62 protein-coding genes and 1 pseudogene are annotated in these 54811 nt (G+C 58.9%); 47 read left to right on the top strand and 16 right to left on the bottom strand.

What is annotated here, in order from left to right; translation table 11 throughout:
* Positions 1-379: 379 nt before the first annotated feature.
* Positions 380-640: a helix-turn-helix domain-containing protein gene (locus RA19_RS00305; RefSeq protein ID WP_039158469.1), complete on the bottom strand. Its 261-nt coding sequence runs from the start codon at positions 638-640 to the stop codon at positions 380-382.
* Between the two features lie 86 nt (positions 641-726).
* On the opposite strand from RA19_RS00305, the gene RA19_RS26390 reads away from it, so the two are divergent.
* Together RA19_RS26390 and RA19_RS00300 are read left to right on the top strand one after the other, a co-directional pair.
* Positions 727-963: a hypothetical protein gene (locus tag RA19_RS26390; protein WP_152615645.1), complete on the top strand. Its 237-nt coding sequence runs from the start codon at positions 727-729 to the stop codon at positions 961-963.
* A gap of 94 nt (positions 964-1057) precedes the next feature.
* Positions 1058-1510 (top strand): hypothetical protein, encoded by a 453-nt coding sequence (locus RA19_RS00300; protein ID WP_039158468.1) that lies wholly within the window; start codon positions 1058-1060, stop codon positions 1508-1510.
* A 2-nt stretch (positions 1511-1512) separates the two neighbouring features.
* Here RA19_RS00300 and RA19_RS00295 read toward each other — a convergent pair whose 3' ends face one another.
* Positions 1513-1758 carry a hypothetical protein gene (locus RA19_RS00295; RefSeq protein ID WP_052261581.1) on the bottom strand — a complete coding sequence of 82 codons (246 nt, stop codon included), beginning with the start codon at positions 1756-1758 and terminating at the stop codon, positions 1513-1515.
* A 224-nt stretch (positions 1759-1982) separates the two neighbouring features.
* Here RA19_RS00295 and RA19_RS00290 point away from each other — a divergent pair, with 224 nt between their 5' ends.
* From RA19_RS00290 to RA19_RS27330, 8 genes are all read left to right on the top strand, one after another.
* A complete protein-coding gene (locus tag RA19_RS00290) occupies positions 1983-2255 on the top strand; it encodes a hypothetical protein (protein WP_152615644.1) in 273 nt (90 codons plus the stop codon).
* Positions 2255-2467, top strand: a complete 213-nt coding sequence (locus RA19_RS00285) for a hypothetical protein (RefSeq protein ID WP_039158463.1) — start codon at positions 2255-2257, stop codon at positions 2465-2467. The genes RA19_RS00290 and RA19_RS00285 overlap by 1 nt, the downstream gene beginning before the upstream one ends.
* Complete coding sequence (locus tag RA19_RS00280; RefSeq protein WP_039158460.1) at positions 2464-2841, top strand: hypothetical protein; 378 nt, start codon at positions 2464-2466, stop codon at positions 2839-2841. Before RA19_RS00285 ends, RA19_RS00280 begins: the two co-directional genes overlap by 4 nt.
* Complete coding sequence (locus RA19_RS00275) at positions 2841-3737, top strand: helix-turn-helix domain-containing protein (protein WP_039158457.1); 897 nt, start codon at positions 2841-2843, stop codon at positions 3735-3737. The genes RA19_RS00280 and RA19_RS00275 overlap by 1 nt, the downstream gene beginning before the upstream one ends.
* Positions 3734-3946: a hypothetical protein gene (locus RA19_RS00270; protein WP_152615643.1), complete on the top strand. Its 213-nt coding sequence runs from the start codon at positions 3734-3736 to the stop codon at positions 3944-3946. Before RA19_RS00275 ends, RA19_RS00270 begins: the two co-directional genes overlap by 4 nt.
* Positions 3943-4551: a transcription termination/antitermination protein NusG gene (gene nusG, locus RA19_RS00265; RefSeq protein WP_039158452.1), complete on the top strand. Its 609-nt coding sequence runs from the start codon at positions 3943-3945 to the stop codon at positions 4549-4551. The genes RA19_RS00270 and nusG overlap by 4 nt, the downstream gene beginning before the upstream one ends.
* A gap of 204 nt (positions 4552-4755) precedes the next feature.
* The gene (locus tag RA19_RS00260) at positions 4756-5118 is read left to right on the top strand and encodes a helix-turn-helix domain-containing protein (protein WP_039158450.1); all 363 of its coding nucleotides are present in this window, start codon (positions 4756-4758) and stop codon (positions 5116-5118) included.
* A gap of 854 nt (positions 5119-5972) precedes the next feature.
* Positions 5973-6836, top strand: coding sequence for a hypothetical protein (locus tag RA19_RS27330; protein WP_241478999.1), 864 nt, complete (start codon positions 5973-5975; stop codon positions 6834-6836).
* Positions 6837-6874: 38 nt separating this feature from the next.
* Here the strand turns inward: RA19_RS27330 and RA19_RS00250 are convergent, their stop codons facing one another.
* Positions 6875-9433, bottom strand: a complete 2559-nt coding sequence (locus tag RA19_RS00250) for a DUF3131 domain-containing protein (protein WP_039158447.1) — start codon at positions 9431-9433, stop codon at positions 6875-6877.
* Positions 9430-12849: a glycosyltransferase gene (locus RA19_RS00245; RefSeq protein WP_039158444.1), complete on the bottom strand. Its 3420-nt coding sequence runs from the start codon at positions 12847-12849 to the stop codon at positions 9430-9432. Before RA19_RS00245 ends, RA19_RS00250 begins: the two co-directional genes overlap by 4 nt.
* Positions 12850-13473: 624 nt before the next feature.
* On the opposite strand from RA19_RS00245, the gene RA19_RS00240 reads away from it, so the two are divergent.
* The 30 genes and pseudogenes from RA19_RS00240 to RA19_RS00110 all read left to right on the top strand — a co-directional run bounded on the left by RA19_RS00240 (position 13474) and on the right by RA19_RS00110 (position 37961).
* Positions 13474-14385, top strand: a complete 912-nt coding sequence (locus RA19_RS00240) for a calcium-binding protein (protein WP_039158440.1) — start codon at positions 13474-13476, stop codon at positions 14383-14385.
* 121 nt (positions 14386-14506) lie between these two features.
* On the top strand, positions 14507-15010 hold the full coding sequence (locus RA19_RS26015; protein ID WP_082020415.1) for a DUF995 domain-containing protein: 504 nt from the start codon (positions 14507-14509) through the stop codon (positions 15008-15010).
* A gap of 178 nt (positions 15011-15188) precedes the next feature.
* Complete coding sequence (locus RA19_RS26385; RefSeq protein ID WP_152615642.1) at positions 15189-15626, top strand: hypothetical protein; 438 nt, start codon at positions 15189-15191, stop codon at positions 15624-15626.
* 718 nt (positions 15627-16344) lie between these two features.
* Positions 16345-16482 (top strand): hypothetical protein, encoded by a 138-nt coding sequence (locus RA19_RS26835; RefSeq protein WP_193748204.1) that lies wholly within the window; start codon positions 16345-16347, stop codon positions 16480-16482.
* 116 nt (positions 16483-16598) lie between these two features.
* On the top strand, positions 16599-17168 hold the full coding sequence (locus RA19_RS00235) for a terminase small subunit (protein WP_039158437.1): 570 nt from the start codon (positions 16599-16601) through the stop codon (positions 17166-17168).
* Complete coding sequence (locus RA19_RS00230; RefSeq protein ID WP_039158434.1) at positions 17146-18396, top strand: terminase large subunit domain-containing protein; 1251 nt, start codon at positions 17146-17148, stop codon at positions 18394-18396. The genes RA19_RS00235 and RA19_RS00230 overlap by 23 nt, the downstream gene beginning before the upstream one ends.
* Entirely contained in the window at positions 18393-19793 is a 1401-nt protein-coding gene (locus RA19_RS00225) for a DUF4055 domain-containing protein (protein WP_039158431.1), read from the top strand. The genes RA19_RS00230 and RA19_RS00225 overlap by 4 nt, the downstream gene beginning before the upstream one ends.
* Positions 19783-20877 (top strand): phage minor head protein, encoded by a 1095-nt coding sequence (locus RA19_RS00220; protein ID WP_039158428.1) that lies wholly within the window; start codon positions 19783-19785, stop codon positions 20875-20877. Before RA19_RS00225 ends, RA19_RS00220 begins: the two co-directional genes overlap by 11 nt.
* A 41-nt stretch (positions 20878-20918) precedes the next feature.
* Complete coding sequence (locus RA19_RS00215; RefSeq protein ID WP_039158425.1) at positions 20919-21620, top strand: hypothetical protein; 702 nt, start codon at positions 20919-20921, stop codon at positions 21618-21620.
* Between the two features lie 12 nt (positions 21621-21632).
* Positions 21633-22601 (top strand): major capsid protein, encoded by a 969-nt coding sequence (locus RA19_RS00210; RefSeq protein ID WP_039158423.1) that lies wholly within the window; start codon positions 21633-21635, stop codon positions 22599-22601.
* 47 nt (positions 22602-22648) lie between these two features.
* Positions 22649-22894, top strand: coding sequence for a spike base protein, RCAP_Rcc01079 family (locus RA19_RS00205; RefSeq protein ID WP_039158420.1), 246 nt, complete (start codon positions 22649-22651; stop codon positions 22892-22894).
* Complete coding sequence (locus RA19_RS00200) at positions 22894-23160, top strand: hypothetical protein (protein WP_039158418.1); 267 nt, start codon at positions 22894-22896, stop codon at positions 23158-23160. The genes RA19_RS00205 and RA19_RS00200 overlap by 1 nt, the downstream gene beginning before the upstream one ends.
* The gene (locus RA19_RS00195; RefSeq protein ID WP_152615641.1) at positions 23153-23596 is read left to right on the top strand and encodes a hypothetical protein; all 444 of its coding nucleotides are present in this window, start codon (positions 23153-23155) and stop codon (positions 23594-23596) included. The genes RA19_RS00200 and RA19_RS00195 overlap by 8 nt, the downstream gene beginning before the upstream one ends.
* Positions 23593-24057 carry a DnaT-like ssDNA-binding protein gene (locus tag RA19_RS25585; RefSeq protein ID WP_052261580.1) on the top strand — a complete coding sequence of 155 codons (465 nt, stop codon included), beginning with the start codon at positions 23593-23595 and terminating at the stop codon, positions 24055-24057. Before RA19_RS00195 ends, RA19_RS25585 begins: the two co-directional genes overlap by 4 nt.
* Positions 24054-24437, top strand: a complete 384-nt coding sequence (locus RA19_RS00185; protein WP_039158414.1) for a hypothetical protein — start codon at positions 24054-24056, stop codon at positions 24435-24437. Before RA19_RS25585 ends, RA19_RS00185 begins: the two co-directional genes overlap by 4 nt.
* Positions 24438-24487: 50 nt before the next feature.
* A complete protein-coding gene (locus RA19_RS00180; RefSeq protein ID WP_152615640.1) occupies positions 24488-24838 on the top strand; it encodes a hypothetical protein in 351 nt (116 codons plus the stop codon).
* Complete coding sequence (locus RA19_RS00175; RefSeq protein WP_039158409.1) at positions 24835-25242, top strand: DUF4128 domain-containing protein; 408 nt, start codon at positions 24835-24837, stop codon at positions 25240-25242. Before RA19_RS00180 ends, RA19_RS00175 begins: the two co-directional genes overlap by 4 nt.
* 285 nt (positions 25243-25527) lie before the next feature.
* Entirely contained in the window at positions 25528-26028 is a 501-nt protein-coding gene (locus tag RA19_RS00170; protein WP_039158406.1) for a hypothetical protein, read from the top strand.
* A 96-nt stretch (positions 26029-26124) separates the two neighbouring features.
* Complete coding sequence (locus RA19_RS00165) at positions 26125-26598, top strand: hypothetical protein (protein ID WP_039158403.1); 474 nt, start codon at positions 26125-26127, stop codon at positions 26596-26598.
* Between the two features lie 44 nt (positions 26599-26642).
* Positions 26643-26969 (top strand): hypothetical protein, encoded by a 327-nt coding sequence (locus tag RA19_RS00160; RefSeq protein WP_039158400.1) that lies wholly within the window; start codon positions 26643-26645, stop codon positions 26967-26969.
* A 346-nt stretch (positions 26970-27315) separates the two neighbouring features.
* A pseudogene (locus tag RA19_RS27735) lies at positions 27316-28110 on the top strand (tape measure protein); the annotation flags it as partial.
* A gap of 3995 nt (positions 28111-32105) precedes the next feature.
* Positions 32106-33017, top strand: a complete 912-nt coding sequence (locus RA19_RS00150) for a hypothetical protein (RefSeq protein ID WP_039158393.1) — start codon at positions 32106-32108, stop codon at positions 33015-33017.
* Positions 33007-33492 carry a hypothetical protein gene (locus RA19_RS27315; RefSeq protein ID WP_052261579.1) on the top strand — a complete coding sequence of 162 codons (486 nt, stop codon included), beginning with the start codon at positions 33007-33009 and terminating at the stop codon, positions 33490-33492. The genes RA19_RS00150 and RA19_RS27315 overlap by 11 nt, the downstream gene beginning before the upstream one ends.
* Before the next feature lie 12 nt (positions 33493-33504).
* A complete protein-coding gene (locus RA19_RS26830) occupies positions 33505-34113 on the top strand; it encodes a hypothetical protein (protein WP_193748203.1) in 609 nt (202 codons plus the stop codon).
* A gap of 14 nt (positions 34114-34127) precedes the next feature.
* Positions 34128-34493: a hypothetical protein gene (locus tag RA19_RS00135; RefSeq protein ID WP_039158390.1), complete on the top strand. Its 366-nt coding sequence runs from the start codon at positions 34128-34130 to the stop codon at positions 34491-34493.
* 116 nt (positions 34494-34609) lie between these two features.
* Positions 34610-35341: an NlpC/P60 family protein gene (locus RA19_RS00130; RefSeq protein WP_039158387.1), complete on the top strand. Its 732-nt coding sequence runs from the start codon at positions 34610-34612 to the stop codon at positions 35339-35341.
* A gap of 15 nt (positions 35342-35356) precedes the next feature.
* Positions 35357-35704, top strand: a complete 348-nt coding sequence (locus tag RA19_RS00125; protein ID WP_052261578.1) for a hypothetical protein — start codon at positions 35357-35359, stop codon at positions 35702-35704.
* Positions 35705-35768: 64 nt separating this feature from the next.
* Positions 35769-36032, top strand: coding sequence for a spike base protein, RCAP_Rcc01079 family (locus tag RA19_RS27730; protein ID WP_039158384.1), 264 nt, complete (start codon positions 35769-35771; stop codon positions 36030-36032).
* On the top strand, positions 36032-36943 hold the full coding sequence (locus RA19_RS00115; protein ID WP_039158381.1) for a hypothetical protein: 912 nt from the start codon (positions 36032-36034) through the stop codon (positions 36941-36943). The genes RA19_RS27730 and RA19_RS00115 overlap by 1 nt, the downstream gene beginning before the upstream one ends.
* Positions 36944-37616: 673 nt before the next feature.
* Entirely contained in the window at positions 37617-37961 is a 345-nt protein-coding gene (locus RA19_RS00110) for a hypothetical protein (RefSeq protein WP_152615639.1), read from the top strand.
* A gap of 285 nt (positions 37962-38246) precedes the next feature.
* On the opposite strand, the gene RA19_RS00105 is transcribed toward RA19_RS00110, so the two are convergent.
* From RA19_RS00105 to RA19_RS00085, 3 genes are all read right to left on the bottom strand, one after another.
* On the bottom strand, positions 38247-38738 hold the full coding sequence (locus RA19_RS00105; RefSeq protein WP_039158375.1) for a hypothetical protein: 492 nt from the start codon (positions 38736-38738) through the stop codon (positions 38247-38249).
* A 311-nt stretch (positions 38739-39049) separates the two neighbouring features.
* Positions 39050-41398 (bottom strand): calcium-binding protein, encoded by a 2349-nt coding sequence (locus RA19_RS25580; RefSeq protein ID WP_052261577.1) that lies wholly within the window; start codon positions 41396-41398, stop codon positions 39050-39052.
* A gap of 1556 nt (positions 41399-42954) precedes the next feature.
* Complete coding sequence (locus tag RA19_RS00085) at positions 42955-43200, bottom strand: hypothetical protein (protein WP_152615638.1); 246 nt, start codon at positions 43198-43200, stop codon at positions 42955-42957.
* A gap of 224 nt (positions 43201-43424) precedes the next feature.
* On the opposite strand from RA19_RS00085, the gene RA19_RS00080 reads away from it, so the two are divergent.
* Positions 43425-44156 (top strand): helix-turn-helix domain-containing protein, encoded by a 732-nt coding sequence (locus tag RA19_RS00080; RefSeq protein WP_039158369.1) that lies wholly within the window; start codon positions 43425-43427, stop codon positions 44154-44156.
* Here RA19_RS00080 and RA19_RS00075 read toward each other — a convergent pair.
* The 6 genes from RA19_RS00075 to RA19_RS00050 all read right to left on the bottom strand — a co-directional run bounded on the left by RA19_RS00075 (position 44133) and on the right by RA19_RS00050 (position 48431).
* On the bottom strand, positions 44133-44744 hold the full coding sequence (locus tag RA19_RS00075) for a hypothetical protein (protein WP_152615637.1): 612 nt from the start codon (positions 44742-44744) through the stop codon (positions 44133-44135). The genes RA19_RS00080 and RA19_RS00075 overlap by 24 nt on opposite strands.
* Positions 44745-45057: 313 nt before the next feature.
* Positions 45058-45522 carry a preQ(1) synthase gene (gene queF / locus RA19_RS00070; RefSeq protein WP_039158364.1) on the bottom strand — a complete coding sequence of 155 codons (465 nt, stop codon included), beginning with the start codon at positions 45520-45522 and terminating at the stop codon, positions 45058-45060.
* Positions 45523-45537: 15 nt separating this feature from the next.
* Positions 45538-46245, bottom strand: coding sequence for a 7-carboxy-7-deazaguanine synthase QueE (queE, locus tag RA19_RS00065; protein ID WP_039158363.1), 708 nt, complete (start codon positions 46243-46245; stop codon positions 45538-45540).
* Positions 46242-46607, bottom strand: a complete 366-nt coding sequence (gene queD / locus RA19_RS00060; protein WP_039158362.1) for a 6-carboxytetrahydropterin synthase QueD — start codon at positions 46605-46607, stop codon at positions 46242-46244. Before queD ends, queE begins: the two co-directional genes overlap by 4 nt.
* Positions 46607-47308, bottom strand: a complete 702-nt coding sequence (gene queC, locus RA19_RS00055; protein ID WP_039158360.1) for a 7-cyano-7-deazaguanine synthase QueC — start codon at positions 47306-47308, stop codon at positions 46607-46609. Before queC ends, queD begins: the two co-directional genes overlap by 1 nt.
* A gap of 232 nt (positions 47309-47540) precedes the next feature.
* A complete protein-coding gene (locus RA19_RS00050; RefSeq protein ID WP_039158358.1) occupies positions 47541-48431 on the bottom strand; it encodes a LysR family transcriptional regulator in 891 nt (296 codons plus the stop codon).
* Positions 48432-48543: 112 nt separating this feature from the next.
* Between RA19_RS00050 and RA19_RS00045 the strand changes: the two genes are divergently transcribed.
* The 5 genes from RA19_RS00045 to RA19_RS00025 all read left to right on the top strand — a co-directional run bounded on the left by RA19_RS00045 (position 48544) and on the right by RA19_RS00025 (position 51975).
* Positions 48544-49302 carry a class II aldolase and adducin N-terminal domain-containing protein gene (locus tag RA19_RS00045; RefSeq protein WP_039158356.1) on the top strand — a complete coding sequence of 253 codons (759 nt, stop codon included), beginning with the start codon at positions 48544-48546 and terminating at the stop codon, positions 49300-49302.
* Between the two features lie 106 nt (positions 49303-49408).
* Complete coding sequence (locus tag RA19_RS00040; protein WP_082020414.1) at positions 49409-50437, top strand: fatty acid desaturase; 1029 nt, start codon at positions 49409-49411, stop codon at positions 50435-50437.
* Between the two features lie 7 nt (positions 50438-50444).
* The gene (locus RA19_RS00035) at positions 50445-51284 is read left to right on the top strand and encodes a 3-methyl-2-oxobutanoate hydroxymethyltransferase (protein WP_039158349.1); all 840 of its coding nucleotides are present in this window, start codon (positions 50445-50447) and stop codon (positions 51282-51284) included.
* 42 nt (positions 51285-51326) lie between these two features.
* The gene (locus RA19_RS00030) at positions 51327-51638 is read left to right on the top strand and encodes a non-heme iron oxygenase ferredoxin subunit (protein ID WP_039158345.1); all 312 of its coding nucleotides are present in this window, start codon (positions 51327-51329) and stop codon (positions 51636-51638) included.
* Positions 51639-51786: 148 nt separating this feature from the next.
* Positions 51787-51975, top strand: coding sequence for a hypothetical protein (locus RA19_RS00025; RefSeq protein ID WP_039158342.1), 189 nt, complete (start codon positions 51787-51789; stop codon positions 51973-51975).
* On the opposite strand, the gene RA19_RS00020 is transcribed toward RA19_RS00025, so the two are convergent.
* On the bottom strand, positions 51972-52730 hold the full coding sequence (locus RA19_RS00020; protein ID WP_082020413.1) for an alpha/beta fold hydrolase: 759 nt from the start codon (positions 52728-52730) through the stop codon (positions 51972-51974). The genes RA19_RS00025 and RA19_RS00020 overlap by 4 nt on opposite strands.
* Positions 52731-52832: 102 nt before the next feature.
* Between RA19_RS00020 and RA19_RS00015 the strand changes: the two genes are divergently transcribed.
* Positions 52833-53198 carry a hypothetical protein gene (locus tag RA19_RS00015; RefSeq protein WP_039158335.1) on the top strand — a complete coding sequence of 122 codons (366 nt, stop codon included), beginning with the start codon at positions 52833-52835 and terminating at the stop codon, positions 53196-53198.
* A 104-nt stretch (positions 53199-53302) separates the two neighbouring features.
* Here RA19_RS00015 and RA19_RS00010 read toward each other — a convergent pair whose 3' ends face one another.
* Both RA19_RS00010 and RA19_RS00005 read right to left on the bottom strand, forming a co-directional pair.
* Complete coding sequence (locus RA19_RS00010) at positions 53303-54139, bottom strand: DUF817 domain-containing protein (RefSeq protein ID WP_039158332.1); 837 nt, start codon at positions 54137-54139, stop codon at positions 53303-53305.
* A 53-nt stretch (positions 54140-54192) separates the two neighbouring features.
* On the bottom strand, positions 54193-54726 hold the full coding sequence (locus tag RA19_RS00005; protein ID WP_039158663.1) for an RNA 2'-phosphotransferase: 534 nt from the start codon (positions 54724-54726) through the stop codon (positions 54193-54195).
* Between the last annotated feature and the right edge of the window lie 85 nt (positions 54727-54811).

Here is a 54811-nt window from a genome sequence, read left to right as displayed (position 1 = left end):
TCGCGTGTGGACTCGGCGAAAGCGGTGGTGATTCCACTAAATCTAGCGCCCGCATTGCGCTAATTGCGCACTTCATGCTCTGCGCCAGTGCTATATCTAGTGGCTTGCAATGTTCTCCGTTTGTTCCTATCTGGGGGCTGTAAAGTGAAGGATGAGCCTCGGTCCCAGACCTCGCAGTGCCCCTTGCTTCCCCATACCGCGTTGGCGGGAAATTTGGCGGCATATCCGCTGCGCCAAGAAAAGTCTGAATGAATGGGGGAAGTATGAGGCGACCGATTGAATACTCTGTTGTGGACGCAAGGCTAGATGCTCTGATCGAGCTGGCGGATCGCACAGGCTATTCGCTTGATGAGCTTGTACCGGCAATAGGTCGGTTGGATCAGAAGACCTTTAAGGCCTGCTGTGAGATGCCGTCCATCCTGCCGCGGTATATCGCGTCCAGGGTCAGTCCGTAGCGGTCACAAAGAACCTCGGCGGCTTCGACTGGGATGCGGCGCACTCCCTTTTCCCAGTTGTTGTATTGCGTTTGGCGAAAGCCGTGCTTCTCCGCCCAGGCTGCTTGCTTGAGATCTGAGAAGCCGCACCTGATAGCTTTCAGGCGAGCACCAATTTCTGCGTATTCAGGTTCATCTGCGGTCATACTTGCTTTTCACAAAATGTGGATTTTTTCTCAATCTCCGAATTGTGGTATGGACAGAATCCACAATAGGTGGATAAAATGCATCCATGAGCTACACTTCAGAGCAACTGATCAACAAAATTGGTAGGGAGAACATCTCCCTTCGGATTGGCGTCGGACTGACGGCGATCAGCAATGCTGTTGTTCGGGGTAAAATGCCTTCCAGCTGGTATGAGGGAGTGAAAAAGGAATGTGATCTTCAGGGCATTGAATGCCCAACGACGCTATTCTCCTTCAAACGGCCGCCTAAGCCAAAACCCCGGAAGCAGGTACGCCGCCAATGACCTGTTCCCTGGCGGCCAGTCCCCTTCCTTCCTCCGCACGTTCCCAACCTAGCGCACCACTTCCCACACCCCCAAAACAACGAGGTTGCTGAGCATGGCTGATCAAAGAGCCTACCTCCACACATTGGTGCGCGGCACCGTCGCCAAGCACTTCCCCGGCAAGCAGAACTGCGCGGCCCGGGAGATAGCCGAGTTCTGGGCGGGCAGGGAGCTAGAGGACCACGAGGTCGACTACGGCGGCTTCTCCCGCAAGATGAAGGGGTCCCGCGAGTTCACACTGAACGACGTGGTTGCCTTGATGTCGATCACCGGCAGCCGGCGCATCATCACGGTTCTGCAGCAGATGCAGGATCAGATGCAGACGCCCCTGGAGCCACGGGAAGCCCTGGCGGCCGCAGCTGCCAAGGAGGCGGGGGAAGCTGTCGCCGCGGCTATCGGCACGCACAATCACGCGACAGTGGCGAAGGAGGCCGGGGACGCTGAGCAGGCTTTCCGGCGGATCCGCGAGCAGGCGGAAGCTGAGCTTGGTGCGAAGGGGCAGGGGTGATGTCAGTTTCTAGTGAGAGGCTTGTCGCTGGGTTCTTTGTTGGCCATTTCCAATGCGCTTTGCAGGGCAGCGATCAGTTGCATTGCTGCGGCATTGCTGCACCTGAGGCGGCCCGTGACCGCCCGCCTTACCTCAACACTGCCGTCAGGCCTGGGGTCGAGCATGTTTGCCTCGAGTTCAATTTGGATGGATCCGGCGGCTTTGCCGAACGTGGTGCATCCGTCGAAGTACACAATATTGTCGCTCATTCTCCAGTTCCCCAAAAGCAAAACTGGCGGATCGTAAGCCAGAACCCCTTAACACCGCGACAACAGCCCCATCGCGCACTCGAAGCGCAGGGTGTTCGCAGGGGGCGGGCTGAGCCTCCCTGAGCCAGCCCCCGAGCCCCCAACAGAGGCAGTGGTCAGTCGAGCAGACCCAATCCCGACATTTTCAACGAGTGAACCCGACCTTGAGCACAGGAGGAATGCCTATGCCTATGAAAGATCCAACTCACCAGAACCTTGACGGTGGCGACCTGACAGCGCGCATCGCGGCGACAAAGACCGGCCAATGCACATGGGCGCGGCCGGATCTGAACAAGCGTTGCACAGCCTGCGCCCACTATCGCGACGGTGAGGTGACCAAGGGTAAGAACCAGGGTTTCGGCTTCTGCGCTCTGGTTCAGGTCCACACCAAGAAGAGGGGCAAGCTGTTCGATGGGGTCACTGCCTGGGCCTGCGGTCAGTTCGCGAGCAAGCACTGATGGCCGACGAACACCTGAAAGCAATCCCCAGCTCGGAAAGCGGCCTGCTTACCTTCCAGATGGACAGGGCAGGGTATGAGCTCTTTGAGCGTCTGCTGAAGCGTGCCGTGCCCGGCAAAGCTGACAACGCCGGGGTTTTCAAGCAGGCCAAAGACCGTGTTGACGGCGCCTTCTTTGCTGGCGCCTCTCAGATGGGGTGGCTGCGCAAATGACTGCCCTGATCCGCCCAGCCTCGTTTCAATCCGCCGGCGCCTGTACAGCGGGGCGCACTGTACAGGGGGCCGCTGCCGGCGACCCTCTGATGGAGCTCTTCGAGCATCTGAAACGGCAGGAGGCAGCCAAAGACCGGGAGGCCGAGCGCCTTGCAGCCATGATCGGTGACAACGGCGGCCCGCCACTGGTTGAGCCTTTCGGCATCAGCGCGCCCTGGTTCCAATTCGCAAATGCAGAAGAGGTTGAACGCTTGGCCAAGCTGCATGTGCGGATCGAACGCCGCCAGCTGATCCTCTCCGACGATATCGGCGAGCGCACCAAGATCATGAACCGCTGTATCCGCCGGATGCGCCGGGCAGCTGGGAAGAGCTGATGAGCAACCATGTGACCTCTCTCTTGCGCAGAAAGCGCCTAGGCGTCGGGTTTTCGGCCAAGTCCATCATCCTGTTGATGGGCGACCTGGCGAGCGATGACGGCTCCGGTATCTGGGCATCGAAGCCGACCATGGCGAAGGAACTGGAAACCTCGGACAGGACGGTCCAGCGCAATATCCATGCGCTTATTGAAGCCGGTCTCGTGAGCGAGGTCGGCAAGCGAAAGCACAAGAACGGGGAGACAATCGAGTACCGTATTGAGGTCGAAGCGGTGGAAATGTGCCCGGATTGCAAGGATGCACCCCCGACACAGCGTCACCGGTACACACAAGATGTAGAGCGCGAGGCACAAGATATAGCCCCCGACAGAGTGTCACCCCTGACAGAGCGTCACCCCACCCCCGACAGAGTGTCGGGGGTACCCCCGACAGAGTGTCACCCAAACCAAAAGAAACCAAATAGAACCTATTGCGCGGCTGACGCCTCGCACCACGGCGAGTTTGATTTTGGATCCTTCTTTGATCGGGTTTGGCGGGCCTGTCCGAACAAGGACCACTGGGCGGCTACCGAGGAGGCGGTCAAAGCACTGATCGATGCCGGCGAGCAGCCAGGCGATGTGCTTGCAGCGACCGAGGCCTACCGGAAGCGGGTTGCCGGCTACGATCCGCAGCGGATCAAACTCAGCCAGAATTTCTTCGCCGGTGATTTCTGGAGGGCGCATGTGCCGGCGGCTGAGAAGCGGGCGGATCCGCAGAAGGTTCTGGAGGCGCGGGCGGCCGACATCCGGGCCCGAAAGCCCTGGGCTCGCACAATCCTCCCCAGCCAGGCCGGGGAGTGCATCCAGGAAAACCTAATCACATTGGCAGAATGCCGAGCGGCGGGGATCAACGTTTGAGCAAGATCGACAGCAAGTACGAAGCCGAGCGCTTCGCCATCGAGACCCAGGACGAGCGCGACGCAGAGTACATCCTGGAGGTCATCATGCAGCGCCGGCGTTTTGCGCCCAAGACGCGCGATGAGCTGGCCATTGCAATTTCACGGGTCAGGGCAGGGCACCCGCTCCGCCATAAGCGAACAACCGGGCAGAAAAGGAACCGCGCATGACCTGGTACCTGGGCATCACAACCACCAAGAAAGTCACCCTCCCGCGCCACCTGCATTTCGAGGTGGAGACGGGACGGGGGGCAGAAACCGTGAGCCAGGAGCGCGGGGAGTTCGCCGTAGAGCGCCAGCTGCGGGCTCTCGGGATTGAGGCGTTCGCCCCGCGTAAGATCGAGTTCAAGCGCCAGGGGAAGAAACGCTACGCCGAGCCGGTGACCAGCGCCTACCTGCCGGGCTACATCTTTGCGGATATCCCGCCGGAGCTGTTTGCGCAGGCTGTGCAGTGCCGTGGACTGAATGCGTCGCTGATGACGGTGAGCGGGCAGGAGGTCCGCAGGCACGTGCAGCCATTCCTGAGCAAGGTCAGCGAGGAGAACGCAGAGGCGCAGCGGATCATCGATAGCCGGGACCGGGCGGCAATGTGCCAGTTTGAGCCGGGTGCTGCGCTGGAGGTGCTTGCAGGGCCGTTCATGGGGCGGATTGTGAGGTTCTCTGACATGGTTCAGGCGGCTCATGATGTGCATCCCGTGATCGAGGCGCGGGCGGAGATGTTCGGCCAGTCGGTGCGGGTCCAGATTGATCCATTGGATGTGAAGGGGGCTGCGTGAGGAAAAAGCGGGACTGTGTCGACATTCACTGCAAGTGCGAAATCCTGTTCCCTAGCAGTCACAACCTATCCCGGGCAATGTCCGCTTTCCGAGCTGCGCGACGTCAGCAACTGCTGAGCTACGTAGGGTGATGAATTCCATTAATTGAAAAGAAGTACCTGATAAGTTACCTGCTGGAACGAATTGGTTTCGTAGGAGCATGTCATGCCTCACACCGTTGACGTCCATGTTGGAAAGAGAATTCGCCACCGGCGTTGGCTAGTTGGGAAGACTCAGCAAGAATTGGCGTCCGCAGTAGGCGTGAAGTTTCAGCAAATCCAGAAGTACGAAACTGGGGCAAATCGCGTCAGTGCTTCTCGTCTGTGGGAGATCGCAGTAGCGCTCGACGTTGATGTTACCCACTTTTTCCAAGGCTTGGAAAAGACCAGGGAAGACGCAGCTGAAGGCCACCTTTCAGCAGAAACTCTGCAGTCCAAGGAAGCCGTTGATCTTGTCAGAGCTTTCTACAGTATTCCGGAAAAACAACGCGTTCAGCTCTCCGGTTTAGCCAAGGTGCTTACCGCCTAAGCTACGTCCATCAAAGGAGCGAGCGGCCCGCCGGGCATTCGCACCTGTGGAAGCTGGTACAGCGGACCGCTCTATCCCACCCCGGTTAGATTGGGACGTTAACAGTATAGAGCGACGGCTGCGGCTGTCCAATTAAGGAGAATTGCCGCGCCGCTTCGGGGATGGAGAAGTGCGGCGGCGGGCTGGGGATCAGGTGATCACCGGGCTGCAGGGTTCAATGGAAAAGCGGTCGTTCGGAGCCAACAATGGACCTTGATCGCTTGTTTGACCTTCGCTTGTGGAGCGCGACGAAATCGGCGCTGAGCGGCCTTCAGCAATAAGGCGGCATCGGCCACGAGACCGCCCTGTAGCAAATGGATTTGCTTATGGAATCCCTGTTCTCCAACAGCCTCGGACGTTGGCTGCCAAGGCCCGTGAAGATGAGATCCAGTCGTTCCTGAACCCAGGCTGAATCCGTTTGCTGGCAAACTCCCCCGTTTGGGATCTTTGGAGCGGGAGCCGCCACCTTGTCAATTTGCGCAGTGACCCATTGCAGTTTCTACCTACAATGTTGGGGATCATAGTTCGCTGACCCGTTCGAACTGATGTTGCTCTAGGACGTTTTGGGGAATGTGATGCAAATACCCAGTCCGGCTTCAGAAGCAATTTTCTTCGCTACAACACTCGTACAAATTGTTGACATCGTGAGGAAATGTCTTTCTGATGATTGAAGTTAGATGTTTACCAGAGCATCTAATCTCACCGACCCCCCAAGGGTCAGCGGCTCTGTTCGAATATGCAACTAAGTTGCAGTTTTTCGATCATCCGCACTCCCTATCTTCTACGCTTGGAAAGGTGAAAAGCATTCTAGTTGAATGCTCTATAACCGATTGAATTCGAAGCTTTCCATCAAGCGTGTCGGCATCTCTTTCAGGTTTGTTAGATTTCTCCGCGACAGACGGTATGCCGCCATAGTTTTTGAGAATGCTAAAATTTTCCCTTTTAATTTAGTGGTTTGTTTCCCCTTTGCATTCATTCTGCATTGGACGGCGGCTGCGATATCCAAGTTTTTGCGGCTTCCTGAGTACCCAGTTAATCAGGATGGTAATATGGCTTACAAAGTAACCAGACTTACGCTCATGTTTGGAGCATTGCTTACTGCAGCAGCTTGCAGTGTTACAGAAAGGGCAAGCGGCGGCCGCGTCGGGGTTCTTAGTACTCGGCTCGCAGTTGACGAAGGGTTTGCCGGTGAAATCGGTTCAAACTCCGGATATTTGGAAGAACAAAACATGAACGTATTTCTCACTGGCTATAGCTACTGGGACAATACTCCGCGCGGCTCAGCCCAAATTGCCAGGCCAGTGATCCACCGACAGGCGGGAGGAATAGGGACTTACGAGGATCCGGTTACACTCGCTGTAGGGCACGTAAGGCGAAATGGCCGTAGCTACATGGATTATCCAGCAGGTACCAAATTCTACATTAGAAACCTGCAAAGATACGCGATTGTCGAGGATCTGTGCGGGGATGGGCCGAAACCTCAGGCAGGTCCGTGCCATAGCGGCTATCAGGGGCATGACTGGCTGGACATCTATGTGGGCGGCAAAGGGATTGACGAAAGCTGGGTCGACAGCTGCATGAACCAAATCACCGGAATCCAGACAGTCATTCTGAACCCCCGGCCGGGTTACCCGGTTTCCCCAGGGGAAATTGCAGCAAGTGGATGCCGCACTTTCTAGGGCTATCGCGTAGTCTAGCTGTACAGCGCCTTGTCTGTTCAGAGCTTCCCGCCTGAGCTGACAAGGCGGTGGGCAATCGCCTGTAGAATCACACCATTTGTGTTCAAATCGGTATAGGCCTCGGTTGGCCGCCCGTTCTTCAAATAGATACTTGAGGCAAAACCATTTTTGGTTCTAGCGACACTTCTGGTGAAGCTTGTGAGTTTTTCTGAGTACTCATGAGGTTGATAAGCGGACCAAAGAAAGGCGGCCTTACTACTGATAGCAAGGTTCTCCTCGCGGAATTCAGGAGTTCGGTACTCCGGCTCTTGTCCGACGGTGTCAAACGCCCAAGTGCGCTTGGGAGCATCGAGCTGCAGACCCTGATAGAGAAACCAGGGAGATTTATCGATCGGACCTTCGGATACGCAGATCAGCCGACCTGTCTCCTGGAATTCTTCCAATTGCGCAGAGAACAGCACATCGGCAAGAAAGGCGCTTTCCCTCGACATCCCTAGCTCCATGGCTTCGAGCAAAAGCGGTTCAGCCCCAAATGGTCCGATCCTGGACGCAGCTTCAAGCAGTGCCATGCGGCCGTCGGCTGGAGTTCGGTCGGAAAGCACTTCATAAGGAGAATTGGCTGCCAGCCCCCACCGTCGGAAGGCCAAGGCGGAGTAGTGGGCGCTATGCGATACATAGGATGATTTCAGCTCGCCGTTTACCACTGAGTGGACTTCGCCGTCGATGATCACCTTTTGAAGGTCCCAGGAGGCAACAAGTTCCTCCAGCTGATCGCCGAAATTGCTGTGCCGGCGCAGATTGTCTAAGGCAGCGAGCAAACGGCCTGCATCGGAGCCGTCGAAGTTCTTGTTGCCCCACTTGCGGCGGTCAGTGCGTATCCACCCCTGTGGCAGGTGGCGGTTTTGGGACGTCCGGCCTGCGATATTGGGCAGGATTTTGCGGATTGCGGCTTCAAAACTTTGTTGACTTATCAAGCCGATCTGCCGTGCTGCCACCAAGCCGTTGATGTGGCTGCCGACATCCCACATGGTGACGGCCTTGTGGTATTGTCCTCCCGGTGCAAAATTTACTGTTGCCGGACAAAGTCCGGTTGCGGGATCCGAGAACTTTTCAATGTACTGCCAGGCCACTCGGGCATCTTCAAGCAACTCTTCCTGATCAAGGCCAGCAGGATGGCGGCGTTTCTCAAGCAGTTCTGGAGCAGCTGCGGAGGTTTTCCTCTGACGGGAGGGCAGGGGGCCGGCGGGAACGAGAGCGCGAACAAACTGTTCCAGATACAAGAACTGGGTCCCCTCGTCAGTGTGCAAGCCGCGCAGCCGGTCCTGCAAAGCTCGCCGATCTGGCGGAAAGGTGAAAGCGTCTGGATGCAAGAAAATGACTGCATCTGCGGTACCGGCGATCGCTTCATTAAATGACTGAACCGCGTCACCGCCGCTCACAACATGTTTTGGAAACTGCAAAATTCCCGTGCTGGCTAATCCCTGTCTTTCGGCGTCAGTGCCAGGGAAAGTAACGCCAATGCCTGGAATAGCCTGTTGAATCGTACGAAGTGCTGCGTCGCTTGTGCTTCCGGCTCTGATAGGCGACATACCGGGCAGGCTGTCGCCGGAACCGGTTCTTTTCAGAGGCAGTTCCGTTGGAACCCAAAACCCGGCTTCGCGCCCTTTTTCCGAAGGTCTTCCGGTGGAATGGGGAATCCCGGTTTCTCGGAGAAAGGCAGTAAATGCGGAATAGGCTGAAACTTGCAGTTGGTTTTGCTTTTGCGGATGCAGCACATGCAGGCAAATCGTTTTCTTGAACCGGTAGTTGTCGCGCAGCTGAATATCCGGAACCGGTAGCAGACTCAGATCCCCATCGAGCTCCCGCTCTGCAAGTGCGCGGGTAAATTGACCGGCGGTTTTCTTTAGCCGGTTCAGTGGCTGTCGCGCGAATTCTTTAGCGGACAGGTAAAGTAGATTTTGGCCTGAACCCTGTTCTGTGAATTTTGCCGGACCTGCGGTCTCCTGAAGAGTTTGCAGGCTGCCACCGAACAGCCTCACAACACCATTATCCCAGGTTTCTGAGCGGACCGGGCCGGGCTCGGCAGGCAGGGTTAAAACGTTGAGAATACCTGCAGAGCGCACACCGCGGGGTGGGTTCGGGTTTGCATGTTCGGCACATGCAATGCTTTGTACGGGCAATCCGGATTTTCGAACCAAAAGAGCAGGGCGGAGCATGCTCTTTATCGCGGATACCGCTTCAAAAACTGCGCGGGCCTGAAAATGCTCGGATAGCAGCGATAGATCATGGACGTAAGGCACGATATCGAGACCGCTGTTACCCAGCAGGTAGCCGTTCAAAACTTGTGCCAGTTTGCTTTCTGGGGACAGCGGGTGTCCATCTTTTCCGAAAGGGTCGACCACACATGCAAGAGGAATGTTGCGGTCGACAAAGGCATCGAGGACCGCAATGAGATGCGGTATGGAGAGGTCTTCGTTGAGGATTGAGGCAACCTGAAACGCCTGTGCAGGAGACCCCCGCAGCGATGAGGCCGTTCCGGGTACTGGGAAAAAGGCCGTGCTTGCGGCTGCAAATTTCAGGAAGGTTCTGCGTTTCATGTGCTTCCAGCTGCCAAACTATAACTCCGGCCTTGCCGTTTTTGTATACCCCAGCTGGCTAAGCGCCCGGTTACGGCACGCAGGATAGAGCGGATCACCGAAAAATACAGCAGGGGGCGGTAAACCAGCCGTTGCAGCGGGAAGAGGCACAGAGACCACATGCTTTCATCCTCATCTGACGAGATTGCAATCGCGGCAATCAGCAGCTCCATTGCCGGCAGGGTCAGATAGGCCCAGAGATACAGCGTTGATTGCACCGTCTGCGAGTCGCCAACTTCCGCAGCCCATCCGCCTGCAGCGAGATTGTAGAGCATTATGACTACAAAGAGATCAGCAATGGGAGCCAGAAGAGGAAAAATATAGCCGAACACAAACATGTCGGTAATGGAGACCAATCCAACCGACCGGCCATCAATGATTGCCCCTTTGTGCTTCCAGGCGCTTTGGAACATGCCGAAGGACCAGCGCAGTCGCTGTTTCAGAAGCTGACCCACCTTCTCGGGGACCTCTGTATAGGCCTTTGCCTTGGGTTCAAAGACCACGGTGTAGCCCGTGCGGTTCACCTGGATCGTTAGATCGGTATCCTCGGTCAGAGTCTCATCACTGAACAGTCCCGCCTTTCTGAGAGCCTCAACCCGCCATGCGCCGATAGCTCCGGGTACAACCAAAATGCCGTTGATAAGGTCAAACGCCTTTCTTTCGATATTCTGGGCGGTTGCATATTCAAGAGCTTGCAGGCGGGTAAGGATATTCACCCGGTTGCCCGCAATGATCTTGCCCGCCACGGCGCCGACTTTCGGGTCCATGAAGTGCTTCACCAGATGGGTTATCGCGTTCCTACGGATCTGCGTATCTGCATCGATGCACACAACAAATTCAGCGTCGCAGCTGAGGATCGCGCGGTTCAGGGCGCTCCATTTTCCTTGGTTCGGCTGCGAGATGAGACGCACTTCGCTTTTGTGTCCAAACTTGAGAACTTCAATGAGCGTGTCATCAGTCGATCCGTCGTCCACGACGATGACCTCAAGGTTTTTGTATCCGGATGCACGGACGCTTTCGACGCTCTGGGCAATCACTTTTGCTTCGTTGTGTGCCGGGATGATCACAGCGACTTTGGGCTGCCGCTGCAACGGTGTGAATCTTTCACGGCGGTTCATGAGTGCGAGAATCAGAATGCCTGCGGAGCGGAGGATGCCGATTGCGAGCACCGTCCAGAACACAAAGACCAGTGATTTCTGCGCAAACCACACCATTGAAAACGACACACGGTCAAAGGCGGGTGAACCGCCCTCGGCCACCGGCATCAATGCCGCTGGGGTGGTTCCCAAAAGATCGGCCAGTGTGGTGAATTCATAGCCCTTTTCCTTCAAGGATTGGATAATTGGGCGGACCGCGTTGACAGAGGCTGTGCGGTCCTGTCCGCCATCATGCAGAAGAATGACATTGCCATTTCCCTGTTCGACTTGGTCGATCACGAAATTTGCAATTTGACTGCTGTCCCACCCTTCCCAGTCCTTTGGTACGATTTCCATGCCGGCAATAACGAAACCGCGGTCTTCGGCTGCTTCCAGAGAGGCGACCCGCTCTGCGCTGATCGGACCGCCGCTGCGCTGAAAAGGTTCCCGATACAGCATTGTTTTCCGCCCGGAGGCCCCGGCCAGGATCTTATCCAGCAGAGCAAACTCCAAATCGACACGGGTTTGGGAAATCAGATCCATTCTGGGATGAGAGAAACTGTGGGCTCCGATTTCATGGCCTTCATCCAACATCCGGGCAACTAGATCGGGAGAATCCATGATGCTTGTGCCAACGACGAAGAAGGAACCTGGAACATCTTCCTGCTGTAGTATGTCCAGAATGTCCTTTGTGTATTTTTCGTGCGGTCCATCATCGAAAGTCAGTACCAGCTTTCGGGTGTCGGGCTTGCCGTATCGCTCGATGGAGTAGGGTTTGGGCAACAGGCTGTAGGTCTGGTTGCTGATCCGGCCAGTCCCGGCCTCGAATGCAAGCTGGCGCACGCCGCCCGATGCCCGCTGATCAATGCGGATCAATGCGCCCTGGCCTTGGTAGTTCACGTAGTTGTTGAGCTCTACAATTTTCAGAGCTGTGTCCAGAACTTCTTCGCCGTCATTCTGATGCCGTAGAATTTTCCAAATTCCGGGGTCTTCCATGCCAAGAGACCAGACTGCAACATTGGCGATGCCAAGCTCTTTCAGGCGGATCAGCTGATTATATGCGGACGCGGCATCCTGCATCCAGATCTTGCGCTGGTGCCCTTGTGCGTCGCGGTAGCGGCTCATGCTGTTCGAGACTTTGGCGCCGAAGTGCAATTCCGCACCGGCCGTTCCGATTCTGTGCATAGCTTCGGCATAGGAGAGGGTTTCCGGATTACTTACTCCGGAAGTCCATTCAACTGAAAAACTGCCAATGGCGACAACTAGCTTGTCCACTCCAATGAATTTTGCGGCTTGCGCAGCAGTGTCTTCAAACCAGCCATAGGGAGAGATCGGTCCCGGGACGGATTCTGCCCAAGGCTGATGAAAGAGTTTCAGGATTACCTGGTCAAAAAGCGCCGTCAGCTCCGTGTCCTTCCAGACAGTTTGGCTGCCGTCGAAAACGGTGCAGGCCGTCAGCTCGCGGGCACGGAATACCCCGGTTACACGCGACATTAATGGTTCAAGACGTCGGAATTTTTCAGGCTTCAGGCCGGTGAAGTCGAGGCAGGCGCCCTGCGCGTTCAAAGCCGTCACCGCGCTTGCCAGCCCTTCCGCGAGCGCCTCGGCCTGTTCCGGGGAGGAAACCCTTTCAAAGAAATCATCGTTCTGACCGCCGCCAACGAGCCGCACAGCGGGCAGCAGCTGTGGACGGGAAGCCGCGCCTGCAATGTATTCCTCAACGGCAATCCGGGTGTCTTTGCTGATCAGAGAGACTGCGGGGCGGCCCTGGTCTTCAACAATGCTGATCCATTCAGGAACGATGACCCCGGCCTGGCCGCAGCTATCATCCAGGGACAAAAAAGCCCATTCCGCGGACACAGGCACATGTGCGTATACCCGGGGTACGGATGTATCTGCCATTGCCGAGAAAAAAGGCTGTTTACGGCCCGCACTGCAGTCAGTGTTTGCCTTGGGGGAGGGCGCCGTGGATGTCAGATGTGTCAGGTTGCGGTAGTCGTATCCGTCTACGGAGGCAGGCTGTTGGCTGCTGCCGCTGAGAAACGGGTTCAGCTCACGGATGGCCGACTGCAAAGAGAACGATCCATTCAGAAAAAGGATGGTCCAGCAGAGGATGACTGTGCCTATAGCGATCAGAACGGCTCTTACGCGGCGGATTCTGATCCGCTTGGGATCATCGAATACCCGTGCAGAAGACGCGTGGAGTTCCAACTTATCCTGATGAAAGGCAAAACGCTTCAACGTCCGCCCCCCCGAGAGTAGCCGGACTGTTTATTAATGGCGGGCAGGCACACACCTGCTAAGCGCCTAAAGACACTGTTGTAAGCCACGGTCCCCCGACCCCCAAGCAAGCCAACACCGCCGTCAAAGGTGCGCGGGACCTGTCCCCACAATTCCCCAGCGCACATCAAGCAGATCAGGCAATAATGAAGACAATTTCAGGAGTGCTGACTTGCTTGTCAAAATTTTCTCAAATTTTTGTCGAATTTCCCGCATTCGGTCCAAATAGGGGTGACAATTCCCCGTGCTTCGGCGGATTGTTGAGTGGAATGCATAATGATTAGGCGAGCTCTGGTATTCTAACTGAGTCCTGACTGCCGTCAGAGCGTCTGCAAACCCAGGTCTGAGACCGCAGCGCGTTCGCGTTCTCACCGGTTGTCAGGCCACGCGAATCCTGCCCGCAGGCAGCGCGGGGTGAGTGTAGTTCAGGGATTGGAAACATTGCGCGCCCCGCGGCGGCTTTAATCAGGAATCTGGAATAATAAACTCAGTTATTGCGGAATTTATTAAAAATTAGTTGTTTCTCCGATCAAGAACCCTATCGATTTGGGCAAATAAAGTTCATCCAGATGAAAGACCCATGCCATGGCAAACGCGTATATCGGCGGCTTGAACGGAGCGTCATCACTGATCAGGCTCCTGGCTTTTGAGGACTTCGTCGAGCCAGTAAGTAGTGAGCAGGATAGCTCCAGAATCGAGATGACTGCGCTTGACGGGTCCATTCTGTCTTTGACTGGCAATTTTGCTAGCTCAAATCAGGATGACTGGGAGATCTTTTCCATATCTTATGTTCACAACGAGGTGTCGCTCATCTCGATTTCAGGGTTCTCGCTGCCGTTTTCGGATTTCGAGGCCATGACCGGACGGCAGCTCGCGCAAAATCTGTTTTCCGGGGACGATAATATCTCAGTGAATATGAGTACTGGGTTGGCGATCAAAACATTTGCCGGAGATGACGTTGTGAGCCTAGGCGCAGGTAACGACATCGCACGCGGTGGCGCTGGCAGTGATACGCTGCAAGGACGCAGCGGAGACGATGAACTGCGGGGCGGTGCCGGGCGGGACTTGCTGACCGGCGACGACGGCCAGGATGCCCTGTACGGTCAACGAGGAAATGATACGCTAAAAGGCGGCTCTGAGGATGACATCTTGTCGGGAGGTAAGGGAAACGACAAGCTATTCGGCGGGGCTGGCAATGATAACTTGATTGGCGGCAGTGGCAAAGACATCCTTAGGGGCGGGCAAGGCGATGATGTTTTTACCGGGGGCGGTGGCGATGACATCTTTGTTTTTCGAGCGAACGACCACACTGATGTCATTACAGACTTCGAAGTTGGCGCTGATAAGATCAGGGTGATAAGCGGAGCGACAAGCATGGATGAAGTGGATTTTGATCAGCAAGGTGATCACGTGCTCGTCTATTTCGGAAATGTCACGGTCACTGTGCAAAACATGACTGTGGAGCAGTTGGACGACGGAGCCAACTTTCTTTTCTGAGGGTAGGTATCCCTGTTACTGAGCGAGCCTGGGCAACAACGAGGGATGTGTGTCAACAGGCAAACAACGCACAAAGGGTCTAGGTGGTACTCCACATCCGTCTTACCTTAGGAGGTTTTACATGAAGCTAGCTGCGAAATTAACGGTCGCTGCCCTTCTGGGCGCAATCCCGTCACTTGTTTTGGCAGATCCAAAACCTCGTAGTGCCAAGCCCGTAGACCCGCAAAAGATAGCGGAAATCTACGCTGGAAACACGGACATTTGGGCCAACAACTGCTCTGGAGGCATATATTACGCTCCCAATCAACAAGCCCGCGCTTGGTGTGGTGAGAACAGTGAAAGTTTAGGGGCAGGTCAGTGGAAAATCGACTCTAATGGAAGAATGTGCCATCAGCTTTCCTGGTATTGGCCTGATGGAGACGGTGCGGGGGAAAGTCCGGGAGATGAAACGTGCATTTCTCATGTAGTCGATCGCTGGGGCACAATTTGGCGCAGCTGGCCTGATGACCCGGAATGGTGGCAATTGGCAGGAAAATTCTCCGGATTAAAGCCGTATTCTGGGATGAAGGAAGGGTACAAGTTCCACAAAAAAGTGGTGGAAACTCGGTCCAAACTGGGGCTGTAGGTACTACTTCAATTCCCGATTGGGGTGAATTCACTATTCTCTAGTGAGCTTTCGGCAAAAACCGCGCTGAAGAATGACTCTGCTTTCATTTCTTTTGGAAGCAAGCGTATTGGGCCAGTGCATGGCAAGCAGTACTTTCTGTTTGGCTAACTGTAGGTAGCGAATACGGATCTAAGGAATGTCTCGGAAATTCTCTAAAACTGCATTTATTGCTCTTCATCCACAGCTGCCCAGCAGTGTCGATCAACTGTCAGTTGCCCATGAGTGGTGTCTGCGTGAAACAAAGGAAAGTGGTGAGCCCGTTGATCAGCTAGACGTTTGGTTTGATGACTTTCGACCCGGCGCCTCCTTCTCTAGGCGCAGTGCAGGAAAGCAGCGCTCGATCGCATGCTCAATCGATCAGCGTGAGTTGAACCCAAGTAGTGAAGTTTTTTTTATCAATCCGCTGTGCCTCGGGTTGTCAAAAGAGAAGGCAAGAGAAGTTCTACAGGTGATCCATGGTGTCGGCGCGTTAGTCTATGTAAGCGATATGGGTCGTGCATTTGGGCCTAACGATGACTTGGGCGCCTTCTGGGCTGCGCATGAAAGCCAGCTTGAGGATGCTTTGGTAGCATAGTTACGGGTTTTGAAGATGCTTCGTGCCCGTAACCCCAATGAACACACGCCATGTTCTTAGGGTGGACTTGGTTCGGCGAAGCCAATCTGCTGCTCCCTCAGTCAAAACTCTCACTCGATTACAATGCATTAAGCTCCGCAATCCGGGCGCGCTTGTCTTCATAGGGTTCGAATTTCCCGGCCGTTGACGTCAGTTCCCTGAGTTGAATGAACGAAGTCTATGAAACTCTGGGCAAGCTCAGAGTTACTGCCAGGAGTTGCTTAAGGGGCATTAAGTTTGCAGGTAGTCCCAGAAGCAGAAATCTCTGCACCCGCCTTCTTGAATTTGCAAAGGTCGCCGTCCTGCACAAAACGGATACTCGACATTGTTCTGGCTGCGCCCGCAGCGAATGGCTGCAAGGTTGCAGTAATGACGTGCTCTTCATGTGAGAGATTGCCAGACGTGGGATGGCCGTAGAGGGCTCGACTTGCTCGCGAATCTTACAGCTGTTCGCATGCAAGTACTTGATGAAGGCACAAGATATGGTAGAATGTGCCCGTTACCGAATTGCGCGTGTATCGCATGGCTCCGGGCCGGCCGCGTGGCGTACCTGACGGGATAATCAGGAACAGGCGGAGCTAAAGGGCTTCGTCGCTGACACTTCCATTGCATCCAGAGCTTGAACACCTGTGTTGCCCGGGCACGGGTCGTTGCGCTTTCCCCATACCGAGGTGACACTATGCCTGACATGATCCAGAGCTATCTGGCCGATATCGCACGCCGCGGCGGCAAACAGCCGGCAGGCTGGCGGGATGACCCGAGCCCCATGCAAATCGCCAAGTTGAGCGATGCCGCACGCAAAGCGGCGCGGAAATAGCACAAAGGCAACATCGCTCACCGGCGGGATACCGGGATCGGGGCGGATCAGTTGCCGAAAACTGACAATACCGGGCGGGAAGCCCATCAATCTCCACAACAGACGGGAAGTCGAACATGGCGCTCACTGCAAAGCAGGAGTGCTTCGTTGAGGAATATCTCATCGACCTGAACGCCACGCAGGCGGCCGTCAGGGCGGGTTACAGTGCTAAAACCGCACATTCGGTCGGGCACGAAAACCTGAGAAAACCTGAAATCGCGCAAGCGATCCAAGAGGCCCAGGCGAAGCGCTCAGAGAAGACAGGAATTACCCAGGAGCGGGTGCTGCTGGAACTGGCGCGGATCGGGTTTGCCGACATCCGCAAGACCGTTGCCTGGGGGCGCAGTCCGATTGACACGGAGGCGGAGGAAGCGGATCCGAACGGCCTTGGGGTTTACCCGGTGGAGCTGAAGCCAAGCAGCGAGGTTGACGACGGTACCGCCGCGGCCATTTCGGAGGTGTCGCTGACTGCCCAGGGCGTGAAGCTGAAGATGCACGACAAGCTCAGCGCGCTGGACAAGATCGCCCGCCACCTTGGCATGCTGAATGGATCCGGGGCAGGGGAAGACGATGCCCCCGCGCTGAACATCAACATCAAAACAGCCGCTCCGGTCGGTGACGTCCGTGTCACACGATCTGACAGTTAGCGCGCCGCAGGGGATCTTTCTCTCCGGGCTGAATACCAAGTTCCGCGCTTATGTCGGCGGGTTCGGATCGGGCAAAACCTATGTCGGCTGCCTGGATCTCGGCCTCTTCGCTGGCAGGCATCCGAAGACGGTTCAGGGCTACTTCGCACCGACCTACCGGGACATCAGGGATACCTTCTGGCCGACCATGGACGAGGCCGCGTTCACGCTTGGGTTCTCCACCAGGATCAAAACGAGCGACAAGGAGGTCGAACTCTACCGCGGCCGGGCATATTACGGCACCACCATCTGCCGGTCGATGGATGATCCTGGGGGCATCGTCGGGTTTAAGATCGCCCGCGCGCTGGTGGATGAGATCGATATCCTCTCCAAGGATAAGGCTCAGGCCGCTTGGCGCAAAATCATCGCCCGGATGCGCCTGGTCATTCCCGGCGTGGTCAATGGTATTGGTGTAACGACGACACCTGAGGGCTTCCGCTTTGTCTACGACAGCTTCAAGCGGGATCCGAAGAGCAATTATTCCATGGTGCAGGCCAGCACCCACGAAAATGCGGATTTCCTGCCGCCGGACTACATATCAACCCTGCTGGAAGACTATCCTGAGGAGCTGATCAAAGCCTATCTGATGGGCGACTTCGTCAACCTGACGAGCGGCACGGTCTACCGCAGTTATGACCGGCAGCGGCACCAGTCGACGGAGAACATCCAGCCGCGGGAGCCGCTGCATATCGGGCAGGACTTCAATGTGGGCAACATGGCGTCGGTGATCTTCGTTCAGCGCGGCGACAACTGGCACGCGGTTGATGAGCTGCAGGGGCTGCAGGACACGCCGCACCTGATCCAGGTTCTCACTGATCGGTACGAGGGCCATCACATCACGGTTTACCCCGATGCTAGCGGCGGCAGCCGGAAAACGGTGAACGCCAGCACGTCGGATATCGAGCTGCTGCGGCAGGCCGGGTTCTCCATCCGGGCGCCGGAAGCCAACCCGCCGGTGAAAGACCGGATCCTTGCGGTCAACACGGCCTTCGAGAAAGGTCGGCTGTTTGTGAACGCGCTGCGCTGCAAGGCCTATGCCGAAGCGCTGGAGCAGCAGGCTTACGACAACAATGGCGAGCCCGACAAATCCGGCGGGCATGACCACCACCCGGATGCGGGCGGCTATTTCGTCCATCAAAGAATGCCGGTTGTGAAACCAACCTTCAAAGTGCAGGAGCTCAGGCTTTGACCGATACCGTTGCCCAACGCACAGAGGCTGTCTCAGCGATGGTCCAGGCAGCTGCCAAAGGCCGTGCTCTGATGGGCGGCACGGATGCCATGCGATCGAAGGGCGAGACCTACCTTCCTAAGTTCCCAAGCGAGAGTGACGAGGCCTACAAGGCGCGCAAGAACAGCACCTTCCTGTTCAACGGCTACAAGAAGACCGTGCGGGACATGACCGGCAAAGTGTTCGACAAGCCGGTGGAACTGACAGAAGGCGCGCCGGAGAAGCTCAAGGCCTGGTGCGAAAATGCGGACTTGCAGGGCCGCGATCTGAGTGCTTTCGCCAAGGATGTTTTCAAGAAGGGGTATGATGCCGGTATCAGCTACATCATGGTCGATGCCCCGCGCCGCGAAGGCGAGGTAACACAGGCCCAGGCGGAGCGGCAAAACCTGCGGCCCTACCTGGTCCACCTGACCGTCGAAGATGTTCTGGGCTGGAAGACGGCAGTCATCGGCAACGTGACCGTGCTGTCCCAGCTGCGGATCATGGAAACGGTGCAGAAGGACGACCCGGAAGACGAATTCAAGAGTGTCTCTCTGCAGCAGGTACGGGTGCTGGACCGCGCGCCCGATGGCGTCACCGTCCGCCTTTTCCGGCAGAACGAGAAAAAAGAATGGGCGGAGGCCGAAAGATACAAAAGCGCCGCCAAAGAGATCACGGTCATTCCTTTCTACGCCGAGCGCACCGGCTTCTTCATTGGAGAGCCGGTGCTGGAAGATCTGGCCGATGTGAATATCGCGCATTGGCAGAGCCAGAGCGATCAGCGGAACATCCTGCACTCTGCCCGGGTTCCGATCCTGTTTGCCGCAGGCCGGGATGATGAGGCGCCGCTGGTCATCAGTGCCGGCAGCGCCACCACATCCCGTAACCCCAACGCAAAGCTTGAGTGGGTTGAGCACAGCGGCGCGGCCATCGAGTCCGGACGCCAGGATCTTAAAGACCTCGAATTCCAGATGGAGGCCCTCGGTCTGCAGCTCCTCGTCGCCCGGGCGCAGTCGGCCACCGGTGAGGCGCTGGATGCAGCCAAGGAAACCAGCCAGCTCTCCATGATGGCGGACAGCCTGAAGGATGCCCTGGAGCAGGCCATGGTCTGGATGGGCTTCTACGGCGGGCTTGGCGATACCGGCGCCGCGGTCAGCGTGAACAAGGATTTCGGGGTTTCCTTGCTGACAGCGCAGGAGCTCACGGCGATGATTGCAGCAGTGAACAACGGTCACATGTCGCGGGAGACCTTCCTTGAGGAAATGAAGCGCCGCGGATTTGTGCGCGCTGACCTGGATACCGAGGCAGAGCTCGACCGGTTGTCCGAAACCGCGCCGGACCTGCAAGGCAGCAAGCTGAGCCTGGGCGATGCCACCTGACGGCGGCGGGATTAACACGCGGATCCTGGACCTGATCACGGACCGGGCGCTGGATCTGCAACGCTTCACCGCAGGCCAGCGCCGGGACGCAGCCCGGTTCCTGAAAGAGCTGGAAGCAGAGATCGCAGCGCAGCTGGCCAGGATCGACCCCACCGGGGTTGCGCGCGCCAGCTACCGGGCAAAGCGTCTGGCAGCGCTGCTGAAGCAGGTCAGGGAGACGATCCGGGCCGGATACCGGTCCCACGGCGCGGAGCTGATCGGGGAGTTGCGGGAGCTGGCTGAACTGGAGGCGGCTTTTGCCGCGTCTTCAGTCAACACTGCGGCCGGGGTGCACCTCATGACGGATGGAATGACCCGCGGCCAGCTGTCGGCGCTCCTGAACGGGGTTCTGGTGCAGGGGGCGCCGGTGACGGAATGGTGGGAGCGCCAGGCGGGCGATACGCTGCAGCGCTTCACTGATCAGATGCGCCTTGGCTTGGCGCAGGGCGAAACCATCGGCCAGCTGATCCGCCGTGTCCGCGGCGGCACTCTAAACGGGGAGCCGGTGCGCGGGCTGATGGCGACCAGCCGCCATCACGCGGAAACCCTGGTGCGCTCGGCAACGCAGGCCGTCTCACAACGGGCCCGGCAGGCAACTTATGAGGCCAACGCGGAGGTTCTCAAGGGCGTCATGTGGGCCAGCACGCTGGATCTGCGGACTACACTGGGATGCGCGGTGCGGGACAAGAAGCTGTATTCGCTGCCAGACCGCAAACCGATCAATCACGATCTGCCCTGGGATAACGGACCGGGGCAGCGCCATTGGGGCTGCCGCAGCACGTCGGCACCGGTGGTGAAGAGCTGGCAGGAACTGGGCTTCGGCATCGGTGAGCTGCCAGAAGGCACGCGGGCGGCGATGGACGGCCAGGTGCCGGCGGATACCTCTTTCGAGGCCTGGCTCAGCAAGAAATCCAAGGCAGCCCAGGATGAGGCACTTGGGCCTGGCCGCGCAGACCTCTGGCGTGCTGGCCGGATTTCCTTCCGTGATCTGGTTGACGGCCGGGGGCGGGAACTGACGCTCGAGCAGCTGCGCGGGCGTATTTGACCGGGGCGGGAGGCCCCACCAACCTAGCGGGAAGCTAAACCATGACATTGAAAGCAGTACTGGACACGCTCGAGGGCGTGAACGAAGCCTTGCAGCCCTTTTACGCGGAGAAGGACGGGAAGTTCATTCTACAAGTGGAGGGCATGCAGCACGACGCAGACGTGAACGGCCTGAAATCGGCCCTGGTGAAAGAGCGCGAAAACGCCGGCAAATACGCCAAGCTGGGGACGCCGGAAGAAATTGCGGAGAAATTCGCGGGCCATGACGAGGCCCTGAAAGAGGCGTCGCGCGGCAACGACAAGACCGAGCAATTCCAGGCCAAGATCAAGCAGATGGAAGAGGCTCACGCGAGCGAGCTGACCGAGCGCGATCTGAAATTCAGCAAACTGCAGAGCGGCATCGCGATCTCCGAGCTGAAGGCTGAATTGGCCAAGGCCGGTGTCATCCCCGACGGCATCGACATGGTGGCCGGGTACTCTGCCGCGCGGATCAAGTTCCATGACGATGGCTCGCCGAAAATCATGACGAAAGACGGCTCCAGCCCGATGATCGGGAATGGCGCCGATGGCGGGGCGACCCTCGCCGACCTGGCCAAAGAGCTGGCTGAAGCAAACCCCTACCTCGTCGCCGACGAAGGCAAGGGCGGCGGCGGGAAGCCTCCGGAAAGCGCGGGCGGGAAGCCTGCTCATGACAACCCATTGGCGGCAAAGGTTCCGGGTTTCGCGGACCTGCCCGAAAAGTAAAGGAGAGCAGCTATGTCGCTGTCGCACATGCAGGTATTCAATGACTACATCATGCCTGCCACCATCATTTCGCTTGATCAGATGATCGGCAAATTCAACGCGGGTTCGGCGGGAACCATCATCCTCTCCAGCGAGGGCATGACGGGCGACTTTCTGCGTGAAACCTTCTTCGCCTCGCTGGCGGCCGCCCAACGGCGCGTTGACCGCAGGGCTGCAAACGGCGCCGCAGCCGCGACCGATCTGACCGAGCTGACTGGTTCCAAAGTGAAGATCGCCGGGGGCTTTGGCCCGGTCCGCTACGAGCCCTCGCAGATGACCTGGCTGCAGCGCCCGACCCAGCAGGGCGTTACGGCGGCCTCTACGGCTTTTGCAGAGCTGCTGCTGCAGGATCAGCTGAACACCGCAATTGCGGGACTGGTGGCGGCTCTCGAAAACAACGTCAATGTTGTGAATGACATCTCCGGTGCGGCTGGCATGACCTATGGCGCGATCAATTCTGCGCACGCCAAGTTCGGCGACGCCTCCGGCCAGATCGCCGCGGACGTCATGACCGGCACCGTTGCCCACAAGCTGATCGGCGACAACCTGGCCAACGGTGAGCGCCTGTTCCAGGCTGGCAATGTCAATGTGATCGACATCCTCGGCAAGGCCGTCATCATCACCGATGCACCGGCACTGTATGAGGCTGGCTCGCCGAACAAATCGAAGGTGCTGGGCCTTGTTCCGGGCGCCGCGACGGTCGGCAACACCTCGGACATCATCACCAACGTTGAAACCTCGAACGGCAAAGAGCGGATCGAAACCACTTTCCAGGCGGATTACTCGTTCTCGCTCGGCTTGAAGGGCTACGGCTGGGATGAGGCCAATGGCGGCGCATCGCCCTCCGATGCGGAGATTGCCACCGGCTCGAACTGGGACAAGGTGGCCGAGTTCGACAAGATGACCGCGGGCGTGCTCGCTGTCGCCGACGCTGACGCGTGAGCCAGCGGGGCGGGGCCTTGGCCTCGCCCGCAATTCGAGGTGAGAGCATGAGCCGAATTCAAAACACTGGCCGCAGGTTCGCCGCGGTAACTCCCTCTGACAGCAGCAACCTGCCAGGCGGCGCTGCGGATTGCTTCTGGATCGGCGTTGCCGGTGACGTGGAGCTGCGCAGTGAGGACGGCGCAAGCACCGTGTTCAAGGACGTTCAGGGGCTGCTTCCCTGCGGCTCCTTGCGAGTCCTCGCCGCCAAGACCACCGCGACGGATATTGTCGCCATTTACGGAGCACCCTGATGAAGATCGCATACGAGAAACACCCCGTGTCCAAGGAGCGCAAGGTCGAGTTGCGCGGCCAGGGCTTCAAGATCATTGACGCCCGGTTCGACCCGGATCGGAAAGACGGGGTGGCAGAGCAAGAGCCTCAGTCGCGCGAAGAGATCGCCAAGCTGCCGAAACCTGCGGTGGTGAAATGGCTGAAGGCGCGCGGCGTGGAAAAGCCCGAGGGCAGTGTGGCCGAGCTGCGCGACCAGCTGGCTGAACTGATGTTCCCGAATGCTTGACGGGCACTTCCTTTCCACGGTTGAGGTGGAAGTTTTTCGGATGCTCTGCGGTGATCGGATTGCCGCAGGCTCCTCGCGGGCAGTGTATCAATGCGCCTATGACGACGGTCTCGTGGTGAAGATTGAGAACGGCGCGCAATCCTTTCAGAACATTGCCGAATGGCAGGTATGGCAGGACGCGCAGTTCATGCCGCACGCGCTGGATTGGCTGGCGCCCTGCGTCAGTATTTCGCCCTGCGGCTTGGTGCTGATCCAGAAGAAGACAGAACCTGCGAAGCGTTTTCCCGAAAAGCTCCCGGTCTGGCTGACCGACACCAAACGCGCCAACTACGGAATGATCGGCCGCCGTTTCGTGTGCCACGATTACGGCACCCATCTGATGTGCAACTCCGGGCTCTCGAAGAGGCTTCGCAAAGTGGAGTGGTGGGACGAATGACCTTGAACCTGGAAGATGGCACTGGCGTTGCTGACGCCGACAGCTATGTAGCGCTGGCCGGCTACCAAGTCTATGGCGCCGCCCGGGGCTGGGTTCTGGAAACGGATGATGCCGCGAATGAGGTCAATCTTCGCCGCGCCTTCGACGCGCTGAACCGCAATTGGATGTACCTCGGGAAGCCAGTGCAGGTGGATCAGGCAGGAGCATTCCCGCGCTTTCTGTGGGAAGGCATTCCGAAGGCAATCATTAGTGCCCAATGTGAATTGGCCTTTCTGATCCAGGGCGGCCTGGATCCCTTTGCCACCGGCGACGGCAGCACATCGGAAATCATCAAGATTGGCCCTATCACCATCGGCGGCGACACCCTGCCGACGGATGCCGGCCGTATCAAAGCCGTTGAGGGGCTGCTGCGCCCGTTCCTGGGTTCTGGCCCGGGTTTTGTGAGGATGATCCGCGGATGAGCACGATCCGGCAGAAAGTCACTGCGGTATTTGACAAGATTGCTGCCCAGCAGCCGGACGCGATCCAAACCGGAACCATCCAGCGTCCTGCGCCAGTTGCTGGAGGCGGCCCGTCTGATGCGTCCGGCGGATCGCCCGGACCGGCGCCGGCGCCCATTCCAGCGCGGATGGCGGTGTTTGAGATCGGCCCCGGCAGGATTGACGGAACCAATATCCTAGCGGGTGACCTGCAGGTGATCATTGAACCCGTCAGCATTGAGATTACAGCGTCGGACAAGGTTGTCTGCGACCGCGGCACGCTGACAATCGAGAAGCTGGGCCGGGTGGCTCCGGGCGGTGAAACTGTGCTTTACGACATGATCTGCCGGGGTTCGCGCTGATGAGATTCGGAGATCAGATCGCTGCCTTTGCGGAGAAGACGGAGCACAAGATGGATCTGGCCTTCCGCAAGATCGCCTTGGGGATGTTCAGCCAGGTTATCATGAACACGCCCGTTGATAGCGGCCGGGCCCGGGCAAACTGGCAGGTTGCAATTGGCAGCGTTCCAGACGGCGTGCTGACGCTGGAAGACAAGAGCGGGTCCGCCACGATCAGCGCAGCGGATGCCTCGGCAGCAGGATTGAAAGCTGGCGATGTGATCTATCTCGCCAATAATCTGCCATATATCCAGCGGCTTGAGGACGGCTACTCCGGCCAGGCGCCAGCGGGCATGGTCGGCCTCACCGTTCAGCAATTCCAGCAGATCGCCGCGCAGGTTAGCTTTGAATTGGTGCAGGTATGAGCAATCCAGAGAGCGATATTCACGCCGCCCTGATGGCGCGGGCGCAGGTTGTTGAGGCGGCTTTGCCGTACCCCTTCCTCTGGCCGCAGAATGGCGGAGATCTGCCTGAAGCCGAGCACATCCGCGTCTCTTATGTGCCGAATGACAATGTGCCTCTGGACCTGTGCTCTGACGTGATGGACCGGAAGGGCTTTCTTTACCTGACGCTTGTTTCCCACCTCGGCCAGTATGAAGTGGTGACCAGGCGCAAAGCGGGTGAGATTGCCGCCTATTTCCGGCGCGGCCAGCGGCTTCAGCAAAACTCGACCAAAGTTACTATCACCGGCCACACTGTGAGGCCGGGGCGGCAGGAGGGCGGCCGTTGGGAAACGCCCATTCGCATCAGCTATTGGAGCATGGCATGACAACCAGAAAAACACCCTCGCAAAGCTCTTCGGCGTCCCAAAAACAGCCGCTCGTGCAGAAAGTGACCTTAGTGAACGGTCACCGCCGGAATGGCGCCATTGGCGCAACGGCGACAGTGCCCGAAAACGAAACGGGCCCCTGGCTTGAAAAGGGCTGGAAACACTCTGGCGGTACCTCGAGCCGCAACGGCTAACCCCCACCCGCTCGCGGGGTAAAGCGGGCAATCCCGACAATCTGAACTGAAACAGCCCCGTCAGCGGGGTCTTTATGCATGGAGAATTGCTATGCCTCGTAACCATCTGAACACACTGCTCTATGTTTCGAGCTCAATTCCGGCAACGAATGACGCCGCCGGTTTTAGTGCCATCGACGGCACCTTTGTTCTTGTCAAAGGCCTGCAGGGCTTCCCGACCTTCGGCGTCGCCCACAGCAAGGACAAGATCTCGGATATTTCCAAAGGGGTGAAGGAAACCGTCAAGGGCATCGCAGAATTCAAGGACAGCACCTTTGCAGTGGTTGAACCTGATGCAGGGACTGATCCCGGACAGGTCCTGCTGGAGCAAATCGCCCGCGATCCCCGCGGCCTTTGCTCGTTCAAGATCATTGATGCGAGCGGCGCCAAGGGGGCGGATGGCTATCCGACCGCGGAATCCGGCGACGTTGTTGAATACGCCCAGGGTGTCCTGAGCGATTTCGACAAGAATGAAGCGACGGACAGCAGCCATGCCGGTGCCAAGGTGATGTTCTCGCAGAACCAAATCGAGGTCACGACCGCCGTCGCCTAATCCCGGCCGGGATAGGGGCGGGCAGCGTTCGTGGTCGCGCCCGCCCCGCACCATGCAACCACGATTACACCACATCAGAACCACGGAGACTGAACCATGACTGCATTTGCACGCATCAACACACGCCGCGACGCTGAGCAGGGGGCAACCTGGCACGTTGAATTCGACGGCGAGCCGCTGTTTCACAACGAAGAGGCAATCGAGATGGATTTCCTGGGCCTCGAAAGCGATGCTGGCCGCCGCGCTGCCGCGGCGATGGTCCGCAAGCTCGACAAAAAGAGCAAAGGCAAGCGCAAGAGCGCAACCATGAGCGTTCAGGAAATGATCGACGCTGCCGGGGACAGCGAACTGGCCCGCGCCGAGTTCTATTCGAAGCTCTGCACGGGCTGGCGCCGAGTGACCTATATCGAGGATGCCGACATCGACAATCCCGGCGTGCAGCCTGAGCTGATGGAATTCTCGAAAGAGAACGCTCTGAAGCTGTTCAGCACCCGCATCTGGCTGCTGGAAGGGATCGATGGTTTTTTGGCCGACAAGAGCAACTTCACGCGCGAAATCGTGACCAGCTGATCCTGGCCGCTCAGCAGCTGGGGTTTCTGCATAGCGTTGTCGAAGTGCAAAAGTCCGACGGCAGCGTCGATCACGCGGAACCCCTGCGGATCAAGGCTTATCTGGATGCTGGCGAAGAGCCCCCGTTCCCAGAGCTGAGCGAGTACCAGGACCTGATCTGGCGGGCCTTCCTTGAGGTTGGCCCGGCGATGACTGGGGCGATGGGTGAAGTGCCGCTGTCCTGGTCAGAGGCGGATGCATACGCCCGCAACAGCCCCGAAATCACCGGTGCCTGGGAAGTGCAGGCGCTGGTGAAGATGAGCCATGAATACCTCTCCGAGAGACGCAGGGGCGCAGAGGCGCTGACCAAAGCGCCGATGGAGAGGTTGTGAAAAAAGGAAGCAGGCGCCCGGATACCGGTAACGCCTGCTGAGAATATGGGCTCACTACAGAAAGGGGTTAACCTTTAACGGTGGTGTAATCGTTAATGGTTAACGGTGTCCTAACGGTGCTGGGCGTTGATCGAAGAACCCGGCCGGATGAAAGAGCTGATCTGCGCCACGCCAGCGGCCACGATGGGAGGCTGCGCTGGATCAGTTCAAGATCGCGATGCTGGAAACGCTTCAAGCCGTGGCTAGCTGGGGCACTGACACCTCTGTCACGGAACTCATTCAGCAAAACTCCATTTTGTCCTGCAACCTGTGAGGTGGCTGGGCTGTCCGCAATCATGAGGTGGTCATGACCGATTTCGCACGCCTTGGTATTGCTGTCGACTCCGGGCAGGTAGTCCGCGCCCGGGATGAGCTCGGCCGCTTTGTGCAGGCCGGACGCACCGCAACGGTTGCGAATGATAACTTCGCCACTTCCGCGGCACGCAGTGCGGCGGCGGCAGCTGGTGTGACTTCTGCTTTGCGGAGCGCTGTGCGTCAGATGGCTGCCTTTGCCGGGGTAACGGCCAGTGTTCGAGCAGTTGGCGGCGCCGCGGAGTCCTACACCAAGATGACGAACAGCCTGCGCGCTATGGGCATTGAGGCCGGGCAGGCCGCGGGCGTTCTCCAATCCATCGCTGATGTGGCGAACCGGACCCGGGCGCCCTTGGATGCGACTGCTCAGCTTTATCAGCGCATTAGTATCGCGGGCCGGGATCTCGGCGCATCGCAGGCCGATGTGTTGCGTTTCACCGAGAACGTCGGCCTCGCGCTTGCGCAGACGGGAACCTCTTCACAGGAAGCCTCGGGTGCGCTCCTACAGCTGTCACAGGCGATGGCTGGCGGTACGGTGCGGGCGGAAGAATTCAATTCGATCCTGGAGGGGGCATTCCCGATTGCGCAGGCGGCGGCGAATGCAATTGACGGCGCCTCCGGTTCGGTGGGCCGTCTTCGGCAGATGGTAGTAGACGGTGAGATCTCCAGCCGGGAATTCTTCGAGGCCATTCTGAGCCAGACGGACGCGCTTGAGATGGCATTCGAGCAAACCGTTCCTACGGTCTCGCAGGCCTTCGGGGTGCTTGGGAACAACTTCACCATGTTCATCGGCGAGATGGATGCGGCGGCCGGTGTCAGCGGGGCAGTGGCCGAGGCCGTGCTGCTGGTGGCGAACAACCTCAACACCGTGGCCGGCTTTGCGGTTTCGGCCGGGGTTGCTGTTGCGGCGGCCTATGCGCCTGCAATCTATGGCGCTGTGACTGCGACCGGCGCTTGGGTCGCATCGCTGATCACGCTGCGCGGTGCGCTGATCGCGACCGGCGTCGGTGCGCTGGTGGTCGGTGCAGGGTTGCTGATCGGATACTTCCTTGATCTGGTCGAGGCGACGGGCGGCTGGGGGGCCGCAATGCGGGTGCTTGGAACCTTGGCGGATGGTGTGTTCCAAGGCATCACCGAGGCAGCAAAGGCAATCGAGCCAGCATTGGATGCCGTCTGGAGTTACGTCGCCGCTGGATTTCTCAAAATGGTCCGGTCCATTGCCCGCACTTGGACGGATTTTCTGCGCTCCATTGTGCAAGGGGCAAAGAACCTGGATTTTCTGCCAGGTATGGATGCTACGATCCTTGCTCTTAACAATGCGGCCATTGCTGCCGGGAGCGGGGTAAATTCCCTGACCAGCCGTATCGATGGCTACCAGGATGCGGCAGGCGGTGCCTTGAACCGCTCCCGCGCGCTGATCAAAAACGGGTTCAACAAGGCCTCGGCCGCGCTTGCGACCCTTAACCTGGTCATTGAGAAGCATGGCAAGGGGAGCCGGGAGGCCTCTGATGCCGCAGCCACCCTGAATGACGCGCTCAAGGATCTCGAAAAGGGCAGCAAGAAGTCTGGCAAGGGCCTGGATAAGGTCAAGTCGGAGGCCGAGGCATTCGCGGAAGCGATGGAAGAGGCCGCCTACAACACTGAGGATCTGGGTAAGGCGAAAGCCGATATCCTGATCAGCGGCATTGACAGCGTATCGAACGCTTGGGGTGATTTTGTCGCGCGCGGCTTCAGCGACTTCAAGGGCTTCGTGGACAACATCCTAGGAAGCTTTCAGGGCCTGCTGGCGCAGATGATCGCGATGGCGGCCCGGAACCAGATCATGATCGGGCTTGGTTTCGGCGGTGTGACGGGCGGTGCCGTACAAGCGGCAGGCGCCGCGGTTGGCAGAGGCGGCGGCCTCCTGAATCTCGCGGGCGGCGCAGCGAACCTGGTTGGCGGCGGCGGGCTGCTCAGCGGCTTTGCTTCTGGCCTGGGCGGCATTCTCAGCGGCGGCGGCCTTGGCGCCTCCTTCGCAACTCTTGGCGGGTTGGCTGGCGGCAGTGTCGGGCTTTCGGCCGGGGCGTTAGGCGCGGCTCTGCCTGCTCTTGGCATCATCGTTGGCGCAGCCTCACTCCTGAAAAGCGCCTTCTCCCGCAAGTACAAGGGTTCCGGCATCGACGGCACGTTCAGCGGGGACGGCTTCTACGGAGGCGAGTTTGACTACTACAAGGGCGGCCTGTTCCGTTCGGACCGGTGGAACACTCGGGCCATTTCGCCGGAAATGGATGCCGCCCTTGATGCGGCCATGGCGGAGCAGATCGCGAACCTGGAACAGATGGCGGGGGCGCTGGGGCTCAGCTCTGACGGCATCCGGGATGTAACCGGCCAGGAGTTCAAGATCTGGACCAATGGCAAAGATCAGGAGGAGATCCAGGAGGAACTGGAAGCGCAGCTCGGGCTTGTCACCGACCAGATGGCAGAGCTGATCCTGTCTGGGCAGGAAGTGGTTGAAACCGGGGAAACTGCTTCCGAAACCCTGTCGCGCCTGGCGGGCGGGCTGATGGCCGTCAACGACATCATGGATCTGCTCGGCGCAACAGCCTTTCAGACCAGTGTTGCTGGCGGCCAGGTGGCAGCGGATCTGGTTGACGAGTTCGGCGGCGCAGAGCAGATGCAAGCGGCGGCCAATGCCTATTTCTCGGCCTTCTACGCCGAAGCGGAAAAGGCGGAAACACTGCAGCGCCGGGCCATGGAGCAGGTGGAAAGCCAGTTCAACGAGCTGGGCATTGTCATGCCCAAGAGCCGCGCCGAATTCCGGCGGGTGGTTGAGGGCCTCGATCTGACTAGTGAATCGGGCCGGGCGCTTTATGCCGACCTGCTCAACCTGTCCGCTGGCCTGGCGCAGGTTCTGCCGGATGTGCAGCAGTTCACCGCCGCGATGCAGTCCATGGTGAATGACATTGGTGGGGAGCTCGGCCTGCAGATTGATGCTGCGCGTGAGAGGGAGAGGCTCGCGGAGCAGTCGGCCAACCTGTGGTACCGGACGGCAAACACCTTGCGCGACTTCCTGTCCGACCTGCTGAACACCGATCTGACCTCGGCCAGCGCAAGCCAGGCCCTGCGGGTAAACCAGGGCCGGTTTGAGACGGCCTTTGACCTGGCACGCGGCGGGGACGTTGAAGCGGCCCGGGACATTCCGGCGCTGGCAAAGGCCTATCTGGAAAGCGCCCGGTCGAACGCTTCCACCTCGCTTGAGTACCGCAGGATTGCTGCGCAGGTGCAGGGGCAGGTGGGTTTCCTGGCCGGTATCGCCGACCTGGAGGGCGCCAATGATGATGTGTTGCGCGGCCTTTACGAGCAGCAGATCGATGTGCTGACAAACCTGGGCAAGTTCCTGCAGCTGGAGGGGCTGACCGGTGATCAGGTGGCCGAGCTCGGCGATGGCGTGCAGGCTCTCACAGAAAACTGGGACGGCACCGTGGAGGCGTTCCAAACCTCCCTGGGGGCGCTGGAAGATGCCATCAAGAATGCTGAGGCCTTCAGCTATGACGACCTGGTGGGCCGCCTCGATGTGGCCGTGTCTTTGGCGGATGATGCCCCGCGCTGGGTGCAACGGCTGGTCGATAGCGCGGACGCTGGTCTGCGGACCACGCTGGATTTTGTCATCCGCAATGATGAGCTGAGCCCGGCCGACAAGTGGATCGCCACCAATGCCGCCTCTGAACATGTGGCAACGCTGGATTTTGTGCTGCGAAATGACCTTGATAAGCGCACAAAGAAGCTGGCGCTTCAAACCTCCGCCGACTTGCAGCGTAATCTGAATCTGAACCTGATCAGGGATCTGGATGCAGATACCCGCTCCATGGTGCTGACGCGGAACGCAACCCTCACCCGCCGGGTGAACGTGGCTCTCAAAGGGGACAGCGGCAAGACCATCAACAAGCTGAACCGCATCCAAGATCTGATCGGGACCAATGGGTCCGGCAAGCTCACATTTGACGGCGGTATCTCCCTGACCACGGACCAGGCGTTCAAAGGCCTGTCGGACGGGGTGCAGGATCTGGTCAGCCCGATGAACCGTCTGCACGAAATGCTGGGCGAACTGCGGGATGCGGTTGATGCCGACCGCCAGCAGCGCGCTGATGCGATCACGGTTGCGAACGCTCAGGTCCGCGGCCAGGAGCTGGCCGGGGTGCTTGCCGGGCACCAGGGCGATGCTGCAGCGCTTCAGGATCAGCTTGAAGCGATCTACGCCCGCCACTCCATCAAGTACCTGGGCTCCGGGTTTACTCTTGATGACCTCGGGCGCATTGCCGGTCCGCAAGGCGGCATTGAGGCATCAGGCGCGGCAGGGTTCGGCCCGCTGATGGATGACCTCAGGAAGACCTTTGGCGTCAAAGGCGGCACGGTTCGGGAGCTGATCGGCCAGATCATTACCCCGCAAAACGCACTGATCGATAACGGTCTCACCAGCATTGATGATCTGCGGCAGCTAGTCATCGATCACGGCGGAATTCCTGCGTTCGCAAATGGTGGCACCCACCGCGGCGGCTTTGCCCGCGTGGGTGAAAACGACATTGAGCTGGTTGCACCCTCCCGGATCTACAACCCGGCTGACACCAAGGCGATGCTCGACAACCGGGAGGTTGTGAAGGAGCTGGCTGAACTCAGGAAAGAGGTGGCGGCCCTTCGGAAAGACAAGCAGCGCGCCGATTTCCAGAAGCTTCGGGAAGCCCAGGAGATCAAGCGGCTTGCGCAGAAGCAGGATGTTGTTGGCGTCAAAATCCAGGAGGAGCAGGCGTAATGCTGAGGGCAATTGTTCCGGTCACCGTGACGGAGGCCTTGCTGATCAGCACCAATGTGCCGGAAGATGATGGCCCGGAATGGGATGCGGGCACGCCCTACAATCTCGGGGATCGGGTCATCATTTCGGCTGAGCACAAGGTGTTTGAATCCGCCGTTGCCAGCAACTCCGGGGCGGACCCGCTGACGAGCCCGGCGAGCTGGCTTGAGGTCGGCGCAACTAACGGATGGCGGGCCTTTGACCGCCGCCTGTCGGCTCCGACCACCAAGGCGGGCCAGATCAAGTTCGTGGTGGAGCCGGCGTCTCTGGTCCGGGCTGTGGGGCTTGTTGGCGCAAAGGCGGCCTCGGCCACCGTCAAGGTGAGGAACCAGGAAGGCGATACCCTGGTAGAGCGTACCCAGATGCTCGCGGATTACGGCGAGATGATCGATGCGCTGACCATGGTGCTTGTCCCTCCGGACACCCGGGAATTCGCCATCTTCGAGGATATCATCTGCCAGCCGGGCAATCAGATCGAGATCCTGATCGGCGATGGCTCCGGCCAGGCTGAGGTTTCCGAGGTGGTGCTCGGCGATGTGCTCCAGATCGGGACCGCGCTCTATGATACCGAAGTCGGAACCGAGGATTTCAGCGACTTCAACGAGGACCAGTTCGGCAACGTTGACATTGTGGAACGGGGATACCGGGATATCACTGATTTTCCTGTGGCGGTTCAAACCTCCGATGCCGGCCGCATCAAGCGGCGGCTGAACTCCATCCGCGCCCAGTTTGCCCTCTACTATTTCACCACCGGCGGGAATGACTACGGCACCACCGTCTATGGCCGCTATGAAAGGCTTTCCACCGTCCTTTCCGGCCCTTCCACCTCCGATATGAACCTCAAAATTCTGGGAGCTACCTATGGGGCTTGATTTCCCTGTCACTCCGGCCGCGCCGGATCTGAACCAGCCGGACAGTTTCAATCAGCGGGTGCTTGATGCGTTCACATGGTGCTTCCTCACCATGCCGAACTACCTGCAAGGGCTGAGTGCTGCGGATTTCTTCTCCGTCCTCGGGACCGTTTCGCAGAGCGGCGGCAACCCTACCGGCGATTTACTCGAGCGGGGCAGCAACGCAAACGGCGAGTATGTCCGGCTTGCGGACGGCACGCAGATCTGCACGCATCGCCTGGCGGCCGGCACCGGCGGCGACACACGCTGGACGTTTCCCGCCAGCTTCGCCGCGGCACCGCAAGCCTTCGTCACACCGATTTCCGGGCTGGTGCGGATCGGGGTGGTTGCGCCGCCCGCCAGCACCACAAGCTACGTTGACTTCAACTGCCTTGATGGCAGCGGCGCCCGTCAATCCAACAACTGTGCGCTGCTGGCCGCAGGCCGCTGGTTCTAAAGGAGCCCCTCCATGTTCAAGATCAACTGGACCCCGGTTCGCCGGGACGCGGCGCTGGCCGTGGCCAAGCAGGGCAGTGCCCTGGTCATCAATGGCGAGGTGTTTGACTTCACAGCGCTACCGGACGGCGCCTCTCTGCCGCAGGCTGCGGTGGGCTGCGAATGGCTGGCGTCGGATGTGGAGAACGCCGGCGGAGCCGTTTGCCTGACGCTCTGCCTGCCGCACGGCTCTGATGCACCTGAAGAGACGCGGTTCCCGCAGCCGGTTGAGACGGCAGAGGACGGCCCGCTGGCAGGCTTTGAGGGCGAGGAAGTGGAAGCACCGCAGGAGGGCGCCATTGACTGGGCACAGGTTGTCACAGCTGAAGCCAATGCAGCGGCTGCGGCTGCTGTTCTGGCAGCTGAGCGCAAGGCGGAGTGCCGTGCCCGGATCTTCGCGGTGGTGGACCAAACGGCCCAAATGAACCTGGCTGCCGCTGCAGGCGCCGGCGTTCTGGATGATGCACAGATGGCCACTTACCGCGCCGGGCTTGCCTGGATCCACGCCATGCGTGCGGCCAAGACGGACGGAAACTGGCCGGACGTGCCGCCCGGCGTGGCTGAGCTGGCCGGGGAATTCTGAGGACAGGTGATCTCATGAAATTCGAAAGCTTCGGCTCCGCGCTGGCGGGGTTCTTTGGCGTGGCTGGCGGCTGGCTGGCTCAGTACGGAACCAACTGGGCGGTGGTGGTCGTGGCGTTCCTCGGCGTGACGCTGGCGCTGCTGGAGGGGGAAGAACTGCGCTTCCGGCCCGCGGTGGCGGTGGCGGTGTTTAACCTTCTGATCGGCGTTCTGGGCGGCCCCATGGTGGCCCATTGGCTAGAGGCTCGGTTCGAGGTTCAATACCCGGCGCTGACGCTGATCATCGCCTTCCTGGCCGCCTATGTGGCGCATGATGCGTTCAGCCGGTTCCGCGGCCCTGTCATCCTCCTGTTGAGGCGCTTGATGGGGGCGGGCTCATGAACCGCTTCTTCCGAACAAAGACTTGGCGCCGCTTTCGTGTGGCGCTCTCACTGCTGGTTTGGCTCGGCATCCTTGGGGCCGTTCTGGCGCAGCTCTAGCTTCCGAAAGGAAATCCCATGAAATTGCATAGCTATGACGTGCGCTGGCTGCAGCGCGCGCTGAAGACGCTCGGCCTTTACACCGGTGCGATCGATGGCATCGCCGGGCCGAAAACGCAGGCTGCGGTGATCGAATTCAAGCGAGGGCAGGGGCTTCGCGCCCGGTTCTATGTTGGTCCGATCACACTGGAGCGGCTGGCCGCCGCCGCGGAAGAGCTGGCACCGCGCCGGTTCGGCCCGGATACCGCGCCGGAACCACCCTGGCTGGTGGAAATTGGCAAGGTGATGGGCCTGCATGAAGACCGGGACAATGCTGCCCTGCGCGAATGGTTGGCCTCGGATGGCTCCACCCTGGGCGATCCGGCAGTTTATCCATGGTGCGGTGACGCCGCAATCACCGCTCTTGAGCTGGCGCTTCCGGGCGAGCCGCTGCCGGATGGCCTGGAGAGCAATCCGTACTGGGCGCGCAACTTCGCTCATTTCGGGATCGAATGCGGCAAGGTCTATGGCGCCGTGGCCAGCTTTACCCGTGGCAAGGGCGGACACGTCGGCTTCGCGGTTGGCTATGACCCGGTCCGCAACCGGTACCTGATCCGCGGCGGCAATCAGTCCGATTCCGTCCGAGATAGCTGGATAGCCGCAAGCCGCCTGCTGGCCCTGCGCTGGCCCAAGGCGTGGCCGGCTGCCTACCAGCGCCCGCTGCCGCTGCTTGATGCCAGTGGCGCAATTCTCTCCACCAATGAAGCCTGATGAAAGGAAAGAACCATGAACTGGAATGATCTTCTGCCGCTATTCATGCCGTACCTGCTGGAGGCAGTCGGCCTTGTCCTGGCAAGCCTTATCGGCGCAGCTGCCATGGCTGCGAAAAAGCGGTTCGGCATCGAGATCGAGGCCAAGCACCGCGAGGCCCTTCACAGCGCGCTTATGACCGGTTTGCAGGCCGCGCTCAGACACAAGGCGAGCGCCGGAAGAGAGGCGATAATCGAGGCGGCAATCAGCTATGCCGGCAACTCTGTGCCAGACGCCTTGAATGCGCTCAGGCCCGAGAACGCGGTTCTCAGGAACATCGCCAGGGCCAAGCTGGAGCAGATCTTGCCGGAGCCTCAATCCTAACCTGGAACGCCCCAGCGGGCGCCAAAGGTGCCCGCACCACACCTCCCATCAAAAGGATAGACCCATGCCCCCAGCAAATCCCCTTGCCGGGCGCGTCAGCGGCTTTGAGAGCCCGGCAAGACGCCAATTTACAATCACTCCCCAGGACGGTCAGGATTTGTCCACCCGGCCGCGGGTTCTGCGCGTGCTGACGGACGGGGATCTTTCGATCCGCGACGAGGCCGGCACCATCATCACTTACCCTGTCACCGCTGGCGAAACCTTCGGGTTCTCGGCTGTGGGCATCGAGGCAACCGGCACCACGGCAACCGTTGTGGGCTGGTTCTAATGCTGGGGGTCGGCCTTTCTGTGACGGGCGCGGCGATGCGCGGGCGCCGCCGTGCCTTCAGCCCGGCCGCATTGTTTGCTGGTGGTGGCATGGGTAGTTTGCTGGACCTTTCCACGCTGGCCGGTTTGTTTCGGGACATTCACGGCCAACAATTCGTTTCCGGAGCGGGTGACCCTGTGGCGCTGGTGCTGGACGGCAGCCAGGGCATTCGAGTTGCAGAAGGTGTTGTCCCCCTCAGCCAGCGCATCAGCGGCCTAGAAGCTGAGATGGTGGCTAACGGCGTTTTCGATACTTCGGCAAGCTGGACCATGAACAATGGTGCCAGTATCTCCGGTGGCGTCCTGAACCTGTCCGCCGCGAACGACGCGGGAAAACAGAACCTCGCAGGCTCACAGGGCAAGTTCTGCCTGGTCACCTTCGATACCGTGAAGGCTGGCGGAGCGAACCTGAGGATCTACCTCGGTGGTGCCATCGTCTGGGAGGCCAGTTCGCCAACAGGTTTCTATGAGCTAATCCTGCAGGCGGGCACTGTTTCCGATGAGCTGCAGTTCCGCTCTAACGGGTTCTTGGGCTCGGTGGACAACGTATCTGCACGCGTCATCCCGGGCCATCATGCCCTGCAGCCGGTGGATGACGATCACCGGCCCTTGCTAGCACAAGAAGCGGGCGGGGCTTGGTATCTGGTTGATGATCAGGTTGGGGGCTATCTGCAGGTGGAACTTCCGGATCTGGGTAGCGATGCCACCGAATGGTGGGCGGATGAAACCGGCGTCACCATCAACTCCGGCCAAACCATCAATACAGGTGCACGGCTGCTGCCAGGTAGTCCAAAGCTCTATGCGTATGGCGTTATCAATCGGGCGCTCACGGTGGCGGAAACGTCCAGCCTGACCGCCTTTTTGAATACCTAACGGCATTTGGCTTTGAAACTTTTGGTAAAAATTGCGCAAAATTCACTTCATTGTGAGGCGTTAGGTTAATGCGATGAAGTCATGTCGAACTAGATGCTTACATTTAGTGGTGTGGGCTAAAGGACACGCGAATTGTTGAGGTGGCTTCAACTACTAGATTAGTAGTTTCTTTACGACCGGCTCATAGCGTGAGAACAGTCATCGAACATCGAAATCAGTCTGCCGTGTAGTTTTAATAACGTCGGGGCGCGGCAGTTAGGGACTTGAAGAAGTGCGGAGAACTTATTTGGCCGGCTTCTGTCCCACTGTGGCCGCTATGCTCGATGGGGGTTTGCGCTGATCTTCAGGTAGAAACCCAAATGCTATCGTATCGCCCCCTTCAGAAAGTGCCAGGGGGTAAAGTGCTTGCGCGATGGAACTTGGGAGCCATGCGGCTGCAGTTTTCTTCGCGAGGCATGGAAACGCATTGTGTGCGGTGGTTGATTGTTTGCTGGTCTTTAGCTCCGACCCCAAGAAAAGACGCCGAGGAAAATCGAGCTCTATGATCTAGGAGGTCACCCCTCCATTCATCAAAAGCAGCGCAATTGATCCGGGCTTGCGACCGGCAGTGCTCTGCAACTGTAGGAGCTTAGTCATGTGTCCAATAATTCGTTACTACATCGGACCCAACTCTTTGGGGGTAACAACCAAGACGCCAGATCCAGATTTTGTGGACAAGTGGAAACAGGTCAAGGCACGCATTCCTTTTGAAGACCAGCCTGAGGATGAAGAGGACCCCTCTTTCGACGAACCTGCCGACGAGAAGCAAATAGAGGCCTTTTTCGAGAGCCTGGACAACGATATGTTCGCTGGAGTTATGAAATTTCTGACGGACGAGGGGTATGTCGTTGTTCAGCCGGAGGACGCTGAGGTCAGAAACTTCCTCGAAGAAAACGGGTGTAAAACTACTCCCCTCAAGGACTTGGAATGCGAAGTGGTCGACTTCCCAACAGCGGGCACATCTGCTGAAGACGACTAATTGACGCTAGCAGAAAATTGATACCTGAACTCGGTGATCGAGTCTTCTAAAGGCAGCGTCCCGCTAGGCGGCGCTGCTTCTTCGGCGAGACATACAGGAGCGGAGGTAGTGGGTCCTGAGTGGCTGGCTGAAGGACATCAGAGTTTTCGAAAACCGGCCCCCTTTGTTGATCAAGCGTGAAAATGTTGACGGGAGTGGCCTGCGGCTGTGAAGCATCAAGTCTGGAAGGCTGCAATTTGGTAGCCCTCTGCTATTATGCAAAAACTCGATGATTTGTGGAAGGCGCTAGTGGATGAATGTCTGTCTTGTAGCCCAGTCAACTCCTGGAAGCCCATTTTGACTACCTGTAAGGATCTGCCAAAATCCATGAGCTTGCTCGGAAATTTCGGGCGCGTATTCTATAAACCCTAATGCGGTTAAGACGTCATTCGTAGAGATGACTTCTTCAAACTCCGTCTCGTTCGGGGCATGGTTCTCTCTTAAAATGCCGGATTTGTCGAGTGCATCCACTGATGCAATTGATAAAAGCTGCCTAGAGTAGGGCGGCTCTTTTTGCGGGGGAACTGCAAAATACAAATGGGCGGCCAAAATGTCCAAATCAGAATGAAATAGCAAAAGCTGCGGTTCCAAGTAGCCCGCTGTAAAGTTGCATCCTGCAATGTTCCTCGCGACAAGATCGTGCAAGACAGAGCTGGAAACCTTCAAGAGGCATTGGACTTCTTGAAAGCTGTATGACCTTCCACCGGGGCTGAACCTTGGGTGCACTGAATAGCCCATTGCATTCTCCTGAAGGTATTTTCTGCGGGAGTATGGATCTGATGGTGCAGAAAGGCTGGTTAACAAAGTGTCAACGGAATGGAAGGGTGACTGTATGAACCAACTACCCCTTGTGTCTCGTCAAAAGTAGCCGCGAAATATAGGTTGGGTGTGTGAGTTTTATCAAGATTTAATGGCCATGAGGTGAGTTTGAACGTGAACAAAACAAGGGGATCTTAGAACCCCTTGTCCATAGTATCGAGCGCCTCGTCCTTTGAGGCTTGTACAGCTCCGAAGGTCCGTAATGATGGCAGACCCTCGGAGTTGTGGCCCTAGATCAAAAGAGTGCCGTTTTGGAGCACCTCGACCAACTGGGCTTCGGTCACATCGTCTATGATTAGGTGGTCACCTTCATATTCGATAGAGACCGTTACTTTCCCGCCCGATGTAGATTCCGAGAAGATCAAGTCGCTAGCCTGATCAACCTGCCACTTCCGGAGATCCAGAAGGTCAATGCCCACTTCAAAATCAAGAATTCGGTCAGTCTCCTGATCCTTCACGAAGACAAAGTGATCGGCACCGACACCGCCTTTCAGCACGTCCTGACCACCGCCATCTTGGATGTAGTCGGACCCCTCGCCTCCATAAATAGTGTCGTCGCCATAGCCGCCTTTAACGGTGTCGTTAGAATCCCCACCATAGATGCGGTCGTTGCCATTCCCGCCGAAGACTTTATCCCGGCCGTCGCCTCCATAGAGCCTGTCCCGGCCGGAACCACCCCAGATAGTGTCGTTCCACGTCCCGCCGAAAACGGTGTCATTGGAACTCCCGCCATAGATCTCATCGCGCCCTGAATCGCCGAAGATCTTATCGCGGCCACTCGATCCAGAAAGTGTATCGTGCCAGGCGCCCCCCTTGATTGTGTCGTTGCCACTGTCTCCGGAAATTTCGTCTCGACCGTAGCCCCCGAGCAGCCGATCGTTGCCGGTTCCGCCTTCAAGGTAATCATGGCCTTGCCCGCCGTAGAGCGTATCATTGCCCCCGTCGCCGTAAAGCCTGTCACTTTCCGAGTGACCTTGAAAGAGGTCATCTCCATTGAGACCGTGGATCACGTCCTTGTTTCCGCTTCCGTCGACGGTGTCATTGCCGTCTCCGATTTTTGTGAACTCAATGAAAGCCAAGCTCCAAGGATCAAGATCAAGCATGATGGTGCCATCATCCATGGTTTTGCTTTCCTCATGACTCACAACTGGAGAGGCCCTATGGTCTGCGCCGCCTTTCCCACCGTCGGACAAAGTTGTGGTTTTGACGAAATAGAGATCGTCACCGACAAACTGCGATAAATTGAGCCCTGTGTCGCTTTGCGAGAAACCGCTTCTCTCGGAAGCGATGAAAACGAAATTCTCATCGTCCGTGAACCCGTGGATGTCCACTTTCCCTTCATACGACCAGTCGAGAATGGGTTTCGTGCCGACAAGATGCTCACGCATCAGAGAATATGTCTCGCCGGCAATGGTCAATTCCTCCATCTTTAAGTCAGACAGAGTGATAACTTGCGTCCTGTCGAATGTCAGAGGCCAAATTTGAGAAGTATCTATTCCATGGGTGACCTGTTCGTAGAACATTTCAACCATCATTGCCGCGTGCTCCAGCCCGCGGGCATTTTCACCGTAGACGTTCGCGTTCCATTCGGTGACGTGAAAGTCTAGGGCGGGCAGGTCTGAGGACCTATCCAGATAGCTCTCAAAACGATTGTACTGGCTGAACATAAAGGCGTTCGCATCATCAACGGCCGACAATCCCTCTCTGACGTAATGGTGGTGCACGATTCCGGAGACCAGATCAGCTGAACCTGGAACGTCGTTTATCTGGGACACAAGATCGCGCACCTGATGGTAGGCCGGACCTTGGCCAGGGATCTCCACCTTAATCCAGTTGCTGGGGGGAACCCCGTTGAACTCGTTCTCGATCTGCCCTTGAGAGTGAATTGGGAAAAGCTCCTCGTCCGGGTCAATGTACGCAACTGTGTCTTGGTTTGGGGAGAAAACCACAGATGCTGCAGAGGTTCCTTGAACGATCAGGTCTGGAGTACTCAAACCGGCATCCTCAAAGAAGCTGTTGATGTGAGGAAGAAGTTTGGCGACCAAGAGCCCATACTCGATGGCGGTCATCTCCCCTGAGCCCCAAAACTCGTTGCCTAGTTCAATCGCGGAGAGGCGCACACCATGACTTTGAGCTTCCCGAACAGCGTCACTCAGGTAGGAATTCAAGTCCCTAAGATAGTCGGCGCTGATTTCACTTCTGGAGCCGTAATCCCCTGAAATCATAGCCTCTTTTGCCCCTTGGGAAAAAGCAGTTCTCGTAGGTACGACTATCGAGACCGACACGCCGAGGTTGCCAGCTTGTTCGAACATCTTGTCCATTGGCAACAAGGTTTGCTCTGGGTTGAAATGAGACCGCTCTGCATTGGGGTTGGTCATGTCGAAGTAATACTCGGTCGCGGCACCACCAGGAAAACGGAGGTTTGTGACGCCAAGTTCCCCGACGAGATCAGGTAGGCCCGAGGATGGGTCCCCGAACTCTTCGTCATAGATTGTGACCATGTTGACGCCAAAATGGTCTTCAGTAACCGTTTCAGGTACGCTAGCACCTGTTTGATCGTAGACTTTGAAGATTGCCATGATAACTACCCACCGAAAATGTTCATGATATGTTCTGTTTTTGATCCTGGGGGTATTCTGTTAAAAAAGTATACCGCATAAGGAGAGTTTGCGGTGGTAAATGTGGATTGAATTGTGGGGGTATTAAGTGAGTATTTTAACTGTCTTATCGTCGTTTTTTAGTTGTGGGTGGAAAACCTTAGACCGGCTTGGGAACGTTTCTTTGGTTCGCTGTCTTTTGCGTTTTAAAGTTGGAGTTGCCGACGTTTTAGGGAGTGCTTGAATTCCAGCGTTGAATGGAATGGGACAGCCAGAAAGTGTGCGATTGTGTTTGAAGGGGGGGGTGACGGCCAGGTGAGTATTCGCAAACAGCCGCCTGAGCTAAACCCCGGATCTTAACTTGCCGGATTTATCCTGACCCTATGATACGAACAGCTCTCTCTATTCGATCTCTCTTTGCACTGGTTGGGCTGGCGTTACACAGTTGTGTGCCAGCTGAACAGGTCGACGCCGACCTTTACGGCGCCGTCAGCCACGTAAGGGACGGTGATACAATCGAGGTGAGCGGCGTTCCTGTGCGCCTACAGGGGCTCACCTGCGATGAGCGCGGGACTGAGTTAGGGGAGAGCGCCAAACGCGCCGTCTCTGCCCTTGTGCGCGGAAAAGCTGTCGCCTGCGATTTGACAGGGGAGAAGACCTATGACCGGGAGGTCGGCCGCTGCCGGCTGCCGGATGGGCGCGATATTGGCGCAGTGCTGATTGAGCAACGGCAATGCGGACGGTGCGCACGATATGACCAGGCCGGCGCCTATTCAGAAGTTCAGCAGGCTTCTGGGCCATTCAAGGGGCGCATGCCGGGCTACTGCAAAACTTAGCTTTCCTCCGGCCGTCCCTTTGTTCTACGTATGTTCTCATGATGAGAGAATGGCCTTTCACGATCCCCGAAGACCTCCGGCAGGCGATTGAAGCCGCCAATCAAGACGCCTGGGCTGCGCCGTTTCGCGCCTGGGCCAAAAGCCATGGACTGCGCCTCAAGCTTGGGTGGTGGCAGGGACTGGAGCGCAGCATGTCTGAGCAGGATCAATGGCGCTGGCCACCAAAGCCGCAAGACAGATGGCTGGGCATGAAGGAGTGGCTGGAGAGGCACGATGTGCCGGCGCCCGAAAAGCTGCCGACAAGGCCGGAAAAGACCCGGGCAGGGTTGGGGCACTAACTGCAACTCGGCTCGGAAAACCTGCTCCCACCTTCACCCTTTGTTCCTGCTTTGTCTGTGGGAGTAAAATCTTGCAAGACGCTGAAACTAAAGGTTTCAACTATAACTTAAAATCTCCTGGCCTTATGGCCGTGCGGGTTCGAGTCCCGCCGTCCGCACCATTGATTTCAAAGAGAAATCTCCAGAGTGTCCCATTCCAGTTTTTCGGGGAGTGGTACTCATTGGGCAGCTGTGTGCCTGCTGGTCAGATTGACGCCGGCCTTTACCGCGCCGTTTGCCACGTTAGAGACGGGGAAATCAGCAGCCCGGCCTGCATCTGGAGCACGGAGGAACAGGGCTTGTGCGGATTTCCTCCGCAAGGAGGTCAGTTTTTGGCAGGGCTTGAACCGGAACCAGGGTCTTCTGCCATGGCGACGGCGCGTTGCAAGGCTTCGATCAATTGCCGGGCCGCAGCGCTGCTGCATCTGAGGCGGGCCGTCACTTCGCTTCTGACTTCGACGCCGCCGCTGGGCACCGGATCGAGCATGTTTGCCTGCAGTTCAACTTGAACGGTCCCGGCGGCATTGCCGAATGTCGTGCATCCGTCGAAATAGATGATGGTGTCGCTCAAAGTCAAATCTCCCGGGCAATGCCTGGCAAGCCTAGGGCGGCAGCCTCTGCTGCGGCAACAGAAACTTGCCTGTATGCTTAAGGTGTTGCAGCCAGGCGTCCTATTGGCCTGGACAGGCCAGCCGTATTACTTGTTTCCAATCTAGCAATATCACGCAAGGATTGCATTGCTGTTGCGGTAATTTTGTGCAAGATGTTTTGCAGATTGTGAAAGATCCTTGAGGTATGGCGCTTATTCACGAAAAGATTTCCGCTTTGCTGGCGGATATGAACCTGTCCCACCGGCAGGCGGCGCTGAAATGCGGCATTCCCTACGGCACTTTCAACAGCGCATTGAAACACCAGCGCGAGATTGGCTGGACCACACTGGATGCGCTGGCGCGCGGGCTCGGGGTGTCGTTTCATTATTTCTCGTCAGACACTGCCGGTTTAGGGCTTCTTCCGGACCAGCGCGCGGAGGAGGAAGAGCGCAAAGCCTTCGAGATCCTGAACGCTCGGATGCAGGCCGCGGCGCGGACGCGGCAGTACCGGGGCTGCGATGTCTCGCTGCAGGATTTCCTGGACTGGTGGTTTGCCAACAGCGGCCGCTTGGAGGGCTTCGACAGGCTGCAGCAGCATGTGGATACGTTTGAGCCGCCGGACCCGGAGAAGAACCGCATTCAGCCGATCCGGTCCGGACCGGCGAGCCTTGCTTCGATTTGCTTTGAAGTTTCGGACAGCGGCCAGTTGCGGGATACTCTGAACGGATTCAGCGAGAAACTGAATGCCGACCTGGTGATGGCCCACAGCGAGGCGATCAGCCGGGGCGAGCCGGTTATCACCCATCCCTCAATCGACGTGAAGCTCTTGAACGGGCGCCGCTTCACCCGCCAGTACCGGAGGGTTCTGGCGCCGGTCTACCTGCCGGGCGGAAAGCTCCTGGTGGTCAATTTCTCACAGGATATCAAATTTGGCTAAATCGCTCTGCAGCATGTGCTCCATCTCCAGCCGGGAGGAGCCGACAAACCATTCGCTGCTGCTGCGCACTTCCGGCTCCGGGTCGCGCCATTTCTGCGCCCGCGGAATGGCGCGGCTGAAGCCGTAGACCAGGTCCAGGCGCGCCTGCATGTGGCGGTCGGGGATAAAAGCGTAGATCCAGTCCACATCCCATTTCTGGATCGCCAGGACCTGGAAGATCCGCATAAAGGGCTCCAGCCGCTCGGCCCGCTTGCCGCGGTAGCCGGGCAGGAAATTCAGCTCCCCGATATAGGCCAGGCGTCCGCTGACTTCGCGCGCCAAAGGCTCGGCCACGCTCTCCACGCCGCCTCCGGCGCCATTCGGGAAGTGATGGCGGGAGGTGCGCAGCAGATAGTCGGCCAAAGTCTCGCGCCCAAGGTCCTGCAGCATCGCCGCGGCGCCGCCGATATAACTGCCATCGTCCTTTAGAAACAGCCAGAAGGCAGAGTTGCGGGTGTGGTCAGCACGTTCAATGGCAAAACCGGGCATCTGGAACTGGCGGCCGGTTTGGGCAGCGGTCTCGGGCACCTTCTCGAAATCTGTGAACATTTCAACCTGGAGGCCGGCTTGCGAAAGCGTTTGCAGATGCCCCGCAAGTGTTTTTCCCAAATCCAGAAAGTTCATTCAGATCCCCCGTCGCATTAGTCCCACTTCCGGATAGCCGGAAATTCTTACCGGTGCCGCCAAAGAGTGTGATTTATCTAAAATCTTAACTACTTTTGCGGTATGCTGGTTGAGTTTCAAACATTTTCGGTTGTTTGCACAGTGAGTGCAAATCGGGATAACAGGCTGTTCTGAAATGAAAACACCCCGGCAGGTGGGCTGCCAGGGTGCTGATTTCTAAGGCCGGGAGCGTATTCCGTCAGCCGCGGCCGCGGTAAGGCGGCACGCCTTGGTCAGGGATCCAGACGCCCTCGGGCATCGGGCCGGTCTGCCAGAACACGTCAATCGGAATGCCGCCGCGCGGGTACCAGTAGCCGCCGATGCGCAGCCATTGCGGTTCCAGGAAGTCCGCCAAGCGGCGGGCAATGGAGACGGTGCAATCCTCGTGGAAGGCGCCGTGGTTGCGGAAGGAAGTGAAGAACAGCTTCAGCGATTTGCTTTCGACCAACCATTCACCCGGCACATAGTCGATCACCAGATGCGCAAAGTCCGGCTGTCCGGTCATCGGGCAGAGCGAAGTGAACTCAGGCGCGGTGAAGCGCACGTTATAAGCCACGTCGGCTTGCGGGTTCTGGACCCGCTCCAGTTCCGCCTGTTCCGGGCTTTGCGGGACGATGGTGTCGCCGCCCAGCTGCTTCAGGTTGCTGTAGATGCTGTCAGACATGTCAGGTTCCTATCTTCAGACGCCGCGTTTGTTGCCCCAGACCAGCACATGCAGCTGGGGCAGGACGCGGGGGGTGAACCAGCCGTCGCCGGTTACTTTTTCGATGAGCCACAGCAGCCGGTCAGTGGCTTGGTTGAGGTCGACGGGCAAATCCGGGTCCACTTCCGGGTTGCCCGGCTGCAGGTACAGCGGCAATTCTGGGTGGCGTTCGGCGGCGGCCTTGGCCCAGGCGTAATCCTTGTCGTCAAAGATGACGATCTTCATCACCGCCTGGCCGCAGCCCTTGGCGGCCTCAAGGCACTGGTCGAAGGCTTTCCAGTCCACCTTCTCGCCGCTGGAGGGCGGTTTCGGGCTCAGCACCAGCGTGTCGAGATCCGCAAACCACGGCTTGCTGACCGAGCCCTGGGTCTCGCAGGCAAAGCGGTAGCCCTCGGCCTTGCCGTAGGCAATCACCGGGGCAAAGTCCTGGATTGCCGGGTTGCCGCCGGAGATCGACACCGTCAGTGGTTTGCCGCCCGAAAGACGCCGTACCTCGCCAATGACCTCCTCGGGCGCCATTACTGCCCAGTCGTGGCGGTAGGCGCTGTCGACCGCATGCATGCTGTCGCACCAGGAGCAGCGGTAATCGCAGCCGCCCGCGCGCACAAACACCGTAGGCTCTCCGATCAGGGCGCCTTCGCCCTGGATCGTGGGGCCGAAGATTTCCGCGATGCGCAAGCTCATGGCCCGAAACCCGGTCTGTATTCCGCCCAGGTTTTGGGTGTCTCCGAGACTTTCACAGCCGTTACTTCCGGCCAGCGCGCATGGCACCAGTCGTAGAAATGCTTGGCCATGTTTTCGGCGGTCGAGTGGCAGTCCAGCACGTCGTTCAGGTGCCGGTGGTCAAAGGTGCCGTCGATGTAGTCTTTCAGCGGCTTTAGCTCGTGATAGTCGCGCACAAAACCGTCGCTGTTCAGTTCCTTGGCCGCCAGTTCCACAACCACGATGTAGTTGTGCCCGTGCATCCGGGCGCATTGGTGGTCGGACGGCAGGTGCGTCAGCTGATGCGAGGCCGAGAAATGGAACTCCTTGGTAATCCGGAACATCAGGCGCCGTCCTTGCCTGCTATGGCGGCTTTCCAAAAATCCGGGTCGGCGTAGTCGGTCGGATCCTCTACGCCTGCCAGATGGAAGGCCTCTCGCCGCTCGACGCAGGTGCCGCAGCGGCCGCAATGCTTGTCGCCGCCCTTGTAGCAGGACCAAGTCTCGGCAAAGGGGGTGTTGTGCTTGGCGCCCGCGGTGACGATGTCGCCCTTGGTGCGGTGCACAAAGGGCGTATAGAGCCGAACGTCCGCATAGCCGTCCAGCGCTGCCCGCTGCATGGCGTCAAAGGCCTCGGTGAAGGCCGGGCGGCAGTCCGGATAGATGAAGTGGTCGCCGCCATGCACCGCAGTGGCCACGGCCTCATCCCCGTTGGCAGCGGCGATGCCATAAGCAATGGTGAGCATGATCGCGTTGCGGTTCGGCACTACAGTGACCTTCATGGTCTCTTCTTCATAGTGGCCGTCCGGCACGTCGATGTCATCGGTCAGGGCTGAGCCGGAAAGGGCGGCGCCGATCCCGCGCATGTCGATGATGTCATGCGGCACGCCCAGCCGTTTGGCCGCGGCGGTGGCATAGTCGAGCTCTTTGCGGTGGCGCTGGCCATAGTCGAAAGAGACAAGACGGGTCAGCTGATGCTCCTCAGCGACCATATGGGCAAGCGAAACGGAATCCAGCCCGCCCGAGCAGATAACGATAGTCTTCATGTTTGAACCCTTGTTTTGGTGACCGGGTAGGCTGCGACCGGTGCCGCGCGTTTAACAGCAAGCGCGAAATGGCGCAAGGCGCGGGCGTATTGCGAACATTCGGCAGGACTTGTTGGAGAATTTTGAAAATGGCTGATTTACGCTGAGGGCGGGGCCCGGCCGCAGGCGGAAGCGTAGCGCCCGCCCATGGGGGCGGTCGGGCGCTGCCCGGCCTTCAGCCGGGCGGGACTTTCTAAACAGGCGGCAGTTCTCCCTCAAGCCAATCCAGAAACGCCCGCGACGCTGGCGTGCTAGAATGGCTTGGTGGCGGTAGCAGGAAGTAGTTCTCCAACAATTCTGCCGAGTGTTCGCTGGCCTTGACCAGCTGACCGCTCTCCAGCAGCCCGCCCGCCAAGGTGTCATGCGACATGGAAATGCCGGCGCCATTCACCGCAGCGGTCATGGCAATCACGTAAGTGGAGGCCAGCTGGATCTCGTGATTGCGTTCAAACGGCAGTTCCTGCGACTTGAACCATGCGCCCCAAGAGCCTGTTACCCCCGCACAATCCAGCAGGTTTGCAGTGGCGAAATCGACTTCACCGCCCTGGTAGCCCGGCGCGCAGACCGGGTAGAACCTGTCCCGGGTCAGCCGGATCGCGGCGGCCGACATGTCATTCGGCCGGCCAAAGCGTATCTCGGTTCCGGCCGAGCTGGCATGACGCTCCGGGTCCCAGATCGGGGTTACGATGTTCAGCACCAGCCAGGGGAATTTCTCGTACAGTCGTGGAAGGCGCGGCGACAGCCAGAACACCGAAAAGGCCATATTACACTGCAGCACCAAGTGCCGCCCTTGGTCGCCGCCGGTAAAGGCCTGGGTGCCGGCCGCAATCAGGTCAAAGGCCTCGCGCACGATGGGCATGTAATTGGCTCCGGCCTCGCTGAGTTCCAGCGCCCGGGTTTTGCGGATGAACAGCTCGCGGCCCAGAAAGTTCTCCAGGCTGCGCACATGCTGGCTGATTGCCGATTGCGTCAGGTTCAGCTCGCCGGCGGCGCGGGTGAATGAGAGGTGCCGCGCACTGGCCTCAAAGGCACGCAGCCAGGTGAGCGGGGGCAGGGAAGGAGAGGGCGAGCCTGGGGAAGACATTGACGCATGACCTATGCATTAGTTCAATTAATGCATTACGCGTGAATCAATCGTTTGTCAGCAGCGATTGCGGCTGGCACCAATGATGCAGCAACTTTTGGGAGGCGCCAGAATGAACAAGCAAGCGGATTTGAGCCCGAACCTCACCCATTGGCAGGAGCGCGTCGATATGGCCGCGGCGTTCCGCTGGACTGAACGGCTGAACATGCATGAGGCGGTGGCGAACCATTTCAGCCTGGCGGTGAACGAGGACGGCAGCCAGTTTCTGATGAACCCGAACCAGGTGCACTTCAGCCGCGTCAAGGCCTCGGATCTTTTGTTCCTGGACGCCAACGACCCCAAGACCATGGAGCGCCCCGAAGCGCCGGACCCGACCGCCTGGGGCCTGCACGGCTCGATCCACCGGCTGTGCCCGCATGCGCGCTGCGTAATGCATGTGCACTCGATCCACGCCACCGTCCTGGCCTGCCTCGCCGACAGCACCCTGCCGCCGATCGACCAGAACACCGCCACCTTCTACAACCGCCATGTGGTTGATGGTGAATTCGGCGGGCTGGCCTTCGACAGTGAGGGCGAGCGCTGCGCCTCGATGCTGAGCGACCCCAAGGTCAAAACCATGATCATGGGCAACCACGGGGTGCTGGTGATTGGCGATACCGTCGCGGATACCTTCAACCGCCTTTATTATTTCGAGCGCGCTGCCGAGACCTATATCCGGGCGCTGCAAACCGGCCAGAAGCTGCGGGTGCTGAGCGACGAGATCGCCGAGAAGACCGCGCAAGAGCTGGAGGATTACCCGGATCAGGCGGAGCGCCACCTGGCCGAGCTGAAGGCGATCCTCGACGACGAAGGCTCCAACTACGCCAGCTAAGGCAGGCACTCCACGCAGGCAATGAGGCCACGGGCAGGACAACGTTCTGCCCGGCGGCTTGCTGCATCCAATCGAAACACCTCTTCAGCCATCCAGAAGGTTCCAGATGCCTGATTACGTCCCTACAAATGCCGCGTCCTCGGGTGTGAAACTCGACAAGAAGACGCTGAAATCCATCGCCGCCCGCAGCGACAGGCCTGGTCTGATCTACATAGCGCAGTGGATTGCCTTCCTGGCCGCCACTGGCACCCTGGTCTGGGCCACGCTCGGAACGATCTGGGTGTGGCCTGCAATGCTGCTGCACGGAATCTTCCTGACCGTGCCGGCCTATTCCTTCAGCCATGAAACCGCGCATGGCACCGCCTTCCGCACCCGCTGGCTGAACGAAGCCGTGCTGTGGGTGACCTCGCTCCTCTACATGGAGGAGCCGCTGCACCGCCGCTATACCCACACCAATCACCACACCCATACCTGGTGGGTCGGCAAGGACAGCCAGATGCCCTTCGATACCCCAATGGGCTTTGGCGGCTGGCTGGCTGAGATCACCGGTTTTGCGCTGTTGCGCTTCCACATGCAGGTCTTTGTGCAACTGGCGGTGGGCCATTACACCGACACAATGAAGATGGTCACGCCGGAGGGCGAGTTTGCCAAGATGACCCGCAATGCGCGTATCATGCTGGCCATCTATGCGCTGATCGCTGCGGCCCCCTTCTTTGGCATCTGGTGGCCGGTCTGGCTGATCGTCGTTCCGCGGGTTTTGGGCGCGCCTGTCATGCTGCTGTTCACCCTGATCCAGCATGTGGAACTGCAGGAGAACTCTCCTTCGATCCTGGAAAGCACCCGCTCGTTCCGCAGCAACTGGCTGGCTGAATTCCTCTATATGAAGATGAACAACCACGTCGAACATCACCTCTACCCGCAGGTGCCGTTCCACGCGCTGCCCAAGTTGGCCGAGGCGGTGCAGGAGCAATTGCCGGAGCCGGATCCGGGCTTCTTCAAGACCAACCTTGAAGTGATGTCGGTGGTGCTGCGCCGCTCGCTGGGCCGCCCGACCAAGGCCGCCACCATCCGCCAGGCGCCGCATATGATCACCGAGGGCGGCCCGGTGGAGCGCGTCGCGCAGCGGACCATGTGAGGCAGCGATGAAAAACGTCTACACCTATGGCGGGCAGCCGGCCCGCCGCAACCTGACCGTCTCCTGCATCCAGGCCAACAAGGCGGCAGGCGTGAAGATGACCCAGGTCGATGCCCAGACGGAGGAAGAAGCCGCCACACTTGAGGCACTGGGGATCGATCTGATCACCATTGCGGACGTGGATATCGAAGCCATCCGCCGCGGCGCGCCGAACACCTTTGTCACCGGCTCGCAGACCATGGTGCAATACGCCACCGAAGACGAAGCCCTGCGCGCCGCCATCCGGGTGGCCGAGCGCGGTGCTGATGCGATCTACACTCCGCGGGGCTTGAAGACTGTGGAGCGTCTGACGGCCGAGGGGCTCTGCGTGCAGGGCCACCTCGGCTTGGTGCCTCGGCTGTCGACCCGGGTGGGCGGCCTGCGCACCATCGGCAAGACCGCGGAAGAGGCGATGCGCCTGTTTCAGGACTTCAAACGGCTGGAGGATGCCGGCGCCTATGCGGCAGAGGTCGAATGCGTCGCGGTTGAGGCATTGCAGGAGATCAACAAACGGACTTCTCTGGTGACCCATTCCATCGGCGCGGGCTCGGGCGGCGACATCATCTTCTCTTTCATGATGGATATCTGCGGTGACGTGGAAAACCCGCCGCGCCATGCCAAGGCCTGGGCCGACATGCTGTCGGTGCGCAAAGCCCTGGCAGCCGAGCGCGAGAAAGGCCTCACCGGTTTCCGCGACGAGGTGAAGGCCGGAACCTTCCCCGACGCTGCCCATACCGTTGCCATGAGCGGCGGCGAGCACGAGAAACTGCGCGAAGCGCTGGACAAATGGACGCCGGTTCACGCCTGAACCCGCCAACACAAGATACACGATATTCAGGAGCCAAAAAGCATGAGCCAATGGATAGACGCCTGCGCCACCGATGACATCGACGAAGAAGACCTGATCTCCTGGGAGCACGGGGGCAAGTCCTACGCAATCTACAACACCGAAAAGGGGTTCTTCGCCTCTGACCTGATGTGCACCCATGAGGAGCAGAGCCTGGAGGACGGGCTAGTGATCGATTGCGTCATCGAATGCCCGCTGCACGGCGGCCGCTTTGACATCTGCACCGGCAAGGCGCTGTCGGCGCCGGTTCATGAGGACCTCAAGACCTACCCGGTCAAGGTCGAAGGCGGCCGGGTTTTCGTGGAAATCGGCTGACCAGTTCCTCCCCGGATAGTCAGCTGCCGGCGGCCCTTCGGGGCCGCCTTTTTTGATTGGTGTGCCATCTGATCCTGATCAAGGCGGCAGCCCTCCACTCTCCCTATGCCTGAAGCCAGAGAGACTCGGCAGTTATAGGAGAGACCCCATGTTGCGCCTTGCATCCGTTCTTTACTCGCTGATCGGCAGCAGCCTGGCAGGCGTTGGTGTTATCGTGGTCCTGGTCGCAGGCATGTCCACGGTTCCGGCCATCCTGGCCTCGGCTGCCATTGGCGCGGTTCTGGGTATGCCGGTGGCCTGGCTGGTGGCCAAGCAGCTTTACGCCCGCGGCGCCTAGGCGTTCAAGAAGACCCGCGCCGCAGCCTCGAATTCCCGCGGCTTCTCGGCGTGCAGCCAATGGCCAGCGCCAGGCAGTTTGGCAAACCGGGCAGCAGGGAAGCGGGCGCGGATCAGATCGCGGTGTTCGGGCAGCACATAGTCCGACTCGGCGCCTGACAAAAACAGGGCAGGTCCGTTCCAGGAGGCGTCCATCTCAGGAAAGGACATGATGTTCGGCATCTGATTTGCCAGCGTGTCCAGGTTCAGCTTCCAGCGCCTGTTCGGGATATCCAGCGACTGGGTGAAAAAACTCTGCAGTGCCGGTTCCACCCCGGCCTCTGCCAGCTGCACCGCAGCCTCGGGGCGGCGCTGCACGGTGTCCAGATCCACCGAGCGCATCGCGTGGATATACTGGATTTGCGTGTGCCCATAGGCCACCGGTGCAATGTCGGCGACCACCAGGCGGCGCACCGCCTTCGGGTGGTTCAAAGCCAGCGTCATCGCGGCCTTGCCGCCCATAGAATGGCCGATCACATCCATCCGGCCGCCATGGGCCGCGATGACTTCGGCCAGATCCGCAGCCAGCTCCGGATAGGTATGGCTATCGGTGCGCGGACTGTCGCCGTGGTTGCGCATGTCTGCAGCCACCACCAGCCGTTCATCCGACAGGCGCTTGGCAATAACACCCCAATTGCGGGCGGAGCCGTAAAGCCCATGGGCAATCAGAAGCGGGGTTTTGTCGGTGGCAGAGCCGTGTGTGATCGTGTTCAGCATGCGATCTTGATAGCCGTGCAGGCAAAGGCTTGCCACCCCCATTGAGACCCGGCCCGGCGCACGCTAGGGTAGGGCCGCACCGCAGCAAGGGAGAGAGCCGGAATGGCCGCCAGCCTGGAACAGGACATCGAAGAGATCCGCACCCTGCTGAAAGAGCGTGAGCATGCCTCGGGCGATCTGGCCGCAGCGCTGAAGCGCGCCCGCCGCCGCATTCCCCGCCGCATCTACAAACAAGGTATGAAAATCGCCGATGCCTTGCCGCTGCTGGATCATCCCAAACTGCGGCTGACCGTCGATGAAAAACCGCTGCGCGGCGCCGTGCGCGAAGTGAAGGCGTATCTGGAAAAGATTGATCTCGCCGACCGGCGCAAAGGGTTCTGGCTGGGCGTGCTGGGCAGTATGGCTTTTTCCGTCCTTGCCGTTCTGGCACTGCTGATCCTCGTGCTGCGCTGGCGCGGGCTGATCTGAAGCCCGGCGCGGTGCAGCTGGCTGCGGCTGCATTGATGGGGCGTCAGCCGGTATCGTGATCCGCCAAATCGGAGGAGCACACTCAACCGCCCGGCCGCTGCGGTTCATTCCGCTGCGGGCGCGGGCTGACGGCGGCTTGCCATCTGCCGGGCGGAGACTGGCGAAGGGGACAATGCCTCCCGGAACACCAGCGTAACGGTGACAAAGCTGACATAAAGCAGCAGGTACCAGGATCCCATCTTGGCCAGGCTTACCCAGTCATGGCTGCTCTGGCCTTTGTAAAGCCAGGTCCTGGTGCCGGTGCCGACGTTCTCAGCCAGCCAGAGGAAAAAGCTCGACAGAAAGGCGGCTGCAGGCAGCGGCATCCAATAGACGCGCTCGCCTATGCGGAACCAGATGCGGGTGCGGGCAAAAAGCAGCAGCGTTGCGGCAAACAGCCCAAGCCGGATGTCCGGGAGGAAGTGGTGGGCAAAGAAGTTGGCGTAGATGGCAGCTGCCAGCAGAACGGTTGCCCAAAAGGGCGGGTAGGGCGCGAACCGCATGCCGAACAGCCGGATCACCCGCGCCATGTAAGAGCCGACAGAGGCGTACATGAACCCGGAAAACAGTGGCACATCCCACAGTTTGATCAGGCCGCCGCCGGGATAGGCCCAGCTACCTGCTTGGACTTTGAAAATTTCCATAGCGGTTCCGGTCAGATGGAACAGCAGAATGACCCGCACCTCGCGCCAGCTTTCCATGCCGGTTGCCAGCAGCACCGCCTGCAGCAGCAGGGCATAGGCCAGCAGCGCGTCATAGCGCGCCAGCGGCCAGTCCTCCTGCCAGATCCGGTCGGTCACGATCAGTCCGCCCAGAAGCAAAATGCCGAAAATTGCGGCCCAGCCCTGCTTCAGGGTGAACATGATGAACTCGGAGACTGCCACCGGCAGGCGGGCGCGCATCCCGTCGCCTAGGCGGCGCTCCAGCTTGCGGGTGCGGTTTGAAGGAGCGGGTTTCACTGCCGCAAGTACCGGGCCGGTACTGACAGGCAAAGCCAGACACCGTTTGCTGAAAGGAAGAACGCATGACCCTCTGCCTGCATCCGAGCGGCATCCACCTGCAGGACAACTGGTTTGCCATGCCGGGAGCCGACAGCGCGGGCAGTTTCCTGATCCAAGGACAGATGAACATGCTGGCGTTCCATCGGCTGCAGCCCCTCCGCCAGTATCACCGCAAGATTCTTCTTGGCGGTGCCGTGGTAGAGAATGTCCGGCGGCGCGATGGCCTCCAGCCCGAGGTCGACAGGAAAGGAGTGTCCCTGGTTGGCGCGGATGCGGGCGCCATCGGCGGACAGGGAAAACCGCTGCTTGCTGCTGGTCCGGACCGTTTCTTCAATCTGCTGCCGGGTCAGCGGCTGATCCGCCTTGGCAAGGATATCTTCGACATGCACCCAGCCATGCCGGTCCATCTCCAGGCCAAGGTCGCCAGGATTATGCCGCAGGAGGTAGCTGAGAAATTTGCTGATCTGTTTCAAATCGTTTGTTGGCATGAAAGGACTATCTGCCATCCCCACCGCCCCGTCCAGCCGGGATGCGCTGGTGGGGTGCGGGAGCCGCTGCCTTGCGGCAAAGAAA

This window comes from Leisingera sp. ANG-M1 (genome assembly GCF_000813745.1).
In the GTDB taxonomy this organism is placed as follows: domain Bacteria; phylum Pseudomonadota; class Alphaproteobacteria; order Rhodobacterales; family Rhodobacteraceae; genus Leisingera.
The sequence above is the reverse complement of the archived record's forward strand: the minus strand, read 5'-3'. Positions and strand labels throughout refer to the sequence as shown.

What these genes read in the sequence shown, in the direction of transcription:
- nusG (WP_039158452.1), top strand. Translation starts at nt 3,943, where the DNA reads ATGACCTGGTACCTGGGCATCACAACCACCAAGAAAGTCACCCTCCCG.
- RA19_RS00235 (WP_039158437.1), top strand. Translation starts at nt 16,599, where the DNA reads ATGGCGCTCACTGCAAAGCAGGAGTGCTTCGTTGAGGAATATCTCATC.
- RA19_RS00240 (WP_039158440.1), top strand. Translation starts at nt 13,474, where the DNA reads ATGGCAAACGCGTATATCGGCGGCTTGAACGGAGCGTCATCACTGATC.
- RA19_RS00290 (WP_152615644.1), top strand. Translation starts at nt 1,983, where the DNA reads ATGCCTATGAAAGATCCAACTCACCAGAACCTTGACGGTGGCGACCTG.
- RA19_RS00185 (WP_039158414.1), top strand. Translation starts at nt 24,054, where the DNA reads ATGAGCACGATCCGGCAGAAAGTCACTGCGGTATTTGACAAGATTGCT.
- RA19_RS00005 (WP_039158663.1), bottom strand. Translation starts at nt 54,726, where the DNA reads ATGCCAACAAACGATTTGAAACAGATCAGCAAATTTCTCAGCTACCTC.
- RA19_RS00105 (WP_039158375.1), bottom strand. Translation starts at nt 38,738, where the DNA reads ATGGGCTATTCAGTGCACCCAAGGTTCAGCCCCGGTGGAAGGTCATAC.
- RA19_RS26385 (WP_152615642.1), top strand. Translation starts at nt 15,189, where the DNA reads ATGTCTCGGAAATTCTCTAAAACTGCATTTATTGCTCTTCATCCACAG.
- RA19_RS00200 (WP_039158418.1), top strand. Translation starts at nt 22,894, where the DNA reads ATGAAGATCGCATACGAGAAACACCCCGTGTCCAAGGAGCGCAAGGTC.
- RA19_RS00195 (WP_152615641.1), top strand. Translation starts at nt 23,153, where the DNA reads ATGCTTGACGGGCACTTCCTTTCCACGGTTGAGGTGGAAGTTTTTCGG.
- RA19_RS00080 (WP_039158369.1), top strand. Translation starts at nt 43,425, where the DNA reads ATGGCGCTTATTCACGAAAAGATTTCCGCTTTGCTGGCGGATATGAAC.
- RA19_RS26390 (WP_152615645.1), top strand. Translation starts at nt 727, where the DNA reads ATGAGCTACACTTCAGAGCAACTGATCAACAAAATTGGTAGGGAGAAC.
- RA19_RS00305 (WP_039158469.1), bottom strand. Translation starts at nt 640, where the DNA reads ATGACCGCAGATGAACCTGAATACGCAGAAATTGGTGCTCGCCTGAAA.
- RA19_RS00025 (WP_039158342.1), top strand. Translation starts at nt 51,787, where the DNA reads ATGTTGCGCCTTGCATCCGTTCTTTACTCGCTGATCGGCAGCAGCCTG.
- RA19_RS00275 (WP_039158457.1), top strand. Translation starts at nt 2,841, where the DNA reads ATGAGCAACCATGTGACCTCTCTCTTGCGCAGAAAGCGCCTAGGCGTC.
- RA19_RS27730 (WP_039158384.1), top strand. Translation starts at nt 35,769, where the DNA reads ATGCCCCCAGCAAATCCCCTTGCCGGGCGCGTCAGCGGCTTTGAGAGC.
- RA19_RS00295 (WP_052261581.1), bottom strand. Translation starts at nt 1,758, where the DNA reads ATGAGCGACAATATTGTGTACTTCGACGGATGCACCACGTTCGGCAAA.
- RA19_RS00135 (WP_039158390.1), top strand. Translation starts at nt 34,128, where the DNA reads ATGAAATTCGAAAGCTTCGGCTCCGCGCTGGCGGGGTTCTTTGGCGTG.
- RA19_RS00030 (WP_039158345.1), top strand. Translation starts at nt 51,327, where the DNA reads ATGAGCCAATGGATAGACGCCTGCGCCACCGATGACATCGACGAAGAA.
- RA19_RS00040 (WP_082020414.1), top strand. Translation starts at nt 49,409, where the DNA reads ATGCCTGATTACGTCCCTACAAATGCCGCGTCCTCGGGTGTGAAACTC.
- RA19_RS00180 (WP_152615640.1), top strand. Translation starts at nt 24,488, where the DNA reads ATGGATCTGGCCTTCCGCAAGATCGCCTTGGGGATGTTCAGCCAGGTT.
- RA19_RS00130 (WP_039158387.1), top strand. Translation starts at nt 34,610, where the DNA reads ATGAAATTGCATAGCTATGACGTGCGCTGGCTGCAGCGCGCGCTGAAG.
- RA19_RS00300 (WP_039158468.1), top strand. Translation starts at nt 1,058, where the DNA reads ATGGCTGATCAAAGAGCCTACCTCCACACATTGGTGCGCGGCACCGTC.
- queC (WP_039158360.1), bottom strand. Translation starts at nt 47,308, where the DNA reads ATGAAGACTATCGTTATCTGCTCGGGCGGGCTGGATTCCGTTTCGCTT.
- queD (WP_039158362.1), bottom strand. Translation starts at nt 46,607, where the DNA reads ATGTTCCGGATTACCAAGGAGTTCCATTTCTCGGCCTCGCATCAGCTG.
- RA19_RS00035 (WP_039158349.1), top strand. Translation starts at nt 50,445, where the DNA reads ATGAAAAACGTCTACACCTATGGCGGGCAGCCGGCCCGCCGCAACCTG.
- RA19_RS00175 (WP_039158409.1), top strand. Translation starts at nt 24,835, where the DNA reads ATGAGCAATCCAGAGAGCGATATTCACGCCGCCCTGATGGCGCGGGCG.
- RA19_RS00215 (WP_039158425.1), top strand. Translation starts at nt 20,919, where the DNA reads ATGACATTGAAAGCAGTACTGGACACGCTCGAGGGCGTGAACGAAGCC.
- RA19_RS25580 (WP_052261577.1), bottom strand. Translation starts at nt 41,398, where the DNA reads ATGGCAATCTTCAAAGTCTACGATCAAACAGGTGCTAGCGTACCTGAA.
- RA19_RS00285 (WP_039158463.1), top strand. Translation starts at nt 2,255, where the DNA reads ATGGCCGACGAACACCTGAAAGCAATCCCCAGCTCGGAAAGCGGCCTG.
- RA19_RS00210 (WP_039158423.1), top strand. Translation starts at nt 21,633, where the DNA reads ATGTCGCTGTCGCACATGCAGGTATTCAATGACTACATCATGCCTGCC.
- RA19_RS00260 (WP_039158450.1), top strand. Translation starts at nt 4,756, where the DNA reads ATGCCTCACACCGTTGACGTCCATGTTGGAAAGAGAATTCGCCACCGG.
- RA19_RS00170 (WP_039158406.1), top strand. Translation starts at nt 25,528, where the DNA reads ATGCCTCGTAACCATCTGAACACACTGCTCTATGTTTCGAGCTCAATT.
- RA19_RS00045 (WP_039158356.1), top strand. Translation starts at nt 48,544, where the DNA reads ATGAACAAGCAAGCGGATTTGAGCCCGAACCTCACCCATTGGCAGGAG.
- RA19_RS00115 (WP_039158381.1), top strand. Translation starts at nt 36,032, where the DNA reads ATGCTGGGGGTCGGCCTTTCTGTGACGGGCGCGGCGATGCGCGGGCGC.
- RA19_RS27330 (WP_241478999.1), top strand. Translation starts at nt 5,973, where the DNA reads ATGCTCTATAACCGATTGAATTCGAAGCTTTCCATCAAGCGTGTCGGC.
- RA19_RS25585 (WP_052261580.1), top strand. Translation starts at nt 23,593, where the DNA reads ATGACCTTGAACCTGGAAGATGGCACTGGCGTTGCTGACGCCGACAGC.
- RA19_RS00205 (WP_039158420.1), top strand. Translation starts at nt 22,649, where the DNA reads ATGAGCCGAATTCAAAACACTGGCCGCAGGTTCGCCGCGGTAACTCCC.
- RA19_RS00010 (WP_039158332.1), bottom strand. Translation starts at nt 54,139, where the DNA reads ATGCGCGCCCGCCTGCCGGTGGCAGTCTCCGAGTTCATCATGTTCACC.
- queE (WP_039158363.1), bottom strand. Translation starts at nt 46,245, where the DNA reads ATGAGCTTGCGCATCGCGGAAATCTTCGGCCCCACGATCCAGGGCGAA.
- RA19_RS27315 (WP_052261579.1), top strand. Translation starts at nt 33,007, where the DNA reads ATGGGGCTTGATTTCCCTGTCACTCCGGCCGCGCCGGATCTGAACCAG.
- RA19_RS26015 (WP_082020415.1), top strand. Translation starts at nt 14,507, where the DNA reads ATGAAGCTAGCTGCGAAATTAACGGTCGCTGCCCTTCTGGGCGCAATC.
- queF (WP_039158364.1), bottom strand. Translation starts at nt 45,522, where the DNA reads ATGTCTGACAGCATCTACAGCAACCTGAAGCAGCTGGGCGGCGACACC.
- RA19_RS00075 (WP_152615637.1), bottom strand. Translation starts at nt 44,744, where the DNA reads ATGTTCACAGATTTCGAGAAGGTGCCCGAGACCGCTGCCCAAACCGGC.
- RA19_RS26835 (WP_193748204.1), top strand. Translation starts at nt 16,345, where the DNA reads ATGCCTGACATGATCCAGAGCTATCTGGCCGATATCGCACGCCGCGGC.
- RA19_RS00250 (WP_039158447.1), bottom strand. Translation starts at nt 9,433, where the DNA reads ATGAAACGCAGAACCTTCCTGAAATTTGCAGCCGCAAGCACGGCCTTT.
- RA19_RS00150 (WP_039158393.1), top strand. Translation starts at nt 32,106, where the DNA reads ATGCTGAGGGCAATTGTTCCGGTCACCGTGACGGAGGCCTTGCTGATC.
- RA19_RS00280 (WP_039158460.1), top strand. Translation starts at nt 2,464, where the DNA reads ATGACTGCCCTGATCCGCCCAGCCTCGTTTCAATCCGCCGGCGCCTGT.
- RA19_RS00125 (WP_052261578.1), top strand. Translation starts at nt 35,357, where the DNA reads ATGAACTGGAATGATCTTCTGCCGCTATTCATGCCGTACCTGCTGGAG.
- RA19_RS00050 (WP_039158358.1), bottom strand. Translation starts at nt 48,431, where the DNA reads ATGTCTTCCCCAGGCTCGCCCTCTCCTTCCCTGCCCCCGCTCACCTGG.
- RA19_RS00220 (WP_039158428.1), top strand. Translation starts at nt 19,783, where the DNA reads ATGCCACCTGACGGCGGCGGGATTAACACGCGGATCCTGGACCTGATC.
- RA19_RS00015 (WP_039158335.1), top strand. Translation starts at nt 52,833, where the DNA reads ATGGCCGCCAGCCTGGAACAGGACATCGAAGAGATCCGCACCCTGCTG.
- RA19_RS00165 (WP_039158403.1), top strand. Translation starts at nt 26,125, where the DNA reads ATGACTGCATTTGCACGCATCAACACACGCCGCGACGCTGAGCAGGGG.
- RA19_RS00020 (WP_082020413.1), bottom strand. Translation starts at nt 52,730, where the DNA reads ATGCTGAACACGATCACACACGGCTCTGCCACCGACAAAACCCCGCTT.
- RA19_RS26830 (WP_193748203.1), top strand. Translation starts at nt 33,505, where the DNA reads ATGTTCAAGATCAACTGGACCCCGGTTCGCCGGGACGCGGCGCTGGCC.